Raw genomic sequence first — 53,154 nt, forward strand, 5'->3', positions numbered from 1 at the left:
ACCGAGCGTCGGGGTTTTGGTCACGCCACCAGCGCATTAACTCGGTTTTCCCCGTGCCCATATCGCTCCACAAGACAACCAATCCTTTTTCTGGAAAACGGAAAGATTTTTTGGGATTTTGGGTACTTGGTTTGGCGTTAAAGGAGCTAGAATCTTTCAACTCAACATTTTCCCTAAACCCAGTATCCAAATCGCAGCCCGTAGCTATCAGATTTGGACTGAATAATTTTTCAAGTCCAAGATCGTAAAGAGCCGGGGGAGATGAACATTTTTCCTCCAGATCAGGAATGCACAGTGCTTGGGTCAAATATTTAATATTGACTGTGACATCTGGTTTGTACTTCGAGAGTCCCCATTTCTTAGCCCGATACGAGCGCTGGTAATCGGCAAGTGATTTGGCATCATCTATAATTGCAGTCAACAGGGTATTGGCATCAACACCGCGACCAACTACAAAATCATCAACACCTTTCTCTGGGCCTGGCAACAATGCAACTTCGCATTCACAACCTACTGCCTCAATTGTTTTTGCTGTACGAACAGTAGCTTGAAAAACCGACCACCTGGTTTTAGCTTTTGTTTCATAGTCAAAAAGAATTATGAACTTGCGCCCCGCCTGAGCCATTGGTACTAAGTCCGGGTGCAACCGTTCATCAAAATCTTGTTTGCCCACGCGCCCATTCCAAATTCCCGGAAGTGCGATCGCTACAAACCCCAATGAAAGCAAGCAAGCGGCTTTTTTTTCGCCCTCGCATAAGATAATCGGAATCTCTGGATGCTGCTTTACCCACTCCCAGAAGGTGATTTGTAAATCTTTCTGCTGAAAGTCGATGTTGTTCTGTTTCTGCTGCTTTACCCCTGACCAGAATATTAGGGGATTGAGTATGCCTTTTATGCACAGTGCTAAAAGGTAACTTAACTGGGCGATTTGCGTTAGGATTGCCGTAGTTTGTCCTACTTGCAAGAGCCAAGGCAACAGAGTCCCATTGCGAATTCCCTTCTTTCGACTTTTAACACAAAGCTTTTTCCCACGTTTTGCAAAAAGCACTTGTGCAATATCGGAAACGTTATAGCGCCGTGCAACAAGATTTAAAATATAGTTGGGAACATCGAAATAGGTAACGCGGTTGGCGGTTTTGGGTGGCGACTCGTATTTAACTGGTTTACCTTTTTCCCAATCAAAGCGTGGAAAGTTGGGCTTAAGTCGCCCCCACTCCATCGGTTGCCAGTTCTTGAATGGGTCAAGTGACTGAATCCACGTCCCTCCCAGTAATAGATGCTGATACATTTTGATGTATCCATCCGTGACTCGACCCGCATTCTTGCGTGGGATTTTATCAGAGATGAACAGGTAATCGTAAACTGATTCTCCCTCAATGTGGAAGAAGTTGCGCTTAATCAACGCCGGATGAATGGCGCTACCAGCTAACAACTCATGATATTCCGCAGCCGTGAGATTGTTTGGATATTCAATTGTAGCTGCGTTCATCGATTCTCCCCTTGGAATTCCTTAGACAGAGATGTGTCTATCTGTGAAACTCTCGTAGGCAGGATATTCCGAAAATTCCCCTTCGTCACAGCACAAAATTGCCGTGCGAAAGTTGCACTCGACCCCATACGCTCTTCTAGAGCGTTCTTAGGGCGTTTTCTGTTTGTCATGATTTTCCCCTGATAACTCGGTTTACAAGTTCAGAGGGGGTTGCATCAGTTATCAGTTAACAGTTAACAGTTAACAGTTATCATTCTTGGACTCTACTCCTAACTGATAGCTGATAACTGATAACTGTTATTCGCGCCGCTACTGCTTTGGACTACAAAATTCGGGACATTTTCTTAACAAAACTTAACTTTATACAAAAATCATGAATTTCGACAGCTAAAACATACCGCAAGGAATGGACTTTCCAAGCGGCAGATCCTATAATGGATCTGGCAGCGCGGATTATACTCTCGGACAAATTTAGTAGTCGTCTTGGTCGGCAAACTTCAACGACAACTTTTTTTGTTCCTTCGAGATCAACCCCGCTCTAAGAAAAACGATGGATTTTACGAACAGACAAAGCGCCTACTCCTTAGTGGCGCTTTGTCGTTTAGATTTTTTGACGCTTTCACTTTCATATTTACCTTCATTTCATTAGCTTGTTTACGCTAGCTCTCAAAGCTTTTACACTTTAAGTTTGATATAAATTGAACGACGCATCTGTTACAGCCAAATTCAAAAACTGAAAAGTGATCTGATATCTTAAACATCGTTTACTTATACTACTTAGAGTTGTTTTTGGCTTTAAGTGTGGTTTTTAATCTTCCGCTAATTATATTAGCTTTAGTAATCTCCTAGAACTTTTTTTAATTGAGTACGTACTTGAATTAGAATAGCAGTATCACGATACAATAACAACTCCAATTGTTAAGATTTGTTAAGACTAAAATATGTAAGTAGGAGATAGTAGATTATGTAAGCTTTTTAGAGGAGCGTCTGCTAAAAAGTATGTACTTTTTTTGGTGAAATTAAGATAAAACAGGACTCAAAGGAGCTTAATAAAAGGTGAATGCTAAAGAAGCTATCCAAGCCATAGATGACTTAGTGTTTGCGAAACAAGGGAGGTGGCTAGAGGAGCCAGAAAAAATTGTGCTTAGATCAGCTTGGCTTGATCTAGATTATAAGGACATAGCAGAGAACAGTCTCTATGATATTAATCTTTTGCAGAGGCGTGTAGCACCTAAATTGTGGGTACTATTAACAGGGATATTAGGGAGTGGAGAAAAAGTCACCAAGAAACGACTGCGGGGCATTGTAGAAAAACAAATATTACTAGCTGACAAGGAACCAGCAAAATGGAATGAAGCTGCTGCTGGTGTACCTATACTTTCAGGAAATTTGCCTGACACATCTAATTTTTACGGACGAACTCCTGAACTAGCGATGTTAAAAGAATTGATAGCTCAAGAACGTTGTGTAGCAATTGTAGGGACGGCAGGAGTCGGTAAAAGTGCTTTGGTTGCTAAATTAGTTCAAACTTTGCGTATGGGGTCGTATGAATTTAATAATTTTATTTGGAAGTCAATTTCATATAGTCCGTTACTTACAGATTTAGTTGCTGACCTGCTTAGAATTTTGGCTTATTCAGAAAATCAGGAGCTAGATTTACCAGAATCCATTCAAGCTAGGACATCTAAATTGTTTGACTACCTTCGTTCACATCGTTGTTTAGTGATTCTCGACTCAGCAGAGTCGTTATTACAGGGAGACAGAAATACCGATTCCAATGCCTACGGTAGGCAGTATGCAGAGTATGGGACGTTCTTTAATAGAATCATAGAGGAACAGCATCAAAGTTGTTTACTGCTAACCAGTCGTGAACCATTTATTGATTTTAATCGTCTACAAAAAAAAGGACAACCAGTTAGGACGGTAAAGCTTGAAGGGTTGGGTAAGGAAGCTTTAGAGATTTTTCGTTTGTACGGGTTGACTAATGAGGATAAATGGGGAGATTTAATTCAAACCTATCGTGGAAATCCTTTATCTTTAAAAATGCTAGCTGAAAAGATTAAAAGATTTTTTTGTGGAAGTGTAAAGGATTTTTTAGATTTTCAAACTGTATTGATGACAGATATACTCCAAGAGAGCTTAGATGAATTATTTGAAGAGAAAGGTCGTTTAACTATTTTAGAGAAACAAATCATGTTCTATTTAACAGAAGAACTAGCTCAAGAGTCTGTAAATTCAATTACATTAAGCGAATTGCTTAAAAATTTTAAAAATAGACAAAAATGTGAGGTAACGACCTCAGAAGTACTTGAAGCTATAGAGGCTTTATATGAACGTTCTTTAATTGAGCAAGAGAGAAATGATAGTAAAGAAGTACTATTGAGCTTAGAGCCTCAAGTTGTAAAGTATGTTTGCACCTATGCTTTAAAATTAGTTCAAAATGTAGTCTATGATTTTAAATCAGCTTAATTATTTATAATAACTTAAACGTGTGGGTTATTGTATCAATCCTAAGTGTAAACAGCGGCAGAATCCTGACGATAGTGAAAGATGCCTTAATTGCGGAACCGAACTGCTAATTGACCAGAGGTTTCGGTTAATTAAGCCATTACGCCCTTTAGACTTCCGTTACAGGACAGAAATTTTTGAAGTAGTGGATGATAAAGGCACTCGTAAAGTTATGAAGGTGTTACGATCGCAAAGACCTAAGGAAATCAGCTTGCTGGAGCGAGAAACACTGACATTGCAGTTATTTGATCATCCTGGTATTCCTAGAGTTATAGACGATTTATTCACTGTTATACCAAACAATAGTTATATAGATTTGCATTGCTTGGTGATGCAGAAATTTGAGGGACTGAATTTAGAACAATGGGTGGAAGCTAACGGAATAATATCTCAAACTTTAGCTGTAGATTGGCTTACACAAATAGTAAAAATTCTCGATGAAGTACACCGGAGTGGTTTTTTTCATAGAGACATTAAACCTTCTAATATAATTATTCAACCTGATGGACAGTTAGGTTTAATTGATTTTGGTGCAGTTCGAGAAGTAACTCGTACATATCTAGCGAAAGTTAGTGGGAGTGGGGGAAATGATATGGGGCTTGGTCAGCATGAAGTTACAGTACTTGTAACGGCTGGCTTTACTCCCCTAGAACAAATTAACGGGCAAGCAGTACCGCAATCAGATTTCTATGCCTTAGGGCGAACGCTAGCATATTTAGTAACTGGAATTCGTGTACTCGACCTGCCAACAGACCCAAACACAACAAGACTTATCTGGAGAAATAAAGCACGACACATTGAAAAACCCTTTGCAGATTTGCTAGATGATTTGATGGCTCCGGCACCAGCGAAGCGTCCACTATCTACACAAGCTCTTTTGCAGCGTTTGGGGCAATTACCATTTAAATCAAAACTTCATCGTGTAATCACATCGAGGTCATTTCAGTTGGGTGCGTTTGTTTTAGCGGCTTTAACTTTTACTGGTTTGTTCTATGTATCACTCCCTTTTATAGCTAATATTTATCTAAATCAAGCTAAAAAAGCTCAACAAGAAAATCGTTTTATAGATGCTCAAGAAAATTTTCAAACAGCGATTAACTTAAATTATCAACTATCCGCTATAGTAGCAGATTATTTTTTAGAACAAGGTAAGAAAGCTCACAAAGAAAACAAATTGCTTGATGCTGAAAATAATTTTAAGATAGCAATTAAATACCAAGCTAATTTGACTTATTCAATCTCAAGTTTCTATACTGATCTGGGATTTCGCAACAAGGACAATCCTCAGCTTGCTAGGAATAGCTATGAACTAGCCATCAAATATAATCCTAAAGATGATGTTGCCTATAGCAATTTAGCAGTAGTATGCCAGCAATTACAAGATTATACTTGCGTAAGTAATACTTATGAAAAAATTTTTAGGTTAAAGCCTAATAAATGGGAATCACACTACGGATTAGGATTTTTTTATGATGGGCAAGGTAAATATTATTTAGCTGAGAAGCAATATAAATTAGCTATTAAAAGTAGTAGCGAAGCTATATTTGCTATTGCAGCTTTATCAAGATTGAAGAATAAAAGTGGTGATTATAATACCGCTGTTACTTTAGCTTTACAAGGTTTAAGTAAAACTGAAAATAGGGAGTTACAAGCTTCGTTCTACAAAGATTTGGGCTGGGCAAGATTCATGCAAAATAGATTGAGTGAGTCCAAAAAATATTTGGAAAAAGCGATTGATTTAGATGGTCAGAGAATAGATGCTTACTGCCTATTATCTCAAATCCAAGAAGCTTTAGATAAAAATGATGATGCTAGAATTTCTATAGCAGCGTGCATTTTAGGCAAATCGGGTCTGCCGGAAGTTATTATGTGGAGAGAAGATTTACTAGATCGTATTCTCAAAAAGTGATAATCTGCTAATAAGTCATATAAATAGCAAGAGAAAGTGAGAACTAGTACAAAAATTATTGTATTATCCTGCTTGAGTATCCTTCTGATTAAAGATGCGCCACTCTTGTCCAGCGTACCTCTTATAAGAGTAAGAAGAAATCAGGTTCGCTGTAACCCGGCGCTTGGAAGAGTAATGAATAAAGGAGACAAACGTTTTGAGCCAGGAAGTTTGGTTTGTCAGGGAGAGCGATTAGAAGTTTTGAATGGTGGTTATGTAAAATTCTTATGCCTGAGTTCAGGAAATATTTTAGATTTATCAAGTGGAGCTATTCCTTCTGATAAATGTACAACAACTGATACATTTAGCTCTAGTTGCAATCCAAGTAATATAGATGTGTGCTTAATCCGAAAAGGTGGAGCAGGAGAAGAGGATAAGCCTACAATTATTTACCCTTACACTAGTTCATTAATGAAAACCCGACCCGACATAGCTTGGCGTTCTGTTCCAGGTGCAACTTCTTATAAAGTGAGAGTAAAAGGGTACGAGTTTGAATGGGAAAAAACTGTAGATGAAAATAGAATTAATTACCCTCCAGAAGAAAAAGAATTAGCCTTTGATCAAGCATTCAATATCTCTATTATCGCTTATAGAAAAGATTCTCCTCCCACTGCGGATTCGTTTGTAGTGAACTTGTTTTCTGAAGAGGAAATTAAACTGGTTTTAGATATAGTAAAGCAAATCAATTCTCTAGGCTTACCTCAAGATGAAGCTGTTCTTGACATAGATGCTGTATATGCATTTAGAGGTTTCTTGGATGAAAGCCTTGAAATATTAAATAAGGCAGTCACGGCAGGTAGTAAAAATCCGACCATTTATAGAGTATTAGGTGAGCGCTATTTTGAAGCAGGTTTACCAGACAAAGCTAAACGCCAATATTTGACAGCATCTAAATTAGCGAAAAAAAGTAACAATTCATCTGAGTTTAAAAAAGTGGAAGAGGGGTTAAAAATAATAGATTTTTATAACCAACTACCAACGATTAAAAAGGGTGCCCAGTAGTAAGGATGAGCATATTTAGGATTTTTCATTAATGCTAATTGCGCCTGCCTTAACGCCTCTGCTTTAGTTAAACTCTTTCTTAATCCTTTGTAAAATTCTTCCATCAGTTCAACAGTGGAGTTTGCTTCTACTAACCATAAGGTTGCTACTGTACTTCTCGCTCCTGCTTGTACTGCAACTCCAGCAATTCCTAAAGCTGATCTTTTATTACCCTTAGCGGTTTGACAGGCGCTTAAAACTAATAACTCAATTATATCGGAACTAGCTTGAGTTTTATTTCTTAGTAAGCTGTCAAACTCTCTAATATTAATTTGTCGATCATAAGCTAAAAATCCTGTACGTATAAGTTTAGAGCTAAATTGTCCATGAGTACTAATGTGAACAATAGGAAAATTTTCTTCACTTATTTTCTGCTTAAAGTGAGAACTAGTAAATTCTTTATCTAATAAAACAAGTGAAGAATTGGTTAGTTTTCTGACATCTTCTGCTTCTTGTTTTGCTTGGGGTAAAGCTTCTGCTCCTGGAGGAGCATTTGAATCTGTCAAGCTGGGACTGGGTATAGACAGAGCAGCGATGAAAGCTTTCATCTGATCTTGTCGTAAAGGCTTAGGGATTCGGACTCTAGAACCCAAAGTTTCTGAAAAGCTATAACGCTTCACCAAATAATCTTTCCCGTCATGTAGCAAGTTCATTGGCAGACTTTGGAAAGTTTTATCTAAAATAAATATTAATGTACCAGAGTCAGGCAAATATTTTTTTAAAGGTGCAATTAACTCTTTATATAGCACTTGATAATGTGAAGTAATTATATGTTGCTTAGTATAAACGAGTTTTTCATCTTGTAGAATTTCTAACAAGGTGTTGACATGAGTTCTAACTAATTTTGAATCAACGGAGTGGTGATGAGGGGAGTCGCCTGGAGATTGAACAATTACTTCTATCCTATTGTTCAAATCAATAATGTGAATTATTGCTGGGGTGTCATCCAATTTTTGAAGCTTATTTAAAGCAACAAGGTCGAGTTTGCCGCATTTGAGATAATCCTCTAACTCCGCTACTTGAAGTTGTTCATAAGTTTGGCGTATTAACTCTAAATTAGGAGAAGGACTTTCTGCTAGCAGTCGCATATAATTGCGATATACAGGCTCTACTTTTTCGTAAAAGAAAAACTGTGCATCTAAATTGCTAGACAAGAGATTGCCGCGAATTTGTGTAATGCTGTCAATAGTCGCGCCATAAGCTTGAATCGCTGCTTCAGTTTTACCTTGTTTCTGATATAAATTCCCTAATTGCTGTTGCCATTCATAGAGAAGATCCACATCATTAATTGACTGAGCTAAACTCAAAGCTTTTTTAAAATATATTTGTGATTCCTCTATGTTTAGCTTACCTAAAGCGCCTAAGCTTTTAGATTCTAAGAGTTTGTTATTAATATATTTAGCGGTTTTTAAGGCAGATGTAGCATACTGAATAGCTGCTGATTGCAACGATTTATTTTGAATTTTACTTAGAATATTAGCAAATTTTAATTGAGCTTGAATAGATTGTTCTGGTGACAATTGAGAAAATGCTGAAGGGTTTTGCAATATAAGATTTGCTAATGGTTGAATCTCCTGACTAACTTTTGTATGAGTATCTTTTAGCTTAGGTTTATCTGTTAGCCATTCATCAAAGTCTAGCAATAAGTTTAAACGGTTCAGTTGCGCTTGTAGTTTTATTCCTTGTGAAAAACTTGTCCGATCTACTAAAAGTTGATATGTCTTAAGTGACTCCTCTGCCTTCTGTGGAATAGAATCTATGATCGTCTCTCTAAATATGGGTTCCTCTACCCATTTGTACTCATCTCGCGCTCGTTGATAGATGGACTGTTTGGTATTACCCAATGACAGCAAAATATCGCTAATTTCTTTTGAAGATGTTTGTTTAGCGAATAATAATGTTTTTTCCAGAATTAGCTCAGATTCATTTAACTTGCCAACTAAGCGTAGAACTTGCCCCATGCTTTGTAACCCCAACAAGCTTATTGGTGTTAATTTTAACTGATGTATTGCTGCTATCAGTTGTGACTTCTCGTATTGGGTAAATTCTAATATTGTTGGGTTACAATTCCAATTATTTAATTCTAGAGCTTCCACAAGTTTCTCACAAGCCTGAGAGTGTAAACCTAATTTTTGCAAGGCAAAATTTTGATTAATCAGGCTCCCACTAACACCTTCGGCATCTTTGATCTGATGATAAATTTTCGTGGCTTGTTGCCAAGTGTCAAGAGCCTCTGCTGCTTGACCTTGATTTAATTGTTTTTTACCCACTTGGGTTAAAAATTCAGCCTGTTGTATCTGTGTTTCTTTTTCCGTTGACTGAGCCAGCAATAGAGACGATTGAGTTAAAACTATTGATAAAGCTAGAATGCCTAAAAGAGCATATTTTAGGCAATATTTCCATTTAATCATCGCTTTACTATGTTGCTAGGATGGGAAAATTCTGCTATAGAATCGACCGATGTACACGGAATGGTAGAAAAAAAGCTATCAGGTGTGGCTTGATTAGGCGCTATCGCAACTAATTCGACGTTTCCTCTGGAATCTATTACCCAACTCTGAGCTTCAACAATTTCCGTAGTTTCTTTAATTGTTGCTAGCTGTAACTTAGATGAAAGTTCATCAGGCTTAGATGAAATAGAATTTCTCTGCCAGATAGGTTGACTATCTAGATGTTCGTCAAATTTAGGTGGTGGACTGTTGCTAGCCACAATTAATATATTACTTTCTGTGCCTGATTGTGCAGCACAACCCGATACTATCTTAGGAGTTTCTGTAACTATTACTGGCACAGGTTCAAGATCAATAGGATAATAGTAAAAACTGTTGTTCTCAACTGTGCCATCAACTCCTAACTGGGACGTGGCGGTAATGAAGCTATCGGGAGAGAAAAATAACCCACGAGCATTTATCCGAATATTACCGCCACGTCCCTCAAATGCATTAGCTTTTATGCTGCTATTTCTTAAGCCAGTTAAGAGTGTTGTATTGATGTTGATATTGCCACCTTTGCCAGTACCAGTTGGGGCAAGGCTGTAGGGAAATTCAATACCTAAAAGATGATAAGCCGCCTGCGGATTACTGGCACTAGCACTGATAATGCTATCAAGCAATTGCACATAGTTTGCACTTATGAAAATATTTCCTCCGTCTGCTAATGCGGTTGCAGCACTAATAGAAGAATTATTTTTCAGAGAAACTATATTTGCATCAATATCTATATTGCCTGCCGAACCAGTACCTAAATTACTTACAGTAATTGAACCTTTAGATAAAGAGAATTGCCCGGTTTTTATTTTTATACTCCCCGATGCTCCACTGATCTCTGAAGATAGTCCTAATACTTGTTGTATTGATGGAGGAGGTGATACCGCATAAGATCCTATTCCAGACATAAAATTATAAGATAAAGCTTCTATGTTTGTAGGTGTTGTAATGTCTACAAAATTAGAGGCTTCAATTGTAACCTTTCCAGAATTACCGCTGGAAAAAGTGTAAGAAGCAATAATGCCTCTGTTGTATAATCTAACTTGAGGCGAGGTAATTTTCAGATCACCGGAATTTCCAGATCCATAAGCTACTACAGATGCTTGGGTTGGTGAAGAAAGAATGGGATTAAACCCACTTAATTCAACACTACGATCGGCGCTAATGATTAAATCCCCCCCCGTGCCAGCGCTAAAAGTTCCAGATGTTATAATTCCTCCATCTAAAGCAGTGAATTGACTTGTATTAATTACGATCTTCCCACTTGTACCAGTGCTAAAAGTATATGAACCAACTCCACTAGCAATGCTAGCAGTAGTAGGGTTAATAAAGGAAAAACCTTTGACCTCTATAGATTCAGAAGCATTCAAAAGTATATTGCTAGCATTTGCTTCTGTAAATGTCTTGCTATTTATGGCTCCTCCATTTTCAAAGCTTAAATATTTAGTTGAAACTACAACATCGCCTGCGTTTCCTCCTAAAGTTTCTACTTCAACTCCACTAGGGATTGTTCCATCTGGGGAGGTTCCATTTAATTGAAGTAAATTTGAAGCCTGTATATTTATGCCGCTTCCAGCTTGAGCGCCTTGATTTTGAATTAACGCAACCGATCCTTCAGTAAAAGAAATTTGTTTTCCTACTAGTTGAATAGCACTATTTCCAAAACCGCTAGTATCTACTAGTGCTTGTTTGGACATAGTAATATTTTGAAAGCTTTGTAAATCTTGATATCCGAACACCCAGCCAGAAGTTGTCGGTTTGATGCTAACAGTTCCATCACTAACGCTACCCAGTTCTACCCGTCCTCCTGGTGCTGTCAGATTACCTCCTTCTAAAGCAATGTTACCCCCTATTAAGGCTAAGGTTTTCCCTGGCAAAACCCGCAAACCTCTGGAGCTAGCACCTGCTCCCGAAACGGGCGTAAACAATCAAGGAATAGCTAAATTATTTGCTGAACCTTGCACACGTATCTCACCAGGATTGTTGTCTAACCCCAATCCTATAGGCACATTCACTGTTAAAAGAGAAGTAGTCTGAGGCGCAGTTGTATTAAACTCTTTTCCATTTGCAAACTTTAAGCTACTCGCCGTGCTACCCAAGAAAGAACCGCCAATGTCTAATCGGGCATTAGAACCGAAAACAATGCCGTTGGGATTAAGCAGAAATAGGTTGGCTGTACCGTTAGCTTTAAGCAATCCGTCGATATTAGAGATAGACTTGCCTGTAACTCGGGTAATAATGTTTTGGATATCCGAAGTATTATCAAAATAGCCAGTACGACCTGTAGATAAAGAAAACTGTTCAAAGCTGTGGAACAGATTATTACCAGCTTTGGTTCCCCCATTGATAATATTAGTATTGCCTTGAGTTGTGACGCGAGAATCGTTAGGGAGGGTGTTATCAGGAATAATTTGTGCAGCAACTGGAATTGAAAATGATAAACAATACAGAGTAATAAGTTTGAAAATAAAAGAGCTACTCATATACCGTTCTATTCTAAATTTTGTCTTGTTCTTAAGTTGCATTTTATTAACTAAAGAGAAGATACTTGGAAAGATAAGATCATGTATTGCAGTAATCCCCTGCGACTAAGCCTTTCCAAGCCTCTAGTTGCTCGATAAGTTTCTTCATCTCCCTCTCGCCGCATTAGTGAGTTAACAATTGGGTAAGTTGGTAAAGTATTATGAGTGATATTTTCTACTTTAACTAGCTCAAAACCTGTAGCTTCAGCTAATCTTTGGTATTCAGACAAAGGGCAAAAATTAATAGGCCGAGAGCCATAAGTCTGAATAACAAGAGTTTTAGTGGCTTTTTCTATTAATTTCCAAGTTTGGTAAAAAGCCTGGAGCGGAATAAAATCACAAATAGTCAATTTTCCTTTTGTCCCTAAAACTCGTCTTGCTTCTTTAAAAAATTGTTCGCGGCTAGAGAAAGCAAAAATAGACTCGATTGCTAAAACTAAATCAAAACAATCATCGTTAGTAAACGGCAATTTACAAGCATCACCATAAAGAAATTCTATACGGTTTGTTGGTAGTGCTGTTAGTTTTTTAGCTATATATAGCTGTTGCTCATTAATATTTATTCCTGTTAAATGCATATTAGAAAAACGTTCATTAAGACTAGCAATGGTTCCTCCAAATCCACAGCCAGCATCAAGAATGTTTAAACCATTATTTACTTCTGCAACTTCAGCAATCCGACGGGATAAATTCTCTGCTGCTACAGCAAAATCAGCAAGAGAAGCATCAGCTTTAGCTGGGTTAGACCAATAACCCCAATGCAAATGTCGACCAAAAGCTAAAAGCGCATCAGCATCCCCTTGAGCAAATTTTTCTGGCAAACTATCAAAATAAGGGGTACTAGTTGAAGCATTATCATTGCTACTTCTCAAAACTTTGTCCTTTTCTGTAAATAAGTAAGCGAGTTTGATCAAAAATAAGAATATCTTTCACACCCATAGTCCCAACCCAATAGGAGTTGTTAAACTAACAGTGTTAGCCTCAATTATAAGAAAATGATCTATTCTTATAAAAACAGGAATTCAAAGTAAAAACAGATTTAATCAGCAATGCTTGATTTAAAGGATATTTTAACTAATGTGCTGATATAACGCTGTTTAATTATTATTAACATAATATTTGCTTCTGGTAAATAAAAAATTTTTGATAAATCGGAGAGTTTCTTTAAAACTATGTCTTTAGGCAGAATCTCTTTAACCAAATTAGTAGTCACCAATCGTGAACTTATTAAAGTATCATGCACTTATCAGTCGCCAGAATTCAATATGAATAAATTATTTTTGTGCAGTACTTCCAGGCGCTCGTTGAACACCACTGAAAAATGATTTTCATACCAAGCTAGGGAGGAATATTTGCGTTGCTAATGTATTCATTGTTTATTAACGGACTGAAAATTAATTCTTTTTACAAGATAAAACTCTCACAAGAGGAAAATCTTAGCCAGTGAAGATCGAGGTTATAGTATTGAACTTAAGCTTTAAAGTCTTGAGAAAACCCGATTAACTCTCAGCAGTACCCCAAAAAGGCATATCTGCTGTGAGACTTATGCCTTAAGCAGGATGACGTTCAGCTTCAGCAATGGTTGAAGTGATGGCTGTCGAAGTAGCAGAAGATTTGGACAGGAGGAGCAGAGCGATCGCTTTCAAGACCAGTTATGATGGCTCAAGCGCCCGCTTGATAGTGCGATCGCTTCCGGCTGGCGCTCCGCGCCATCGCCACCAGGTACAGGTAATTCAGTACAATCTTGAGTAGAGCCGGAGTTTTGAGTGGAGAAGGGAATTGAGCCAAAGTTCGACTGCACCAAGCCGCAAACTTCAGATTACGATTTTAACAGTAGGTTCAAGAGGAGACTTGCAACCATACTGTGCTTTGGGTATTGGGTTAAAACGTGCGGGGCATAAGGTGAAAGTAGCAGCGCATGAAAACTTTGAGTCGTTTGTCAGAAAGTTAGATTTAGAGTTTGCACCCATAGCTGGAAATATTCAAGAGTTTTTGCAATCAAAACAAGGGCAGCGATTGATTGCGGGAGAAAAATTGAAGCTAGAAGAGAGAGATAAGCTTTTACTTGAACAGTTGGAATCAGCTTGGAGTGCGTGTGTTGGAAGTGAGGTGATTATCTACACGCCGTTAGCTACCTTTGGATATCACATCGCAGAGAAATTAGGCGTACCCTGCTTTTTTGCATCAGTTCTGCCGTTGACTCCTACAGGGATGTTTGGGTTTTTAAAATTTGCTCAAATAGCTAAAAACCCGCTAAAGAAAGCGATAAATTATGGCAGCTACTTGCTAGTAGAGTTTTTGCACTGGCAAAGATATCGTCCACTGCTCAATCACTTCAGAACAGAAACTTTGAAATTGCCGCCTTTGCCATATTTAGGTAGACGCTTTAGACAAAAAACTCCGGCGAATGTATCACAAATCCCTGTATTGTACGGATTTAGTTCACACATAATCCCAAAACCAAAAGACTGGCCGCATTGGGCGTATGTGACAGGTTTTTGGTTTATTGATCAAGCCTCCGACTACGAGCCACCCCTGGAACTAGAGGATTTTCTTGGACGAAAGCAATTGCCTTTGTGTTTTGGATTTGGCAGTATGACTATGCCCAATCCAGAATATCTCACACACTATATTGTGGAAGCCTTAAAAAAAACGCATCAAGGCGGCATCATCTTGTCAGGTTGGGGGAACGTTGGAAGAACAGTGAATGTAAAAGATTCGCTACGAGTGTTTGTGATCAAGGAAGTTCCGCATGATTGGTTATTTCCTCAAGTGCCAGCAGTGGTACATCACGGAGGAGCTAGTACAACGGCGGCGGTGTTACGTGCGGGGATACCATCAGTTACCGTACCCTTTTTTGCAGATCAACCGATTTGGGGTGAAAAGCTAAATAAACTGGGAGTAAGCCCTGCACCGATACCGTACCAGAAGGTATCAGACAAAACTTTAGCAGCAGCGATTGACGTTGTACTAGGCGATGAGGTGATGAAGAAGAAAGCCCAAGAGTTAGGGCAGAAGATAAGGGCTGAGGATGGTGTGGTGAATGCAGTTGAAGTTTTCCATCGGCATTTGGGTTTAATTGAGTAATACCAATTTGAAAAAAGAATGCGACAGATGGTAAATATAGATAAAAGTAGCATTCAGGGTATGTGATGGCAGGGGTAACGCATATCGAGATTAAAGAAAGTGTCGAGGAACTAGAGGAGTTGCTCAGATATCAAAAACAGTCTCGGCTCAAAGAACGTATACAAGCCCTATATCTGATTAAAGGGCAAGAAATGAGTGTTTGTGCGTAACGCAAGAAAATTACCCCTGCGACATCTGAGGAACCAAAGCTAGCAACCGACCCTGCTCAGGAAAATACTTCTTTGCACGAAAATCCAGCTTCAGCAACTATTACGGTGACGGCTGTTGAAGTAAGAGAGTTGACCGACCAAGAACAAAGCTTACGCTTGCAATTGGAACGTCAGGTAGAAAGGGCATTTTTGTCAGCAGGTCAGGCGCTGATGGAGTTGAGAGACAGACGGCTATACCGTTCCACGCACCGAACTTTTGAGGAATACTGCCGCGAACGCTTTGGTTACAGCCGTGATGCAGCGTACTTGAAGATTTCGGCGACTGTGGTTTATGAGAATCTTCAAAAGTTTTTGCCGACCAATGGTCAGGAAATTCCAATGCCGACCAACGAACGACAACTGCGGTTTTTGGCAAAAGCTGAGTTGGAACCGGCTGTGCAAGCGGATGTATGGCAGCAGGCAGTAGAGCAAGCTGGCAATAAGATTCCATCTGGTCGCATAGTGAAAGACGTTGTGGATAGGATACGCGAAAGCACGAAAGTACCCAATCCTTACCATATTGGTGAAATATGCATTCTTTTGCCAAAGGATAACCCAGACTTGAGAGGTAAAGCGGGTTATTGGTGCGTGGTAAGTCACGTTGGGGAATATAGCTGTACACTCCAGACATGGGACGGCGACTACACTGTAAAAATCGAACACCTGAAATCACTGGAATTGCTTGATGAAGATTGCTTTTTTATGCAACGGCTATGTGTGAGATTACAGCAATTGCATCAAGTGGCCAGCCCTGACTCTTCTGTAGTTTGTGATGGCAGAAAATTAGGAAACATTAGTACTCACTCCAAACTAATTTTCACGTAAGAGTTTCATTGATTTAGAATAGGTGGTTTATTTACGCCGTACTGTACTAGCTGCTGACATCTAACATTTGTCTTTTAACAAGAGCATGGCCAGATTGAACATCAAACCAGTGAATATCCTCAGGGGGCAATGCTAATGTAATATCCTCGCCGCTCCAATTTTGGTCTGTTGGCAACAAAGCACGTACCGTAATCGCTCCGGTTTGTGAACCCTCAATCCTGACACTGACTAAATAGTGCATACCCAAGTTTTCCACTAAAAACACTCGCCCTTGGATAGTTTGGGTATCACCTGGTTGAGCAATGCGGACATCTTCTGGACGGATTCCCAGAACAATCTGCGGTGGTACTGTTGGTATATCTGGAAGAAGCATTTGGAAGTTACCCACGATCGCATATTGTCCCTTACAAGGTAAAGTCAGCAAATTCATTTGCGGACTACCAACAAATCCAGCCACAAATAGATTAGCTGGATGGTTATAGATGCGGTCAGGTGGATCAAGTTGCTGGACATAGCCATCGTTGAGCAATGCAACTTTTGTGGAGAGCGTCATCGCTTCTGTTTGGTCGTGGGTAACGTAGACAACTGGCACTTTTTGGGCTGCAAAAATTTGCTTGATATCGGCTCGGACTCGTTCCCGCAGTAGTGCATCCAGGTTACTTAAGGGTTCATCCAGCAGGTATACATCGGCATTACGCACCAAAGCACGACCAACAGCCACTCGTTGGCGTTGACCTCCAGACATTTGTCCAGGCTTACGGTTCATTAACTCTGCTAATCCTAAAACTTGTGCCACTTGTGCCACTCGCTGTTTAATGTCTGTAGGCGGTACTTTTTTCAGCTTGAGTCCAGAAGCAAGGTTTTCGTACACCGTCATGTGAGGATAGAGTGCATAGCTTTGAAATACCATTGCAATGTTGCGATCGGCTGCTCGTTTATAGGTGACATCCACCTCCCCAATCTTAATCTGACCGCGAGTCGGTTCTTCAAGACCCGCAATCATGCGTAGGACGGTAGATTTGCCACAGCCAGAAGGGCCAAGTAAAGTGAGAAACTCATGGTTATCTACAGTTAAACTAACGTCCTTGACAGGGATGACTTTAGGATTATAGGTTTTATTCAAATTTGTGAGTTCGAGTTTAGCCATTTTGATTTCTATCCTTTTACAGCACCAGCGGTAAGACCTTGGACAATCCGGCGCTGGAAAAACAAAACTAGTAAAATCAGGGGTAATGTGCCCACAACAGTTGCAGCAGCGATCGCACCATAGGGAATTTCAAATACTGTCGCACCACCCAACTGGGCCGCAGCAACGGGAATTGTCTTCAATTCTTCACGAGTCATAAACGTGAGAGCGAAAATAAACTCGTTCCAAGCAAAAATAAAGGTGAGGATTCCAGTAGTCACTAAGGCCGGAAGGGTCATCGGCAGCACGATTTGCCATAGTAGTTGAAAGGTGTTGTAGCCATCGACCCTAGCGGAATCTTCTAAATCTTTTGGTAATTGTTGAAAAAAGCTTCTAAGTACTAAAATTGTTAGCGGCAAATTGATGGCAGTATAGGGTATAATCAGCGCCAGATAATTGTTGCCGAGTTTAAGCGCCTGGATAATTTCTAACAGTCCTAAGAACAAGAGAATTCCAGGAAATAAGGTAACAATTAGAACGCTGGCGAGGATAACTCTTTCACACCTTGGGCGTAACCGTGCGAGGGCATAAGCCGCAGGTGCGCCGATCGCTAAAGATACAGCTGTAGAAGTAATCGATACAAAGGCACTGTTGAAGATGTAACGCCAAAATGGGCGACGGGTGAATAACTCAATGTAGTGATTGAAAGTGAATCGTGTGGGGAAATAGACAGTAGGAACGGCGGCAATATCTTCATTCACTTTAAACGAGGTCAGCAATTGCCATAAGGCTGGCGCTAGGCTGAATATCACCACTAATGTAACTATTATGGGCAACAAGATTTTTTTAAGAGAAAACTTGGTTTTCTCTGTTCGTTTTGGAGTCGTTGGAACTGCTTGTCGAGTTAGACTCATGAGTTAAATGGCTCCTGATGTTTTGGCACGGAATCTGTTAAGCAAGAAACTAGCCATCGCCACCGCAGCAATCAATATTAAAAATGTCACCACTACAAGGGCTGCTCCATAACCAAAATCTAAGTAGCGCATCACTGTGGAGTAAATATACAATGACACCACTTCCGTAGAGCCACCAGGGCCACCCCCGGTCATTACAGCAATCAAGTCGAAAATCCCAAAAGCTTGAGCAAACCGAAATAGCACTGCAATTAAGATTTGTGGCAGCAGTAGTGGCAGGGTAATATTGCGGAAGCTTTGCCAAGCAGTTGCCCCATCGACCGAGTAAGCCTCATAAAGGTCTTTGGATATCGACTGCAACCCAGCTAGCAACAAGATGCTGATAAACGGCGTAGTTTTCCAAACATCAGCAAAAACCACTGCTATCATCGCCAGCGTTGGATCTCCTAACCAGTTAATCCCAGTCTCAATCAGCCCCAACCGCCGCAGAATATCGTTCACAACCCCAAACTGGTCGTTAAAAATCCAAGCCCACGCCAGACCAATCAGAGCGGTAGGCAAAGCCCAAGGTATAAGTGCGCTTGTACGCACTAAGCCTCGCCCAAAAAACGCCTGATTGAGAACTAGGGCAACCCCTAATCCTAGCAGTAGTTCTGAGATTACTGATGCTGTTGTGAACACGGTTGTCGCCCACAAACTCTGCCAGAAACGACCATCCCCCGCCATCCGCACATAATTGTCCAAACCAGAGAATACAGGTTGTAGCTCTGTTCCCAGATTTCTAGTAAATACGCTTAACCAAAATGCTCGTAAAATTGGGTAGGCAAATACAAACAACAACAGCAGCAATGCGGGTGTTAATAAAATCCATGCTGTCTGTTGTTCTCGACTTTTGAGTGTATTTAAATTTGTCATTTGTCATTTGTCATTTGTCATTTGTCATTTGTCATTGGGCATTGGGCATTGGGCATTGGCAAAGAGGAGGCAGAAAGCACAAGTTGTTTAATTTTTAATTTTTAATTGCTTTCCCCCTGCTCCCAGCAATCGGCGCGTCTCCGCAGCAGCAGCTTGCATTGCTCGCGAGGAATTCATCCGACCGGATAATGCGGCGCTGAGATAACGCTGTAAAATATCTGATGTCTGAGCATATTGCGCGATCGGCGGACGTAAAACTGCATTGTCTACCACCTCCAATAACTGCGGATAGTGGGGGTATTTAGCAACAATCTCTGGGTCTGTAAACAAATCCCGGCGACTTGGCACATAGCCTGCACTGAAAATGAATCGGCGCTGTGCTTCCCGACTGGTAAAATACTGAATTGCTTTCCAAGCTTCTTCAGGATGTCTAGAGGTTTTAGAAATCCCTAAACCCCAGCCCCCAAGACTTGCCGCTCCCGTCTGCCCAGGAGCATGAACCATCGGTTTAATCGCGATTTTGCCCCGGATTGGCGAATTTTCTGCTTGAGCTAAAGGCCACGCATAAGGCCAATTGCGTAAAAACGCGACTTGACCACTTTGAAACAAGCGCCGGGTATCTTCTTCTTGGTAAGTTGTGACTCCAGGAGGAGAAACGCCCTCCCTAACGGTACTACGCAGAAACTCAATAGCTCGTAATGTTTCTGGTCGATCTAGTCCAACTTCGAGGGTGTCGGGATTAACCCAGAAGCCACCAAAACCATCAAGAACTTCTGCAAACATCGCCACAAGTCCTTCATATTGGCGACCCTGCCAAACATAGCCCCAATTCACCTGCTTTTTCTTTTGCAAGATTTGGGAAATTCGCATCAAATCATCAAATGTTTCTGGCGGTTGCAGTCCTGCTTGTTTGATTAAATCTTCCCGGTAGTAGAGCATTCCCACGTCAGAACGCACTGGAATCCGGTACAGTTTGTCTTGGTAGCGTCCCCCTTCTACATCCTGGGATGAAAATGCTCCTAAGTCCTCTTTAGAAATGCGATCGCCTAAAGGTAGCAACCATCCAGCAGCAGCAAACTTGGATGTCCAAATGACATCCATATTAATCAGGTCATAAGGGGATTCACCCAAGATAAAAGATGAGGTGTACAGGTCTTCGAGCAAATTTGTGGCATTCGGCCCTTCAACCAAGTTAATGCGAATACCTGGGTTCTCAGCCTCGAAGTCTCTAATTAAACCCTGCCTCCAAGGTTCGGCATCAGGGGCAGTCATTAACAGATTGAGGATAACTGGTTGCTGCGAGAGTACTACCCAACTGAACAATATGATGCTCAATAGAGTTGCCAGGAAAACCCCTATATGTAAATAACTCTGTTTTTGGATGAATTTTTGCAACTTGTTTATTGGCTTTCGGTACAACATTATTAATGTCGCGATCGCTAGTGGTAATTATTAGGAAATAAAAACATAAAAATCTCAGAAAGGTCGCTTTATATTATTTTTTATCAAAATGCTTGAGTAATGAACAAGCAAGTCAATAAACTTAACATCGACCTGGCTTCAATAAATAAGCAATAAGCAATTTGATATAAATAAGTGTAAATTTTTGCTAGTAAACCCTAAGTATACAGTAATGTTTGAGGACAAAAATGCCTAAAGCCTGGGGGAGAAAATTTTAATATATTAAGTCTGATGTTTCTCATTTAGCACTTTGACTATATCTTGCTGCTGATTGGGTAAGAATAAAGCAACGTGTTGTTGGCTCAAACTTATTTGCGGTCTATTGTTTGGGGTTTTCCTGCTGCCCTCAAATTTTGGATATTCAAAGAAGTTAGTTGTGCTTTAAATCACCCCCAATTCTTAATAGTAATTATGGTAGTTGGACTATGATTAAATGCAGTTGATAATTACATACTGATGTTCGGTGAATTAAGTTTACTAGCCCCTATTTTAGCCGATATTGGTTGGGCAAATACACTCATTTTCTGGCTGAATTTTATTGCCGTCGCCAGTTGGATTTGCTTCGATAACTATTTTTTGTGTCCTGCTCATATGCAAGTAAAGTCTCGGCTTGAATTGGGACTTTGCCACCACCAGAGGCATCAATCACATAGGTTAGAATTACGTTCGTCACAATCTATGCCCAGAATATGTTTCGGGCATTTTTGACAGGTTATTTTTTGATGCAGTGTGAAAAACCGGAATCTAGGTTTTATTCTGCCACTAAACTCCAGAAAGGCTTAGATGCTTCTTCGCCTTCTCATCAGCCAGTCTTCAAACTCTGACGCACTTTTTCAACGACTTGAGTAAGCGCACCAGCTTCAAAGGGAGAAATGAGATTTGCCGATCGCACTAATTCTCGAAAGGATGCAGAACCACCGCGATCGCATAATGCAATATACTCCGCCAACGCTTGCGAATAATTTTCTTCTGCTTTGACCCAAAACTGCAAGGCGCAACACCCCGCTAAGGTGTAATCAATATAATAAAAGGGTGAACAGTAAATGTGTTGTTTTTCTTGCCAGAGTCCACCTTTGTTGAGGTAGTTCAAATCTCCATATTTACGCCAAGGCAGATAACGAGCTTCCATTTGTTGCCACATAAGATGTCGTTCTTGCGGGGTTGCTTCTGGGTTCGCATATACCAAATGCTGAAAATGATCCACTGCCACACCATAAGGCTGAAATAGAATCGACCAGGCTAGATGCTGCCTCCGAAATCGATCGGCTTGATCCCCGAAAAACTTTTCCATCTGCGAATAGGTGAGAAACTCTAAGCTCATGGAGTGAATTTCACACGATTCTAGGGTAGGCCACAGGTAATCAAAAACTGGCAAATGGCGACTTCGCCACATTTGGAAGGCATGACCGATTTCGTGAACAAACACCTGCACGTCGTTTTTTGTGCCATTGAAATTTGCGAACACGTATGGAACATCATAGGTTGGGAAGCTTGTGCAAAATCCGCCTCCTGCTTTTCCGGGACGGTTTTGCAAATCTAGTAAATGCTGCTCAACCATCATCTGAAAAAAGCTAGCCAGCGATGGATTCAAGGCATCAAACATTTCTTGTGCCCGTTCCAGCATCCAGTCATGATTGCCAATGGGAGCCGGACTACCTTTTGCATCAAAGACGGACTCATCCCAGAAATATAGGGTGTCTAGATTGAGCCGTTTTGCCTGTTGCCCAATTAGCTCCATTGCTAGGGGAACGACCTCTTGAACTACTTGATCTCGATAGCGTTCAACATCGGTTTGATTGTAATCCACCCGTCGCATTCGGCGATATCCTAGCGCAATGTAGTTTTCATCGCCCAATTTTTTTGCCATGCGATCGCGCAGTTTCACCAATCGATCAAACAATTGATCGAAGTGGTCTTGATTCTGCTCAAAAAACTGCCAGCGACACTGTTCTGCCTGCTGGCGAATGTCTCGCTCTTTACTTTGCAGATATGGTTGCAAACCTGATAAATTTACTTGCTCACCCCCGAACTCTAGCTTTGCCGAGGCGATCAGTTTGGTGTACTCATTGATGAGTTTGGATTCTTCAACTAAATCTGCTGTGATTACTTCTTCAAAAGTTGTGATGTCTGCTTCCCACAGCAAAAAGGCTTGCCGTCCCAAGCTTTGTTCTAATTCGATGCGATTGGGGCTATGAATCAGCTGCCGTTTGAAGTCTACTTCAAGGGCAGTCAGAGATGGTGAAAGTTCGCTGCAATAGTCCAAGGCGGTTTTGTATTCTGGATTTTGCGTGTCTTGGTGAAAGTGGAGTTGCGTGAGTTCCTTCCATGTACTGAGTCTGCATCGTAAGGCATCCCACTGTTGAAAGGCAGCCTTTCGTTGCTGTGAGGTTTGAGCCTGGTTAAACTGCGCCTGGATAGCTTGGTATTCGGCAGTTACGCCCAAGAGTGTCGGAGTTTCTGCTGTGATCTCGGCAAAATCTACTGGAGCTTGCATCAATCTTTCCTTTCCCTCATGAAAAAGTTTTTATTTAGGGAAATCGGCAACTTTCGTTTTTCCCCAAAATTCTAAGTTTACCAATCCTATTAGGGACTTGCAGAAAATAAATTATCCCAAATTATTTATTTTTAGGGGCGCAAGGCGTTGCGACCCTACGATGGGATATTTTTTTAACTGGAAGTCCCTTATTATTAAATTTTAATCGTCTCGAAGATACTGCACATCTTTCAAAGTTCTATGTTAGAGAGCTTTTCACTGGGACTTATATTTTCAACCTGATTCAAGGGGCTATGCCATTGAAGATGGCCGAAGTTAAAGAGCTTTTCACCCAGACATTATGGTTGTGATAAAAATCACCACGTTGTTCTAATGTAAACCCACCAAGCAATAATCCTAACCACACCTCCACCATCGGCATTTGCAACACACGTTGCAGTTTAACTAAAGAAATCTCATCTTTGACATTTATCAGGTAGTTAGCGATCGCGCTCTGCCATTTTTGAACATCCTCATCTGATGCCAAATTGCGGACATCTTCTAAAGTTGTCACCTCATCGAGCATTGCCAAAACATTCGCTTTTTCAACAGGTGCTACTACAGAATCACCCAACTCAGTAAGATATGAAAATTGGTGTGGGCCATGTGCTTTAAAGGTTTGTGGTGTTTGCGGTTCAATCAAATCATCTAAATCTAGGTGCATTGTTGTCCGCACTAAACCAGCAAAAAGATCGATGCTAATAATTGGCCCATCAGTATCGTTTTGAGCGCGTACATCTTGCAAAATTAACTCAGCACGGGATTTGAGAATATCTGCGATCTGATAAAATGCTTCTGCTGCGGTAGATAACTGTGCTTCTGTTGATAAATTTTCAAGCTCAGTATCCAAACATTCCCACACCGGAGCTAATGTTGATGTCGGCGGAGCAACTGACATTTCATCCAAAATATCCCAGATTGTTAATTGGCGATAGGTAGCCATAGCTATAAATCTGGGTTTAAAGGGCAAGGTCGCACTGGGCAGTGAGTAGGACTAATCTCGAACATCTCCTTGTACTGATATAGTGAAACACTGTATTGAGATGCAAATGCCTGCAACACTTGATCTGTATAGGCGCGTATTTTACCAGCCGTTAATCCAAAGCAGTGAATTGGTTCTAAGCGACAAACAGGTTTTTGACCCAGCCAGAGTTCTGCTGACATAGCGTGTAATGGTTTATCGCCTGATTCTTTATACAAATACAGCACTGCAAAATATGTTGCTGGGGGTTCGACTGCGATCGCGTCCAATTGCGCGGAATTATCATCGGTTCGACGGCGGTAGAAGGAGCGGCGATTATGGCAAACTTTAGGATTCCAGCATCCATCCCCATTTGTCCCGTGTAAAACTTTAGCTTTAGCTGTTGGTAACTTGGCACATAGCTGACATTTGGGATCAAGTGGCTTGGGCATACCTTACTCCGCTTCTTCGCCAATCGCACGATAGTAAGCAGCGATCGCCGCTTCTTGTTCGCTACGAAGCGTATACCGTCGAAACGCTTTCTCGCTTTGATGTCCAGTTAATTTTCGTGCATGGCTGGGGTCAACTCCCAATAACAATAAGTCAGTGGCATAGGTGTGGCGAAAGGAGTGAGGGTGCAAATCCTCAATGTGAGCTATTTCACCGATTTTTTCCACAGCGAAGTAAATGCCGTGATAACTCAAGCGTTCACCTTTGTATGAAGCATGGTGTGAAATCATCAGTGGGCTAAGGCTGTTTAACACCTCACTCCTTTGTTGGCGCGATCGCAAATACTCTGCTAAAACTTCCCGGCTCTCTTTTCGCAGTGGAACTAAGCGTGGTTCATTGGTTTTGGTGTCTGGTAAAAATAGCAGCTTGCCATCAAATGAGCCAACATTTAGCTGCACAACTTCCCCAGCCCGGAGTCCATGACTGAGAATGTGAACCAGTGCTGTATCCCGTTGCTTTGTCTCTTGGAGCAATTCCAACGCTGTCCAAACTTGTTCCATCTGTTCTGGGGTTAAACTCTGGGCTGGTGGTAGTGGCACTTTTTCCAGTTTTATTCCCAGTGTTGGATTAGTAGCAATAATTTCAGGATACGTATAGCACATCCATTTGAAAAAGCTTTTGAGTGCTGCAATTCCCGCATTGATGCTGCTTTTTGAAAGGGGATTACCTGCATCAGTCCGTATTTCATCACGGAGATATTCTTTGTATAGCGCAAGGTGACGTGGACGCAGTTCATGATAATGTAGTTCACTCCAAGCCAAAAACCTTTTGAGTTCGCGTTCATAAAGCTTGCGGCTATTGAGTGCGAGATTGTTGCTGCGTAGAAACTCTAGCACCTTTACCCACCGGATATCGGTTGGTGGTCTTCTAGTTTCTCCTGGCTGTGTGAAATGTAGAGCTTCACGATCAAGGGGAATAAGTTTGATCTCAGGTAAAGAATCTGCGCTGTAGTTCATTCAGTTATATGTAAATTATTTAGTAAGTATTAAATATAATTTTCTGTTTATCTACTCATCTGGTGGTGAGGTAGTCATGACTTCTACAACGGTATGATCATGACCGAAGCGTGCCTGCTCCCATGTAGAATAACGCTGCATTCTCCCGTGATGAAGCCCACCTAAAACCATTGTTTCAAAAAGCAACGGGGGATCTCCAAAAGTGAGATCGAATCCTGAAAAACTAGTTGATACTTTGGCATCCCCAACTATAGTTTCGGCAACTAGATGTTGTCCTGAATCTTGTACTGAGTGTAAATAATCTCGCCACTCTGACAATGAATTAACAGCAACAGGGGTATGTCCTACGAGTTTGTAATAATAACGCATGATTAACAACTTGTGGCTATCACAACAAAATTTTACCCGAATTTATACAAAATAAAGTAGTCCTTTTACTACCTCATAGCTCTCTATTAACTAATACATCCTCAATCGGAATGGTGGCAAAGATTCTGCGTTTTGTATCATGTTTATTCCACAGCAAATCCCGATAATTGACGCATTTTAGGAGTATGAAAACCGATGACAATATCTTGTTTAGGTACACCCATTTCTATCAATTCTAAAGCAATATCTACTTCCGTTGTATTTTGTTGAATCCAAATTTTATTATTTTTGATATCTAGGTGCATTATTGGGCCATAGATCCGTTTTTGATTGTTCCATCCAATGCTAATAATTTGATAATGGTCATACTCTACGTCAAAAATCTGTTCGACCTCTACATCTCCATAACTAGGCTTGTACTCGATATACTTAGTTAATAATTGCCTAACTTTTGTGCGGTATTCATTTAACTTATCCATTGCTCTATTTCCTCAGTCTCAAGGTTATAAATAATTAATTTCAATTTGTTTTCGTTGACTACAGTTTGAATAAAAGGCAAATTAAAAAAATCATTATAAGTTACCAATGGTACAGCTAAATATAAATTTCTCGAAGGTTCTTCTGCACGTAATGCAGTCCGATAATTAATAAACTGTCCTAGTGCCATGTGAAATTCTGAAATCTTCGATGCACTAACAAAATTTTTGATTTCAACTGCTATTTTTTCTCCAGATTTTTCCGCAGCAACTAGGAGTTCTGCACCTAAATCAATCTGAACATCAACTCCACCACACCGAATATTTAGCGGATCGTCTGTAACTGACCAACCATCTTTCTCGAGTGCAGACCTCACAATATTGTGGAATAAATCACGAGCCATACCAACTATCCAATGAATAACCAAAGCTATTGGGGTAAGCAGCTTTGCTTTTGTCACTGTAAGCATAAAATAAGCAACTTTGAAAGCATAAGTTGAGCAATTACTGTCACTTAAAGGAAAACATGGCCGGAATTAAAGAATAAAGTGGCCGCCCTAAAAACCTGCAATGCTTATCTTTGCGTCGCCCTACTTTACAAGCGATCGCATTCAATCGTTTCAAATACGCTTCTGCCATAGGTTCTGTTCTACGGCCATTTTATCTTTTAAGTGACATACACATAAATCCTTTAAATCTAGACTTTGCTCACATTATGCTTTAGATTACTTTGTAGTATAAGGTTACAACACAAAATAACAAACTCTTATCTTTTATACGTCAAAAACTACGATTAACACCTCTTCTCCCCCAGACACAAGACTTTCACCAACATGCGATCGCAAAGAAGTGCATGTTGGCAACGAGAATAGGGACTATTGCGCTGCCGATGAATTCTGTTTTTTCAAGGTATCGCCCAAGATGCCTAATCCAAGGGATACACGTTTACAAAGTGCTATGGTTACACTTGTAGCTATAATTAGCCGCAAATTAATTATAGACAAAACGCAACCATAACTTTGAACTGGTGTAAAGATAGTTTACAAAAATTGTCGGTTGCGCTCAAAAGTAATTGAGATATGGATGCGCTGGGGTAATGATAGTCAAGTTCAAACAAGACAAAAGCGATCGCTTCGCTACTTACCCACAAAAATCATCCACTCGGATATCGCGCCAGACATCAGAAACCTGCCAGCCAGAGTTGCCCACAGATTGTACTGGAGGGTTGTCAAGGAGCGGAATATAGTCAGGAACTCTAGGCTCTGAAATTGCTACTGGTTTCTCCTCAACCTCAACCACAGGGGGAGTAGAATTGACAGTATTAGCTTGAAGAAGTTGGTCTTCAGCCTCCTCAATTAACTTCATCTGTCTCAGGGTAAGCTTGTCGGATTTTTTGATGATTTTCTTGGTATCTGTATCATTAGAAGTTTTCATTGGCTTAAAAGTTGGATGAGTAAATTTGGGAGAAGTTAGGTATTAATAATTGCACGGAATTAACAAGGTACACCAAATCGATGGAAAATACGAGTCCCTTGCAGAAGAATTTATTAATTGTGTACAAATCTGTTTTCGGGTAGATGTCCCAGCATAATCTGTTGCACAGATGCAAGTATTAAGCGATCGCTTTTTTGATCATGACTGTACTTCAAGATTGTTTTGCGCTTTTGACTCTTACAGCAATTGTGGGGCTTTGTACCAGAGATGAATACAGACACCCGTGTGGTAGATGTGCATATTTCACGATTGCGGACAAAGGTAGAATCCGACCCCAACGACCCAGAATTCATTATCACAGCAAGAGGTAGTGGTTATTTTTTCCCACGAATTATTGATTCAGAACACGATTGAAGAAGAAATTATCAGTCAAAATGTTGAAAATTTTAGAAACAACACCCAATCGACTTGTCATCAAGTCAGAAAGAAGAAATTTTGATACCAAGATGATAGCCCTTTTTATTTATGTTGCTATTTACTTTTTATTGATCTCTACATTCAAAAAATGGACAATATTTGGTCTGAGTCAGAAAGCGGTGGAATCAATATATCAGATCGTAGCTTATGCTCCGCTTTATTATTTTAGTTCCATAGCACTAATTATCTGTGTGTGCTTTCTATTCGCTATGACGATTGTAGACTTCCATCTCCCAGTTATAACTATTATCTTTGACTGCAATAGTAATCTTTTAACAATCAAGTATACCTATCTGTTCTGGCATTATAAGAAAGACTATTTTCTCAATGAAATAGAATCAATTCAGTGGTTTTCAGAGACAATTTACGCAGGCTCATCGGGCATATTACCCGTTCAAGTTTTAAAACTCATTTGTAGGAAACCCGATGGCAAGACGCATCTAATACAGCTCTACAAGACTGTACATCCTGAACGACAAGAAATAAGTACTATAGTCGATATGATTCATCGATTCCTTCTAGGTCTTAGACAAAGCAACAAGAAATAATGCAATGCACGAGATGGCTAGCGTGTTCGGTAGGTGCAGAAGGAATGTTGCGGCAAAGAGATGTCTTAACCGAACCGTATTACCCCCATAGTCTACGATTGCTCCCTTGGTCGGAGATGGGAGCAATTATCTGGCATATTGCAGCACCAAAGATGTTTTAAGTAAATCGGTAGAGCGATTGAGCTAACTATCGTCAGTTTGATGGATGTCTTAAAGTGCAGAATCTGGTGAAATTGTTAGTCAAGAAAACGTCTAATTTAGAATTAGTAGAGTATTTATGATACAAATACCAATCGTCCGTCAAATCCTATTAGATCCCCATAGGGGATTGCTACCATATCTTAGTGAAAAACTTCAAACACAGAGCTTTTCCCATTTTAAGGCCCAGTTTGGTTTTCATGTAGACGAGTATTGTACTCAAGTTATCTCTAATGATGATTCTCCAGAGATACAAACGAAACTTTTGTTCACTCTCAAGTTATCGATTGTTGTAGATAGCCAAACTGCCTCAGATCAGGCGACATTACACGCTCTTGAGTTTCAAGAATTGCTAGATGCACAAATTATTAGATGGAGCCAGGACAACGAAAGATTGCTTAAACCAATCTCAGAAATAAAAGGAGCGCTTAGTCAACTATTAGAAATACCGTTCCACGGTGGTTATGTTCCAGGTTTTGAAATTACCAGGCAGTTTTATCTAATTTATAGTGCTGGTACTACAGGGTTAAGCCAATCAGAGGAGGCTGAATCTTCATTGCATAGTCCAGGGGAACGCACTCCCATTAGTGGACAGTACGAAGTAATCAATTCTAATGGAAAAGGCACAGGGCTAGAGGTAACATCAACTGCTGGAAATCCGCTTCCTCCAACGAGTGAATCTGACCAATCATATCGCTTAGTTGACCCAACAAAGCACAAAAACCCTAATAAGTAGCAGTCGAAGCTTTGGCGTTCGGATTAACTATAGTTATGATGTAGCCACCATTCAAGCCTGATAATGGGGTAAGAGTATACTAGCTAAAATAAATCTGAGAGTAGACAATAAAAGTTAATAAACATCAAAAATGCTTGAGAAAGAAGTTAACGTCAGAGATAGTTTTCACTCAAAACAGCCTGCGGGTGGCAGCGATCCGAATAGTTTTGATTATAAAGAGACATGGTATCCCATTCATTACTTAGAGGACTTAGACAAATCAAAACCAACCCCTTTTACAGTGTTAGGAAGAGATATTGTAATCTGGTGGGATAAACTTGCTCAATCTTGGAGAAGCTTTGAAGACCAGTGTCCTCATCGTTTAGCACCGTTGTCTGAAGGCAGGATAAGTGACGATGGGCTTTTGGAATGTCCGTATCACGGTTGGGCTTTTTCTGGAGATGGAAATTGTCAAAGGATTCCTCAACAAGTCAAAGGTGGAACAGCAGAGATATCAAAACGCGCTTGTGTAGGATCATTACCAGTTATTGAAAAACAAGGACTACTGTTTGTATATGTTGGTGAATATGAAAATGCTGCCAAAACCGAAGTCCCAATAATTGAACCATTAGAAGAATCTCCAGAAGGATGGGTTGTAATTAATACATTTAGAGATGTACCTTATGATGCATTAACCCTATTAGAAAATATATTAGACCCTAGCCACATATCGTTTACACACCATAAAACGGTAGGAAATAGGGCAAATGCAGCACCTTTAGAACTTGAAGTGATTGAATCTGGGAAACATGGATTCAAAGGGATTTGGAAACAAGGTTTGAAACCAGGGCAATCAGGAGAGTTATCTACAACCTTTGTCGCTCCAAGTTTAATGTGGCACGACATCAACTCCCAGCGCGGCAGAATTCTAACCGTTGTTTATGCTACACCCATACGTAAAGGAGAATGTCGTATATTTGCACGTTTTCCTTTTAAGTTTCCTGGTAAACTTCCAGGTTGGTTTATTAAGCTCAGACCGCGTTGGTATTACCACATTGGACAAAATGGTGTTTTAGAAGACGATCAAATTTTTCTCCACTATCAAGAAAGGTATCTTGAAGCTAAAGGAGGTAGCCCGAACTTTACCAAAGCCTTTTACCTCCCAACCAAAGCAGATAGTTTTGTATTTGAATTGCGTCAGTGGGTAAACCAATATAATGCTGAACCGTTTGGCAAAGAGACTTTTTCTCCCCCATTGGCAAAGTCAGTGCTGCTGGAGAGATATCATTCTCATACAGAAAAGTGTGCCAGTTGTAGCTCGGCGCTTTCTATTATTGAGCGATTGAGATTTGGGAGTGGAGTTGCAACAGTATTTACTTTGGCTTGGATTCCAATGCTTTTTTTATTTTTTCAGACAACATCAGTTGTAGTAGTTGTGATTGAAACTCTAGCTCCCTTAATCTTTGCACTAGCATGGATGGGACTAAGTAAGTTAGTTATTCAGTTTTATGATGGACGAAGCTTACCTCCACGAAACCGACCGGAAAAAAACTGAAATCTAATAATACCAGAAAAATATGAGTAAGCTCATCTTAATTACAGGCATAAGTAAAGGTCTAGGTTATGCGATGACGGAGGGTTTTATTGAACAGGGACATACTGTTATTGGTTGTGCCCGTTCATCAGATGCAATCGATAAAATACGTCAAAAGTTTAGTGCGCCCAATGATTTCACATCTGTAGATGTGGCGAATGAACAATTTGTAAAAAAATGGGCAATAGACGTACTTCAAAAATATTCACCGCCAGATATAGTGATAAATAATGCGGCAATTACTAATTACCCAGCACCTTTGTGGGAAATACCATCGGAAGAATTTTCTGATCTTATAGATATCAATATCAAAGGAGTAGCGAATATAATTCGCCATTTCGTACCAGCAATGGTGAAAAAGAAACGGGGTATTATTGTCAACTTTAGTTCTGGCTGGGGACGTTCGACTTCAGCTCAAGTTGCCCCATACTGCGCTTCCAAATGGGCAATAGAAGGATTAACTCGTTCTTTGGCACAAGAATTGCCAACTGGTATGGCAGCCATACCCCTCAATCCAGGGATTATTCATACAGATATGCTTTCTATTAGCTTTGGAGAAGAAGCTGCTAATTATACACCCGTGTCCGATTGGGTATTGAAAGCTGTTCCATTTATTCTCAATTTAAAACCTAAAGATAATGGGATTCCTTTGACTATACATTAAAGAGTGAATCTGAATTGCGTAGGCGTAGCCCGTCGTAGACATCATTGCCCTGCGGTGCTGACAGTTGAATCATCGAAGAATTACGTGAATACTTAACCGCATCGGTAGAGGGATAATCTGCCGACACAGCAATTAACCCAATTTTTATATCCTCGAAATAATTGCTCAATTGTCTTTTGGGTGTTGAAACAAAAACCAAAACCATAAAGATCAAAATTTAAACATTGCTGTCCCCTTTTAATGCATCAAATTTTACATAAGTTGCTGAAGGGGAATACGAATAATAAACTCAGCACCAACTCCGTACTTGACATCAGAGCAAGATAAGTGAGATGACTTCCATACTGTCGTCAAAAAACTCAAGGAATAAAGCTTTATGTCTGAGGGGTTTGAAACTAAATCGGCTCTTGCCAAGGAAAGTTCTCGTCTAGAGCAAAAGTCTACAAAAATAGCATCCATTGGAGCTATTCAACAGAGTTTAGTGGAGCATTTCTCTGACATCAAAGACCCAAGAGTAGAGCGAACCAAAAAACATCAACTCACAGACATTCTGGTAATCGCAATTCTTGCAGTTATAGCCGGAGCGCAAGGATGGGAAGATATTGAGAATTATGGTATTAGTAAACAAATATGGTTAGAAGAATTTTTGGCATTACCACACGGAATTCCAGACGCTCGAAGACTCGCTACCGCTTCGCTATCAGATGATACCTTCCGACGCATATTTGAGTTGATTGACCCAGAAGCATTGAATCGATGCTTTTTCAGATGGGTAAAAACCCTTGTGACTAAAATGGGAGGAGAAATTATACCCATAGATGGTAAGACGATTAGAGGTTCCTATGACCGAAATCAAAGCAAGTCGGCACTCCATGTAATTACTGCTTGGGCTAGCCAAAAAAGCCTAGTTTTGGCACAGATGAAAGTAGAAGATAAATCCAATGAGATTACTGCTATTCCTGCATTATTAGAGTTATTAGATATCGCTGGCTCCATTATCACTATTGATGCAATGGGGACACAAACCGAAATTGCCAAACAGATTATTGCTAAAAAAGGTGATTATGTTCTGGCACTTAAAGCTAATCATCCCACCCTCTGTTCTCAAGTGACCGAATGGTTTGAAATCGCTCTTGCTAATAATTTTTCGCGAATTGATGTCAGTTATGATAAACGTCTTGAAAAAGCGAAAAGTTTGTGGGGAAGGTTTCCTTCCACAAAACTTTTCAAGACAGCACATCATCGCACCGAAATTCGTGAAGTTTGGACTGTACCCGTTGCTGCGATTGGTGAGCTTTATCAACCTAAATTATGGGCAGGATTACAAACGCTGGTTATGGTCGTCCGTGTGCGTCATCTTTGGAATAAAACTACCCGTGAGGTTCAATTTTATCTCACCTCTTTAAACAGCGATGCTCAATTTATTGGTCGAGCTATCCGCAAACATTGGGGTATTGAAAATGAGGCTCATTGGACACTTGATTGTACTTTTGCAGAAGATGCTTGTCGCATTCGTTCTTTCCACAGCCCGCAAAATTTTGCTCTTTTAAGACGTATTGCTCTCAATGCTCTCAACCGTGAACAGACCTACAAACGTAGTCTCCGTCAAAAAATGAAACGCACTGCTATGGATAATAATTATATGATTCAGGTTCTCAGTTGTTTCATTGACCATAGATTAGATTGTTCTGATTCCTTGTGTCAAGCCTGATTGAGATGCTCTTACCCTGACCCATAGTTTTCCATATCCTCCCATCCCCTACCTCCAGCGATCGCCGAAATATTCGGGCATGCTAGAGGAATCAGTGCAGAACTTTTTAGAGCCGATGGATAAGCTAAATCGACCTTATTTAAACGCTTTGGAAGAAAAAGTGTTGAATGTTTTGAAGTCGGAAATTAAAGTTTAGTTATCAATCTCTTATTTCATAAAACTTATTCTCGATGGGAGCAAACAGCAAGTAATTATTCTCAGAATAAGAATTGCTGTATAGTTTGAGGTATGCCAGATCATACTCTCAAGAGTTACTCCATGATTGCTCTACCTGGTATTGCCATTCAAAACAAGATATATGAAAGTTCTAACTCTCTAGTGTATCGAGGCATGAGAGACGATGGAGTAGGGATCGTCGTAAAAATGCTAAAGCTTGATTATCCTTCTCCCCAAGAACTGACTCGCTACAGACAGGAATATAAAATTACCCGTTCGCTCAACTTGGAAGGAGTCATCAAAGCATACAGCCAGCAGGACTATCAACGCACTCTGGTGATTCTCTTAGAAGATTTTGGGGGAGAGTCCCTAGAGAAATGGATATACAAGCGCCCAGATATCTTTTGCCCTATACCTTTATCGACTTTTCTAAATCTTGCGATCGCTGTTTGCGACATTCTGGGCAGAATCCATGCAGCCAATGTAATTCATAAAGATATCAATCCTGGAAATATAGTCCTCAATCTGGATACTGGCGTTATCAAAATTGTTGACTTTGGAATTGCCACCCAATTTAACCGCACGAATCCGACTTTCAAGAACCCTCATGTTTTAGAAGGAACCCTCGCCTACCTGTCTCCAGAGCAAACCGGGCGGATGAACCGTTTGCTCGATTACCGGACTGATTTCTACTCGCTGGGCGTGACATTTTACGAACTGCTCACCGGACAACTACCATTTCTCACCACAGACGTGCTGGAGCTAGTCCATTGTCATATTGCCAAACATCCTATTCCGCCTAATGAAATAAATACAACGATTCCCAAGCCAGTTTCAGATATCATTCTCAAACTAATGGCGAAAAATGCTGAAAATCGCTATCAAAGTGCCTGGGGCATCAAAGCGGATTTAGAAATCTGTGCTGAACAATTAGAAGAAATCGGTCAAATCTCTAGCATTCAACTGGCGCTTCAAGACGTTTGCGATCGATTTCAAATTCCCCAAAAACTGTATGGACGGGATAAAGAAGTTGCAATGTTACTGGCGGCGTTCGTTCGCGTAGCGTGTCCAGAGTCAAATCCCGTTGCTGCTTTACCAAATAATTCAGAAACAACTTCACAAACCCAACAAACGGGCAACCCAAAATTCCAAGTTGAAATGATGTTGGTATCTGGTTACGCTGGCATTGGCAAATCAGCGTTAGTGCAGGAAATTTATAAACCAATCATCCAGAAGCGTGGCTATTTTATCTCTGGTAAATTCGATCAATTTCAGCGCAATATTCCCTACAGTGCGATCGCGGTTGCCCTGCAAAAATTGGTACAGCAATTACTTAGTGAGCCTGACGAGTATGTGCAACAGTGGCGATCGCACCTTCTAACAGCTCTAGGAAGCAACGGACAAATCATCATTGATGTGATCCCGGAAGTTGAATTGATTATTGGCAAGCAGCCGCCTGTACCGTCCGTTGGCGCAACAGAAGCTCAAAATCGCTTTCATCGGATTTTTGGGCAATTTGTGCGGGTGTTTTGTTCAAAAAAACATCCCCTGGTGATATTCTTAGATGATTTGCAATGGATAGACTCAGCAACGCTGAGTTTAATTGAGTTGATGCTGCTGGATGAGCAAGCTCAATCACTATTTTTGATTGGAGCTTATCGAGATAATGAAGTGAAGCCAACGCATCCATTAGCATTAATGCTTGAGAGACTGCGAAAACAAGGGGTAGTACTTCAGGAAATTACCCTAACACCATTAACGCTTGAGCCGTTGAGTCAGTTAATTGCCGAGACGCTGCATCGGAATGCAGACATCGTTCGTCCCTTAGCTGAGTTAGTTTTGCGTAAAACTGAGGGCAATCCGTTCTTTGTCAATGAATTTTTGAGAATGCTGTATAGCGAAAATCTGCTGACATTTGATGTTGAACACTTATGCTGGCAATGGAACATAGCTGATATTCAAGCCCAGGATATTACCGATAATGTGGTGGAGTTGCTACTGATCCAATTAAATAAATTACCAGAAAACACACAGCAAATTCTCCAGTTAGCAGCTTGTATTGGTGCTGAATTTAATTTAGATACTCTATCGATTGTTTGCGATAAACCACCTGAAACGGTTTTTCGAGATTTACTAGCAGCTATACAAGTTGGATTAATTCAACCACTATCTGAATTAGATGAAAACTTGTTAATTCAAGAGTATAAGTTCTTGCACGATCGCGTCCAGCAAGCAGCATATATCTTAATAGATGAGTCGCAAAAACAAATTGTTCATTTACAAATCGGTCGTAATCTACTAGAAAAGACCTCGCTAGAGCGAATATCAGAGTGGCTGTTTGAAATTGTCGATCATCTTAATCATGGGATTGAGCTGATTACCAATCAACCCGAACGAAATGAAATTGCTAAATTAAATTTAATAGCAGGTCAGAAAGCGAAAGCTGCGATCGCTTATGAGACGGCAAAAAACTATTTAGCGACAGGCAGAGTATGGCTAGAAGCCTCTAGCTGGCAAACAAACTATGACCTGACTTTAGAGTTATATCTACAAACAATAGAAGTTGCGTTCCTTTGTGGCGATTTTGAAGATGTAGAAAGATGGGCTGGAGCCGTTTTACAAGAGGCTAAAACAGTTCTCGACAGCGTGAAAATTTACGATATCAAAATTCAAACATACATCGCTCAGAACCAGCTATTAGATGCGATCAATACAGCATTGCAAGCTTTGCAGCAATTGGGAATTAGTTTTTTGCAACATCCAAGTCAGTCAGATGTTCAGCTTGAACTAGATGCGATCAAATCTCTAATTAGAGAGAAGTCAATCGATGACTTAATCTGTTTGCCGGAAATGAGTGAGCCAGATAAATTAGCAGCGATGCGAATCCTGGCAGGCATCACGATTACTGCCAAAATTGCGACTCCTAATTTACTGTTGCTACTTACATCTAAACAAGTCAACTTATCCACCCAGTATGGCAATGCATTTGTGTCTCCCTTTTCCTATGCCATCCTTGGGTTAATTCTTTGTGAAATGATCGGAGATATCGAGTCTGGCTACAAGTTTGGACAGCTTGCTCTCAGGCTGTTGTCACAGCCGAATACCCATTCACTCAGAGCTAGAACATTGTTCACGGTGCATGAGTTTATTTTTCATTGGAAAGAGCATGTTAAAGAATCACTAAAGCCATTACTGGAAGCCTATCAAATTGGTCTAGAAACTGGGGATTTAGAGTTTGCCGCGTATTGTATTCATTGTTATTGCTTTCAATTCTATGCTGTTGGGAAAGAACTCGTGGAGGCTGAACGCGAGATGGCTATGTGCAATGAAGCAATCCGTCGAATCAAACAGAAAACGGTACTAACTTGGAATCAAATATTTCATCAGGCGATCGCAAATTTAATGGGTTGTTCGGTCAATCCAACTCGTTTAGTTGGTAAATTCTACAATGAGGAGAGTGGATTGCCCCAACATGAAGCGGTAAATGATGGAACAGCCATTTTTAATGTCCATTTTAATAAACTTTTCCTGTTCTATCTTTTTTCTAAGTATGCTCAGGCAGTTGAAAATTCAGCGATCGCAGAGCGCTATTTCATCCCAATAATGGGTACGACTCTTGGGCCTTTTTATTACTTTTATGATGCTCTAGCAAGACTTGCAACATATCCTGAAAGCAGCATTGAGACACAGCAAGAAATCCTTAAAAAAGTTGTCCTAAGCCAGGAAAAAATGAAGCACTGGGCACATCATGCGCCAATGAATTATTTGCATAAATATCACTTGGTGCAAGCCGAAACGGCACGGGTTTTAGGTCAGTTGCTGGAGGCAGAAGAATTCTATGAACAAGCTATTCAAGGGGCTAGAGACAATGAGTATCTTCAAGAAGAAGCATTAGCCTATGAATTAGCTGCTAAGTTTTATCTAGAACGGGGTCGGGAGAAGTTTGCCCAGCTCTACATAAAGGAAGCGCACTACTGCTATGAACGGTGGGGAGCAATTGCAAAGGTTAAAGATTTAGAAACTTGCTATCCACACTTCTTTCCTCAGTTGTCAAATGCAACTTACACGCCAATCCGCACTATTGCTGGAACTACTTCTAATAGCTCACTTATTGCTTTCGATTTAGTCGCAGTGATGAAAGCATCACAGGCGATTTCTCGTGAAATTGAACTCGATCAGTTACTTCATTCGCTGATGCAGATTCTAATCGAGAATGCAGGTGCACAAACCGGATATTTGATTCTAGAAAACTCAGGCGAATGGGTGATTGAGGCTGCTTGCGAACTCAATGATGGTGAGCATGTCTGTGCTATGCGAGTGCTACAATCTATTTCAATAGCAAATCGCTTATCGGAATCAATTGTTCAGTACGTGATCCGAACGCATGAATCGGTCATCCTCAATAATGCGGCTCGTGAAGGTACTTTCATTAATGATCCCTACATTCAACACCATCAAACTCAATCAGTCTTTTGTTTACCGCTGCTCAATCAAAGCAAGCTCATCGGTGTGTTGTATCTAGAAAATCAGTTGGCAACTGGGGCATTTACACCGGAGCGATCGCAACTTCTGAATCTATTATCTACCCATGCAGCGATCGCGATCGAAAATGCCAAACTCTACTCGAAACTACGCGACGGCAAAAGTCAGATAAATCAATTTTTAGAAGCGGTTCAAGTGGGAATTGGGGTCTTAGATGCGACTGGTCGCCCTTACTATGTCAATAAACGAGGCATTCAGCTACTAGGCAAAGGCGTTGATCCTACCGCGACACCAAATCATCTTGCAGAGGTTTATCAAGTTTACCTGGCTGGAACGGATCAAAACTGTTCCCCTGAGGACATGCCAATCGTCCGAGCGTTAAAAGGCGAACGTACAAGAACGGATAATTTAGAGATTCATCAAGGCGAGACTATTATTCCCATTGAGGCATGGGGAACGCCAGTCTTTGATGAACAGGGCAAGGTAGCTTATGCGATTGTAGCCTTTCAAGACATCACTCAGCGCAAACAAGCAGAGAAACTTTTAGCCGACTATAACCAAACCTTAGAACAGCAAATCACTGAGCGGACTTTGCTGCTTTCACTGGAAATTGAAGAGCGCCAAAGAGTGGAGAATGCCTTGCGACAAAGTGAAGAGCAACGCAGGCTGACGATGGACTTCACGCACATCGGTAGTTGCAACTGGAATATTATGGAGAACAAAATAGATTGGAACGACAATTATGCTCGATTGCTGGGGTTAGTTCCCAATGAGGTTGAGAGTAGCTATCAGGTATGGCGCGATCGCGTTGATTCAGAAGACATTCATCGGGTTGAGCAAGCTATTACAACAGCTCTAGCAACTCATACTGATTTTGAAGCTGAATATCGAGTCATTCATCCAGATGGCAGTATTCATTGGTTGGTAGGTCGGGGTCGAGGCATTTATGACACAGCCGGAGTGCCTGTGCGGATGCTAGGAATAATTCTTGACATTAGCGAACAGCGAAATGCTGCACTGCGTGAACGCAAACGTGCTGAACAAGCTTCCATTCTGGAAGAACGCAACCGGATGGCGCGAGAAATTCATGATACACTGGCTCAATCCTTCACAGGTATTCTACTTCAGGTGGGAGCAGCAACACAAGTGCTGGCGGATGACCCAGAAGCAATCCAAGTACATCTGGAAATGATTGAGGAACTAGCACGCGCTGGGCTAGCAGGGGCAAGGCGATCCGTATCAGCACTCCGTCCGAGGCTACTAGAAGAAGGTAATTTAGAGAATGCCCTGCATCGGATTGTGGCTCAAATGCGCTCGACGAGCGACACGGCTCTGATTTGCGAAACTCATGGTATAGCCTATTCCTTACCAACTGAAGTGGAGAATAACTTACTCAGAATTGGGCAGGAAGCATTAACCAATGCGATTAAATACGCAAGTGCTGGCGAAATTCGGGTTGAGTTAATGTATAATAGGACACAGTGTATTCTACGGGTTAAAGACGATGGTAGGGGCTTTGGAGTAGGTAGCATTCCTTTAAGCGGTGGGTTTGGCTTATTAGGAATGAGCGAACGAGCAGAGCGCATTGGCGCACAACTAACGATTCAAAGCCAACCGGGTCAAGGAACAGAAATTACTGTTACTAGCAATCGAGAGTGAGAATTATCATGAGCCAATCCACTACGATTCGGGTGCTGATTGTTGATGACCATGCCATAGTCAGAAAGGGTCTAGCAACTATCATTAACCGCGATCCAGAAATGACAGCGATCGCTCAAGCTGAAAATGGACAGCAGGCAATCGACGCGTTTCGAGAATACCAACCTGATGTCACACTAATGGATTTACGAATGCCCCAGGTGGAAGGTGTTGAAGCTATTATAGCGATTTGTGCTGAATTTAAGCAGGCTCGGATCGCCGTACTCACAACCTACGATGGCGATGAAGATATCTATCGCGGTTTACAGGCGGGCGCTCAAGGATATCTGCTTAAGGATACTAAACCTGGCGAACTTTTAAATGCGATTCGCGCCATTCATAATGGTCAGAAATATATTCCGCCAGAAGTGGGCGCAAAATTATTGCAGCGAATGAGCAATCCAGAACTTAGTAAACGAGAGTTGGAAGTGCTGCGTTTGATGGCACAAGGAATGGGGAATCAGGAAATTGGGACTGCTTTGAGTATTGGTGAAAGCACTGTCAAATCGCATGTGAATCGCATTTTGAGCAAACTGGGAGTGAGCGATCGCACACAAGCTGTGATTACTGCTGTTAAGCGTGGGATTGTCAGTTTGTAAGTAGAGAAAAAAGGGGGAAGGGAAGTGAACCTTTACAAAGAAGGCAGGAGTTAGGAGTCAGGAGGTTGTAAGTATAAATTAAAACTTTAGTTATGGGTCTAAAGCCAACTAAAAAGATAAATTTAGGACTAGTATTTGATTTTTGAAAAGATACGTAGTGGCGTGTCTAGGCTAAATTTGTGTATTAGACGTAGGTTGGGTGAAGCGGAGCGCACCCAACATATATCGGAATGTTGGGTTACGCAAAGCCTCCACCAACCTACAATTTTTTGCAACATTTTAGCCTTGCCGCTCCACTACAAATACTTAGATTTTTTCAGAAATCAAATATGATTCCTATAGTTATACTGATAGTAGCTCAATAGCAATGGAAGTATTACATCTATTTTCTAAGTAACAGCAAAAACGAGCGATCGCTTCTTTGATTTAATTTAAATTTATTTAATATTTTTAAAAAATCTAGTTTTTGAAACAAGATGATTTCGACAGTAATTTTCACTAAATAGTTAAACAATAGATTTCTTATAAAAGTTCAGCAATCATAAATTTTATTCTGAGCAAAACGTAGTGAGATTAAGAATATCACCAGATATTTTGCTTGGCTAAGTATCATAATTTAAACATTTATGAAATAGGTCTAATTACTATAACTTTTAACTGTTATCTTGCTAACGATATTATAAAATATAAGAACAAATATAAATATTACTTATGATATCAATCTTTTGATAGAGACACAAGAACAAGATGAAATTGTATTCTGTTAACGATGTGATTTTTAGGAAATGCTTGTAAGAAAAGAGTGTTTTTTATAAAGAATTGAAGTCAAGAGAATTACCAATATTATTACCAACAAAAATAGAGTGGAGTAAACAGATGAAGTTTGTCTTAAGACGCCGTAGGTTGGGTGAATTGATGGTTATCAGCACAGTAGCGGCTACAATCAATAATTTTGTAGAGAAAACTGTAGCAGAAACTCAAGTCAAAAAAACTACTCCAAAGCTGAAAACTTCCACACCTGAGACTATGAAGGTGACGCTGCAAGTAAACGGAACAGCACATAATTTGCAGATTGAACCACGTGTTACCTTACTTGATGCACTTCGGGAATACATAGGGCTAATTGGTTCTAAAAAGGGCTGCGATCATGGTCAGTGCGGTGCTTGTACAGTGTTGATTGATGGGCGGCGTGTTAACTCGTGCCTGACTTTTGCCATCATGCACACCGATGCAAAGATTACAACTATTGAAGGTTTAGCGCAAGGAGACAATTTGCACCCAATGCAAGCAGCATTTGTTGCCCACGATGCATTTCAGTGCGGCTACTGCACGCCGGGACAAATTTGTTCGGCAGTAGGTTTAGTTAACGAAAGACACGCTAAGTCAGATGCCGACATTCGTGAATTGATGAGTGGGAATATTTGCCGTTGTGGCGCTTATCCAAATATCGTGACTGCTGTCCGCGATGTCTTAGGGGGAAAAAAAGATGCAGCCGTTTAACTATAAGAAAGTAGGACAAGCGGAAAATGCTGTGGGGTTGGTAGCTTTAAATGCTCAAGCTTCGTACCTTGCTGGTGGTACTAGCCTCATCGATTTGATGAAGCTGAATGTCCAGACACCAACAGAGTTGGTTGACATTAATCGATTACCGCTAACCAAGATAGAAATGCAGGGCAACAGCGTGCGAATTGGCGCAATGGCACGCAATAGCGATGTTGCTTATAATGCAATGATTCAAGAGCGTTACCCTGTGTTGTCAGAGGCGTTGCTGTCTGGGGCATCGCCGCAACTACGGAACATGGCAAGTGTAGGCGGGAATTTGCTGCAACGTACCCGTTGTTACTACTTCCGTGACACTTCGATGCCATGTAATAAGCGTGTTCCAGGTTCAGGTTGTGCGGCGATTGAGGGTTACAACCGTATCCATGCAATTCTCGGCGGTAGCGATCGCTGTATTGCCACCCATGCTTCTGATATGGCTGTGGCAATGGTAGCACTTGATGCGGTTGTGCAGACACGCTCTCCGTTCGGAGAGCGCAGTATTCCGCTTGTAGATTTTCATCTCGTACCAGGTAATACACCCGAACGGGAGACAGTTCTACAACACGGAGAGTTAATCGTTGCCGTAGATTTACCTGCTTCCAACTTTGCTAAGCGATCGCACTATTTAAAAGTCCGCGATCGCGCCTCCTATGCCTTTGCGATGGCATCGGTTGCGGCGGCATTAGATGTTCAAAATGGCATCATTCGCGCTGCGCGCATTGCCTTGGGTGGAGTAGGAACAAAGCCCTGGCGTGCCTACGAAGCTGAAAAAATACTTTTGAACAAGCCCGCAAATGAGGCAACATTTAAAGCAGCAGCCAAAGCAGCGATCGCCGGAGCTAAACCTCAAAAATATAACGGGTTTAAGGTCGAACTTGCTAAACGCACAATTGTTAAGGCACTCTTGACGGTAGGAGGGATAGCGTGAATACAGGGGAAAAAAATGGAGTTGTTGGCAAACCGCTCAACCGAGTCGATGGACACCTAAAGGTAACTGGTGGCGCCCGCTATGCGGCAGAGTTTCCGGTAGCAAAAATGACTTATGGTGTGACGATTCAAAGCACGATCGCCAAAGGTAAGATAGCCAAAATCGATACAAAGGCGGCGGAGCAAATACCGGGTGTATTAGCAGTTATTACCCACCTCAACACGCCCAAAGCTTCTGGAGAAAAGGGCGGTGATCGCAAGCTGCAAGTGCTGCAAGATAATATTGTGCTTTATAGTGGTCAGCACATTGGTGTCGTCGTTGCCGATACCTTTGAACGAGCTATGTATGCTGCTTCCCTCGTGCAAGTTCGCTATGACGAAGAGAAACCGACCATCAATATGCGGGACAACCTCGCTAAAGCATACTTGCCTAAGGGGAAACTCCCTGGAGAGGAGTTGCCTGATTCAACTCACGGCAATGTTAACCAGGGACTAGCGACTGCGGCTGTCCGCGTCGAGCAAACCTATACTACACCGATCGAAAATCACAATCCAATGGAGCCTCATGCTACAACAGCAGTTTGGCAAGGCGATCAACTGCTGCTGTATGACGCAACTCAGGGAATCTTTTCGGCTCAAAAAAAAGTTGCGGCAGTATTAGGAATTGAGCCAGAGAAAATTCGCATTATGTCTTACTTTGTTGGCGGTGGCTTCGGTTGCAAAGGATCGACTTGGTCGCATGTACCTCTAGCGGCAATGGCAGCACGGCAGGTTAATCGCCCAGTGAAATTAGTTCTGGGTCGCATACAGATGTATGGGCCTGTCGGCTTCCGACCAGAAACAATTCAACAAGTATCTCTAGGTGCAACCCGCGAGGGTAAATTAACCGCTCTGCGACACACTGGCACTTCCCAGACTTCAACTTTTGATGAATTTATCGAACCCGTTGGTAAAAGCGCCCGCATGATTTACGCTTGCCCGAATATTGAAACTAGCCACCGTCTGGTTAAGCTTGATGAAGGAACACCAACCTATATGCGGGCCCCAGGCGAAGCTTCTGGGTCGTTTGCCCTAGAGTCGGCAATGGACGAACTAGCTTATGCGCTGAATATCGATCCGGTAGAGCTGCGTCTGCGTAACCATGCTGATGTAGATCCCAGTAAAGGACTGCCTTGGTCGAGTAAGTCACTCATCCAGTGCTATAGATTAGGAGCAGAAAAGTTTGGTTGGCAGAAGCGCAATCCCAAGCCCCGTTCGATGCGAGATGGCAATTATTTTATTGGCTGGGGTATGGCGACAGCAACTTATCCTACCAACCGTTCCCCAGCATCGGCGATCGCCCGAATTATGGCAGACGGTACAGCCGTTGTGCAAAGCGGTTCACAAGATATTGGCACGGGGACTTATACTGTCATGACTCAAGTCGCAGCTGAGGCACTCGGTCTACCAGTTGACAAAGTTCGCTTTGAACTAGGCGATACTAAGATGCCAGAAACCCCCGTTTCTGGTGGTTCACAAACTGCCGCCAGTGTCAGCTCGTCCGTGCATTTAGCCGGAAATCAAGCTCGCAGTCAGCTTTTGCAACTAGCACTTGCCGATCGCAAATCGCCGCTTTATAGTTCCAACGCTGAGGATGTAATTGCCGAAAATGGTAGCTTTTTCTTAAAAAATAAATCGTCGGCAACCGAAACATATCAGGCAATCTTGGCACGGCATGGAATGAAAATGATCGAAGCGCGTGCCGATGCCAAGCCTGGAGAGGAAAAAAAGAAGTTTTCAATGCACGCATTTGGAGCGCAGTTTGCCGAAGTGCGCGTTGAACCTGATTTGGGTGAAGTGCGAATATCGCGCTGGGTAGGAACTTTTGGCGTGGGACGAATACTCAATGCTAAAACAGCCAACAGTCAACTAATTGGTGGAATTATCTATGGTATCGGTATGGCACTGATGGAACAGACGGTAACAGACCCGAATCTAGGACGCGTTGTCAACCATGATTTAGCTGAGTATCACGTGCCAGTGAATGCAGATATTCCTGATATTCAAGTGTTGTTTGTCGATGAACACGATCCATATATCAACCCGCTTGGTGTCAAGGGAATTGGCGAAATTGGGATTACGGGAACTGCGGCGGCGATCGCTAACGCTGTCTATCATGCCACAGGTAAACGCATCCGTGATTTGCCAATTACATTAGACAAGCTGCTGTAGATATTGCGTAGGCGTAGCCAGCCGTAGGCATCGCCGAAACGATGAAAGAACAATCATCCGATTGGCGATCACCATATTACCAGTATGAGCAAGAAGTTCATACGCTGACTGCGTTAAGTTGACCTTTACGAATCATATTCATAGTTTCGTAGCCACTAATCGTGATTCTAGCTGTGTAGAATGATTTGAATCCTAAGTCAGGATTCACTAATCATCGATTTTTGCAACACAACTTGTAATTGTTCGTAATCTTTTGGCGTATCAATGTCGATGTTCCCTAGCGTAAACGAAATAGAAAACACTTGATTGAGGTTATTATTAATAATTCTTTTTGCTCCTGAAGTTTCTTTCAAAGCAGCAAGTTCAGAAAAAAATATCTGACTAAATAAAGCGGGTACACCTAATGTACCCCCATATTCACAAGCAATTATCGGTTTTTTTGTTGAATAATATGCATCAACAAGTTGATTAATAATTTGGTTAGAAACAAATGGCTGATCACAAAGTGTAATAACTACTGCTTCTATTTTTTGCGGAAGATTATTTAACAATTCAATACCGCTTTTGATAGAAGTACTCATTCCACAAGCCCAATTTGGATTGTTAACTATTGTTACGGGAAATTGCTTAATTTGGGGATAAATTTGTTCTGCATTTGCTCCAAGTACTACTACCACAGGTTGACAAACTGAAGCGATCGCCATTTCTGTAATATATTGCAAAAAACTACGTCCTTGGTAAAGCAATAGTTGTTTTGGTGTACCCATACGAGTAGATGCACCAGCAGCAAGAATCAGAATGGCTATGGTTGATTTTTCTTCGTCTATTTGCTCAGTGTGAAATACCATAACAGATAAAAACTATGTGGTCAGTAGTAAGTTTAAGTTGCTTTCATAGGATTGGTGAATTGGTTGATTGCGATTTTTTAAAAAATTACCACTGCGGTTTGTTAGCACTGCTTGAATTTCCGCAATAATAGCGATCGCTATACTTTCAGGTGTATCTGCTCCAATGTCAATTCCAATCGGGCCATGTAATCTTTTTAATTGTTCAGGGGTATAAACTATTCCTTGCGAACGCAAATCTTCAAGCAATCTTTCAGTACGCGCTTTTGGCCCTAAAACTCCTATATAGCGTGCAGGAGATAGCAGCAACATTTTCAAAATTTCTAGGTCATCAAGGTAATTATGCGTCATCACTACAGCAACTGTGTTGACATCTATAAATACCTGTTTATGTATAATTTCTCGCCGACTCAGAATCACATCACAAGTTAGTGAAAATCGCGCTCTAGTTGCCTCATTAGCTCGACAATCGACTACAGTAACGTCCCAACCTAATGCTTGAGCAAACTGTGCTACGGGTACAGCGTCATAACCAGCACCAAATATTACTAGAGGCGTGGGTGGTTGAATGACTTCGATGAAAACTTCTGGACTGCCTAAAGGTAACTGATAGTTTTTTACACTTGACTTTTGATTAGTAAGGGCTGCTTGAGTATCTGCAAGCAAAGATTGAATTAAATTTGCATCTTTGATATCAGTGCTAATTTTACCATTTGGATACAGCAGTAAGCGCGACCCAAGTTTCACATCTACCTTGCCTTCAAAAGCAAAAACTGTAGCAATAACACCCAAATGTTTTTTATGAAAGCACTCCTGTGTAAAAGCGATCACTTTCGGTGTACTTTCTTTTTCAAGACGTTCGATCAGAACTTGCACTGTCCCATTGCATCCCAGACCAAAGCCCCAAAGAATATCTTCAGAGGCGGTGTTATCGTAAGTCACAACAATTGTGTCGCCGTCCAACATTCGTTGTTGAGTATGCTCAAATACGTCGTTCTCTAAGCAACCTGCGCTAATTGTTCCGATCATCCGACCTGTATTTGTCATTAACATTTTGGCACCTGGTCGGCGATAGGTCGAACCTTGAGTTTTGACTACAGTGGCAAGAAAAGTAGTTTCACCACTTTTTTTACTTGACTCGAAGCCTTCTAAAATTGCTTGTAATTCGTTCATTGGATTACTTATTTTTCTGTTTCTAGCAGTTTGTCAGCCTAAATAGACAGTCCCAATGAAAACAATGTAATGACTGTGCCATTGTGCATCGCTGCTAGTATTAAACACGATGCCCGTTAATGATCGCAGTATATGTATTAAACTGACTGCGTTGTTTACCGCCGCAGACACCGCAGCGTTGTGTTATCCAAGATAAGCGAAAATATCGCTGAAATCATGCCCCGTAGGATAGTTGTCAATTTGAGTCATTTATCTATTATTAGAGTTAGCACGGAATATTTATTTTCGACTAAGCTTTTCCAACTTAAAAAAATTTGTTGGACAACCCATACATCATCGCTCCATTTATGAGGCTGCATCGAATGGCACAGCGATAGGCTGACTCATCCCATTACTGCTCAATGGCATTAAAAGCTGTAAAGCTTATTTTTTATAGCTTAGAGCTTTTCTTAGTGCCATTCCGTCTACAGCCTAAGTCCCACTATTTTAAGGGTGGGTTCCTCAAGCCGGACTGCCTTCTCCTGTTGGAGACGCTACGCGAACGTCCTCCTGCCTCCTGAACTTTTCCCCTTTAGATTAGCTTTAGACTCCAACTTTAGTTGGAGACAACCTTCCACTACGAGATGGACAGGTTCATCCATCACTCGATTGTACAAAAATGTCAACCCAGAGTGGACGACAAGAGAGGGTCAATTCTCTATTATTGAATCCATAGCAATGTTAGCGCAGTTGGGTTGTAAGGCTTAAGTTTGCTTAATACAAACCGAAACATGACTTCCGACCGTAATAATTGTTCTTTATTCGTTCCGCCTTCAATCCAGGATCATATTCAAGGAACACTGAATGCTGCTGTAGTCTTCGTCATGTATGGAGATTATGAATGTTTTCAAAGTGCCAACGTCTATCGATTAATTAAAGTTGCCGGGCAGCAATTGCAGGTTTCGTTTGGAGAAAACAATTTAGGTTTTATCTTCCGTCATTTTCCTCAGGTACAGATTCATCCACATGCTCAACGGGCAGCGGAGGCCGCACAAGCCGCAGCGGCTCAAGGGCAGTTTTGGCAAATGCATGAGATGCTGTTTATCCATCAACAGGAGTTGGGAAATGGCTATCTAGTCGAGTATGCCAATCGTCTAGGACTTGATATTTCTCAATTTTTGCAGGATTTATCTAAGAGAGCGCATGTCAATCGTATCAATACGGACATCGAAGGTGGACTGCGAAGTGGAGTGGAGGCTGCACCTGCATTGTTTATTAATGGAATTCGCTATCTTGATCGCTGGACTGTTGAGCAGATAATGGCAGCCATTGTTGCTGCAAATGATTAAGGTTTTTGATGCTTATCCTAACAAGTATTTCAGCGGGGAGTATTTCATAACTTCTATACGGACGACAAGAATCAGAGATTTCAGCAATTTAGCAAGAATACAGAGGCGATCGCAATGATAGTTTTTATATGGAAAAAAGTTCAAAAATTGTTGCTATGGTTATTTGCATTAAGTGTTGTCATTGGAATATCAATGCATCCAACATCAGCCACTTCCAAAGAATTACCTCAAGCGTCTAACTCTAAACCTGCGATCATTCTCGTTCATGGGGCTTTTGCTGACGGTACATCATGGCAACACGTTATTCCATTGTTGGAGCAGGATGGCTACAGAGTGACTGCTGTGCAGATTCCGCTCACCTCGCTTGCTGATGATGTAGCAACGACGAAGCGGGTGATTGACAATCAGAAAGGTTCCGTTGTTTTGGTCGGACATTCCTATGGTGGAAATGTGATCACGGGTGCGGCGGCTGGCAATCCACAGGTGAAAGCTCTGGTTTATGTTAATGCTTTTGCACCGGATGTTGGTGAAAAGACGAGTGATTTGAATAAAAAGTACGCAGCACCTCCGATTAGTACGGCGATCGTGCCTGATGCTGCAAACTTTCTCTATATTGATCGCGGGAAGTTTCACGAATTTTTTGCCCAGGACGTATCGAAGGCTGAGGCGCGAGTGATGGCAGCAACCCAAAAGCCGATCGCCAGCGCCGCGTTTGAGCAATCATTGAATGAAATCGCCTGGAAAACGATTCCTTCTTGGTTTCTCGTGACTCAAAGCGATCGCGCCATCAACCCTGAACTTCAACGATTTATGGCTAAACGGATTGGTGCTAAGACAACCGAAGTTAACTCCAGTCATGTTCCTTTTATCTCTCATCCAAAAGAGGTTGCCAAAGTGATTGAAGCGGCAAGCACTGCGGTGAAGTAATCCCAATTTTAACAAAAGCAGTTTCTCGGTACATACAAATAGAACAGACCTAATTATTGACTCTAGGAGATTTTCCCATCCAATTGTACCCAACACCCTGTTTGTTTTATCTGATCCGCAAGCTTGAGCGTTCAATCTTTTAGAGAGGTTTTCTGCGATTCATAACACAATTCACTCATTAGAAGGAGTACTTCCATGACAAAATCATTGTGGCTTCTTAATAACTACCTTACTATCGTCGCCGATCACACCACAACTGACGGTAAATATGACCTGATTGAGGGCTATTTCCCTCCCGGTGCCCAGACTCCACCCCATCGCCATACACGCTATTCAGAACAACTCTATGTGTTGGAAGGAGAGTTCACTGTCTGGGTTGGTAAGAATAAAGTTGTGCTAGGCGCAGGTGAAAGTGCCTTCATTCCGATGGGCACACCCCATGTTGTTGCTGCACTCAGTGATCAACCAGCTCGCGGGTTAGTCGTTGCTTCGCCCAGTGCCTTTGCTCGCCTCATTGAAGCAACAGGGACGCTAAACCAGGATGAGGCACCTGACATGGAATTGTTCACTCGCATCTCTACCGAAATTGGCGACGAAATTCTGGGTGCACCTGGAGATATCCCTTAGAGATTAGAACGACCACAGGAGTTACCACAATCAGAAAACTAGAAGGAAAAATTGCGCTGATCACGGTGGAACTAGCGGCATCGGTCTTGCTACTGCCAAGCAGTTTGTCGCTGAAGGTGCTTATGTGTTTATCACAGGTCATCGCCAAGCCGAGTTGAATGCTGCTGTAGAAGCCATTGGTAAAAATGTTCCGGCTGTGCAGAGCGATGTTTCTAGTCTGGCAGACCTTGATCGCCTGTTCGCCACCGATGTCATGGCATCACTTATCCATCAAGCATCTCTATCAGACAAAATGAGTCCAAATGTCTAATCTTGTCACAAGTGGATCACCCTTTGCCTGACGAACCATGCTATGTTGCCAGGCTGGATATTAACGAAGGAGGAACTGAAATGGCCACGAACAATGAGCAAGCAATTCGCCACCTCTACCACGTGGCAGAAGCTGAGTATGAGGATCTGAAGGCTTTTGTTGCCTGTTTCACAGCGGACGGAGAATTTGTCGATATGGCATCGGGCATCACCTTTCGCGGTTCGGACGAGTTGTGGAAGCCAGTCGCCGTGATGTCGAAGGCTTTTCCCGATATGCATCGGGAAATCCACCACCTGCACGTCGTGGGTGATATTGTCATCGTCGAGCTGACGTTGCAGGGAACGCACACAGGGCCACTTACCTTGCCCATCGGTACCATCCCCGCCTCAGGCAAGACGATGGACGCGCCGTGCTGCGATGTATTTCGGCTCATAAACGGGAAAGTCAGGTTGTTCGATTGCTACAACCAATCATCAGTCATCTTGGCTCAGCTCGGCGTGCTATCGAATCTACAGGGCGCGTTGGTGCCTTGATAGACATCGGTTGTGCTTCAGAAAAACGTGGGGTAAGAAACCAAATCATCCCAAGACTAGCGATGAGTGGCTAATCCTGCCTGTTGAGCCGCTGTCGTTTGCAATCTTGAATGGCACCAAATCCAGTTGAAATAACTGACGACTAATCGGGCTGTCATCATCGTCTAGTTACGGCTAGCGCCTAACACATCCTACAAAATTCAATGTTATTTAACCCACATTCTTAAGTGCAGATATAACGCGTCTCACTTTTATTCCTTACACCCCACACCCTGACCGTACTGCACTCAACAGAAAATCTTCAATGATTCACACAAACCCAAAATTCCCATGAGGTCTAATCTTATGAAAAAATTAGAAGGAAAAGTTGCTCTTGTCACGGGTGGCAACAGTGGTATCGGTCTTGCCACAGCCAAACAGTTTATTGCTGAAGGAGCCTATGTCTACATCACGGGTCGTCGCCAAACTGAATTGGATGCTGCTGTAGAAGCCATTGGTAAAAATGTTACGGCTGTGCAAAGCGATGTTTCTAATCTGGCAGACCTTGATCGCCTGTTCGCTACGATCAAGCAAGAGCAAGGACATCTCGATGTGATATTTGCCAATGCTGGTGGTGGAGAAATTGCCCCACTCGGATCAATCACTGAAGAACACTTTGACAAAACATTCAAAATCAACGTCAAAGGGGTGCTGTTCACCGTACAGAAGGCGCTGCCGCTGCTACCAGAGGGTGCTTCGATCATTTTAAACGCTTCTACCGCTTCTACCGTCGCTACACCAGCATTCAGCGTTTATAGCGCAACCAAAGCCGCCGTGCGATCGTTTGCCCGAAGTTGGATACTCGACCTCAAAGAGCGCAAGATTCGGGTGAATGCTATCAGCCCTGGTGTAGTTCCTACTCCTGGTTACAATCTCTTGGGACTCAGTGATGAGCAGGTGCAGGAATTCGTGGATAGTCAAGCTGTCACCATTCCATTAGGGCGAGTCGGCACACCCGATGAGATTGCCAAAGCCGTTGTTTTTCTAGCTTCAGACGATAGCAGTTTTGTAAACGGCATTGAGTTGTTTGTCGATGGCGGTATGGCACAGATTTGAAGTACCCTAAAAATATCCATCACCAAGCTGACTTTTCATAGTATGTGGAAAAGGTCATTTTGATGGTTTCCCAAGCCCTGATTTCTCCCTTAGCTATTCTCATTAACTCAGAGTTATTGAGAATGAGCCTGTGAAAAAAGCCACGCTTTTTGGGGGCTTGAGGACTTCCCGTGAAAAGTCAGCTCTCTCTTTGATGAGTTAGTCAAAAACATCGCGGTCATTACACCTTTAATCAATCAAGCACTCCAATAAAAAACTCATTCATTTTTTCGATATCCCATGTTGGCTGCCCTAATTGAATGCAATCCAAAACTTTGGAGCTAAAAATGAAACTCATCTCTATCAACGTAGGACTTCCGCGTGAAGTGATCTGGAAAGGAAAAACAGTTAGCACTGGAATTTTTAAAGAGCCAGTCAATACTAGAGTAATGGTGCGTGAACTCAACTTGGACGGCGATGGACAGGCTGATCTAACCGTTCATGGTGGTTTAGACAAAGCAGTTTATGTCTATCCCTTTGAACATTATAATTACTGGCGAAGCGAATTGCCTGACACAGAGCTAACACTCGGTATCTTTGGCGAAAATTTCACAGTCACAGGATTGAAAGAAGAAGAGCTGAACATTGGCGATCGCTTTAAAACCGGCAGTGTGGAACTAATGGTGACTCAACCGCGCTTACCCTGTTACAAACTAGGGATTCGCTTTGGGCGATCAGATATGGTGAAACGATTTCTTGCCAGTCGTCGCACCGGATTTTACTTTCGGGTTTTGCAAGAGGGCGAAGTTGGAGTCGGAGACACTTTAGAGTTGGTGAGTCGAGATACTAACAATATTACTGTTGCTAATATCATTCAGCTTTATGTTCGTGCAGCAATTCTCATTATGAGAATGGTTATCAATATTTTTAACGTAAAACTAACTGA

The 53,154-nt window shown here is 41.5% G+C and carries 42 protein-coding genes and 5 pseudogenes; 25 read left to right on the top strand and 22 right to left on the bottom strand.

Going from position 1 to position 53,154, the window contains the following annotated elements:
* Nucleotides 1-1,489: DUF3854 domain-containing protein (locus HWQ39_RS00195; RefSeq protein ID WP_292839883.1), on the bottom strand; the 1,489-nt coding region annotated here is incomplete at its 3' end.
* Nucleotides 1,490-2,545: 1,056 nt separating this feature from the next.
* Here HWQ39_RS00195 and HWQ39_RS00200 point away from each other — a divergent pair.
* From HWQ39_RS00200 to HWQ39_RS00210, 3 genes are all read left to right on the top strand, one after another.
* The gene (locus HWQ39_RS00200; RefSeq protein ID WP_292839886.1) at nucleotides 2,546-3,958 is read left to right on the top strand and encodes an NB-ARC domain-containing protein; all 1,413 of its coding nucleotides are present in this window, start codon (nucleotides 2,546-2,548) and stop codon (nucleotides 3,956-3,958) included.
* Nucleotides 3,959-3,980: 22 nt separating this feature from the next.
* Complete coding sequence (locus HWQ39_RS00205; protein WP_366932206.1) at nucleotides 3,981-5,906, top strand: 4-Cys prefix domain-containing protein; 1,926 nt, start codon at nucleotides 3,981-3,983, stop codon at nucleotides 5,904-5,906.
* Between the two features lie 174 nt (nucleotides 5,907-6,080).
* Nucleotides 6,081-6,947 (top strand): tetratricopeptide repeat protein, encoded by an 867-nt coding sequence (locus tag HWQ39_RS00210; protein ID WP_292839893.1) that lies wholly within the window; start codon nucleotides 6,081-6,083, stop codon nucleotides 6,945-6,947.
* On the opposite strand, the gene HWQ39_RS00215 is transcribed toward HWQ39_RS00210, so the two are convergent.
* From HWQ39_RS00215 to HWQ39_RS00230, 3 genes and pseudogenes are all read right to left on the bottom strand, one after another.
* Nucleotides 6,908-9,397: a CHAT domain-containing protein gene (locus tag HWQ39_RS00215; protein WP_292839896.1), complete on the bottom strand. Its 2,490-nt coding sequence runs from the start codon at nucleotides 9,395-9,397 to the stop codon at nucleotides 6,908-6,910. The two genes, HWQ39_RS00210 and HWQ39_RS00215, sit on opposite strands and share 40 nt — an antisense overlap.
* Nucleotides 9,394-11,997 (bottom strand): annotated as a pseudogene (locus HWQ39_RS00220) (filamentous hemagglutinin N-terminal domain-containing protein). Before HWQ39_RS00220 ends, HWQ39_RS00215 begins: the two are co-directional and overlap by 4 nt.
* Before the next feature lie 8 nt (nucleotides 11,998-12,005).
* Nucleotides 12,006-12,866 carry a class I SAM-dependent methyltransferase gene (locus HWQ39_RS00230; RefSeq protein ID WP_292839905.1) on the bottom strand — a complete coding sequence of 287 codons (861 nt, stop codon included), beginning with the start codon at nucleotides 12,864-12,866 and terminating at the stop codon, nucleotides 12,006-12,008.
* Between the two features lie 706 nt (nucleotides 12,867-13,572).
* Between HWQ39_RS00230 and HWQ39_RS00235 the strand changes: the two genes are divergently transcribed.
* From HWQ39_RS00235 to HWQ39_RS00250, 4 genes are all read left to right on the top strand, one after another.
* Nucleotides 13,573-13,746, top strand: coding sequence for a hypothetical protein (locus HWQ39_RS00235; protein ID WP_292839908.1), 174 nt, complete (start codon nucleotides 13,573-13,575; stop codon nucleotides 13,744-13,746).
* A 27-nt stretch (nucleotides 13,747-13,773) separates the two neighbouring features.
* The gene (locus HWQ39_RS00240; RefSeq protein WP_292839911.1) at nucleotides 13,774-15,081 is read left to right on the top strand and encodes a glycosyltransferase; all 1,308 of its coding nucleotides are present in this window, start codon (nucleotides 13,774-13,776) and stop codon (nucleotides 15,079-15,081) included.
* Between the two features lie 65 nt (nucleotides 15,082-15,146).
* Complete coding sequence (locus HWQ39_RS00245) at nucleotides 15,147-15,290, top strand: hypothetical protein (RefSeq protein WP_292839914.1); 144 nt, start codon at nucleotides 15,147-15,149, stop codon at nucleotides 15,288-15,290.
* A 72-nt stretch (nucleotides 15,291-15,362) separates the two neighbouring features.
* The gene (locus tag HWQ39_RS00250; protein ID WP_292839917.1) at nucleotides 15,363-16,154 is read left to right on the top strand and encodes a hypothetical protein; all 792 of its coding nucleotides are present in this window, start codon (nucleotides 15,363-15,365) and stop codon (nucleotides 16,152-16,154) included.
* Between the two features lie 46 nt (nucleotides 16,155-16,200).
* Here the strand turns inward: HWQ39_RS00250 and HWQ39_RS00255 are convergent, their stop codons facing one another.
* From HWQ39_RS00255 to HWQ39_RS00315, 13 genes are all read right to left on the bottom strand, one after another.
* Entirely contained in the window at nucleotides 16,201-17,301 is a 1,101-nt protein-coding gene (locus HWQ39_RS00255; protein ID WP_292839920.1) for an ABC transporter ATP-binding protein, read from the bottom strand.
* Nucleotides 17,302-17,309: 8 nt separating this feature from the next.
* Nucleotides 17,310-18,194 (bottom strand): carbohydrate ABC transporter permease, encoded by an 885-nt coding sequence (locus tag HWQ39_RS00260; RefSeq protein WP_292839923.1) that lies wholly within the window; start codon nucleotides 18,192-18,194, stop codon nucleotides 17,310-17,312.
* A gap of 3 nt (nucleotides 18,195-18,197) precedes the next feature.
* Entirely contained in the window at nucleotides 18,198-19,109 is a 912-nt protein-coding gene (locus HWQ39_RS00265) for a carbohydrate ABC transporter permease (protein WP_292839926.1), read from the bottom strand.
* 87 nt (nucleotides 19,110-19,196) lie between these two features.
* Nucleotides 19,197-20,531, bottom strand: a complete 1,335-nt coding sequence (locus tag HWQ39_RS00270; RefSeq protein ID WP_292839929.1) for an ABC transporter substrate-binding protein — start codon at nucleotides 20,529-20,531, stop codon at nucleotides 19,197-19,199.
* A 574-nt stretch (nucleotides 20,532-21,105) separates the two neighbouring features.
* Nucleotides 21,106-21,243, bottom strand: a complete 138-nt coding sequence (locus HWQ39_RS00275; protein WP_292839932.1) for a hypothetical protein — start codon at nucleotides 21,241-21,243, stop codon at nucleotides 21,106-21,108.
* Nucleotides 21,244-21,372: 129 nt separating this feature from the next.
* Entirely contained in the window at nucleotides 21,373-23,064 is a 1,692-nt protein-coding gene (locus HWQ39_RS00280; protein ID WP_292839935.1) for a M3 family oligoendopeptidase, read from the bottom strand.
* Between the two features lie 283 nt (nucleotides 23,065-23,347).
* A complete protein-coding gene (locus HWQ39_RS00285) occupies nucleotides 23,348-24,046 on the bottom strand; it encodes a hypothetical protein (RefSeq protein ID WP_292839938.1) in 699 nt (232 codons plus the stop codon).
* A 2-nt stretch (nucleotides 24,047-24,048) separates the two neighbouring features.
* Nucleotides 24,049-24,516, bottom strand: coding sequence for a hypothetical protein (locus HWQ39_RS00290; RefSeq protein ID WP_292839941.1), 468 nt, complete (start codon nucleotides 24,514-24,516; stop codon nucleotides 24,049-24,051).
* 3 nt (nucleotides 24,517-24,519) lie between these two features.
* Nucleotides 24,520-25,530 (bottom strand): site-specific integrase, encoded by a 1,011-nt coding sequence (locus HWQ39_RS00295; protein ID WP_292839944.1) that lies wholly within the window; start codon nucleotides 25,528-25,530, stop codon nucleotides 24,520-24,522.
* Nucleotides 25,531-25,581: 51 nt separating this feature from the next.
* Nucleotides 25,582-25,899, bottom strand: coding sequence for a hypothetical protein (locus tag HWQ39_RS00300; protein WP_292839947.1), 318 nt, complete (start codon nucleotides 25,897-25,899; stop codon nucleotides 25,582-25,584).
* A 143-nt stretch (nucleotides 25,900-26,042) separates the two neighbouring features.
* Nucleotides 26,043-26,378: a XisI protein gene (locus HWQ39_RS00305; protein WP_193919712.1), complete on the bottom strand. Its 336-nt coding sequence runs from the start codon at nucleotides 26,376-26,378 to the stop codon at nucleotides 26,043-26,045.
* On the bottom strand, nucleotides 26,366-26,779 hold the full coding sequence (locus tag HWQ39_RS00310; RefSeq protein ID WP_292840014.1) for an element excision factor XisH family protein: 414 nt from the start codon (nucleotides 26,777-26,779) through the stop codon (nucleotides 26,366-26,368). Before HWQ39_RS00310 ends, HWQ39_RS00305 begins: the two co-directional genes overlap by 13 nt.
* 736 nt (nucleotides 26,780-27,515) lie before the next feature.
* Entirely contained in the window at nucleotides 27,516-27,809 is a 294-nt protein-coding gene (locus HWQ39_RS00315) for a hypothetical protein (protein WP_292839952.1), read from the bottom strand.
* A gap of 234 nt (nucleotides 27,810-28,043) precedes the next feature.
* Here HWQ39_RS00315 and HWQ39_RS00320 point away from each other — a divergent pair.
* The 5 genes and pseudogenes from HWQ39_RS00320 to HWQ39_RS00340 all read left to right on the top strand — a co-directional run.
* Nucleotides 28,044-28,223: pseudogene (locus HWQ39_RS00320) on the top strand (winged helix-turn-helix domain-containing protein); the annotation flags it as partial.
* Between the two features lie 610 nt (nucleotides 28,224-28,833).
* Nucleotides 28,834-28,995 carry a hypothetical protein gene (locus HWQ39_RS00325; protein WP_292839955.1) on the top strand — a complete coding sequence of 54 codons (162 nt, stop codon included), beginning with the start codon at nucleotides 28,834-28,836 and terminating at the stop codon, nucleotides 28,993-28,995.
* 116 nt (nucleotides 28,996-29,111) lie between these two features.
* Nucleotides 29,112-29,768: a hypothetical protein gene (locus HWQ39_RS00330; protein WP_292839958.1), complete on the top strand. Its 657-nt coding sequence runs from the start codon at nucleotides 29,112-29,114 to the stop codon at nucleotides 29,766-29,768.
* A gap of 130 nt (nucleotides 29,769-29,898) precedes the next feature.
* Complete coding sequence (locus tag HWQ39_RS00335; RefSeq protein ID WP_292839961.1) at nucleotides 29,899-31,302, top strand: Rieske 2Fe-2S domain-containing protein; 1,404 nt, start codon at nucleotides 29,899-29,901, stop codon at nucleotides 31,300-31,302.
* A gap of 22 nt (nucleotides 31,303-31,324) precedes the next feature.
* Nucleotides 31,325-32,005: an SDR family NAD(P)-dependent oxidoreductase gene (locus HWQ39_RS00340; RefSeq protein ID WP_292839964.1), complete on the top strand. Its 681-nt coding sequence runs from the start codon at nucleotides 31,325-31,327 to the stop codon at nucleotides 32,003-32,005.
* Here the strand turns inward: HWQ39_RS00340 and HWQ39_RS00345 are convergent.
* A complete protein-coding gene (locus HWQ39_RS00345) occupies nucleotides 31,995-32,210 on the bottom strand; it encodes a hypothetical protein (protein ID WP_292839967.1) in 216 nt (71 codons plus the stop codon). The genes HWQ39_RS00340 and HWQ39_RS00345 overlap by 11 nt on opposite strands.
* Before the next feature lie 171 nt (nucleotides 32,211-32,381).
* On the opposite strand from HWQ39_RS00345, the gene HWQ39_RS00350 reads away from it, so the two are divergent.
* From HWQ39_RS00350 to HWQ39_RS00375, 6 genes are all read left to right on the top strand, one after another.
* The gene (locus HWQ39_RS00350; protein WP_292839970.1) at nucleotides 32,382-33,716 is read left to right on the top strand and encodes an ISAs1 family transposase; all 1,335 of its coding nucleotides are present in this window, start codon (nucleotides 32,382-32,384) and stop codon (nucleotides 33,714-33,716) included.
* Between the two features lie 288 nt (nucleotides 33,717-34,004).
* Nucleotides 34,005-40,073, top strand: a complete 6,069-nt coding sequence (locus tag HWQ39_RS00355; RefSeq protein ID WP_292839973.1) for an AAA family ATPase — start codon at nucleotides 34,005-34,007, stop codon at nucleotides 40,071-40,073.
* A gap of 8 nt (nucleotides 40,074-40,081) precedes the next feature.
* The gene (locus HWQ39_RS00360; RefSeq protein WP_292839976.1) at nucleotides 40,082-40,711 is read left to right on the top strand and encodes a response regulator transcription factor; all 630 of its coding nucleotides are present in this window, start codon (nucleotides 40,082-40,084) and stop codon (nucleotides 40,709-40,711) included.
* Between the two features lie 876 nt (nucleotides 40,712-41,587).
* Nucleotides 41,588-42,211, top strand: coding sequence for a 2Fe-2S iron-sulfur cluster-binding protein (locus tag HWQ39_RS00365; protein ID WP_292839979.1), 624 nt, complete (start codon nucleotides 41,588-41,590; stop codon nucleotides 42,209-42,211).
* Nucleotides 42,198-43,181 (top strand): xanthine dehydrogenase family protein subunit M, encoded by a 984-nt coding sequence (locus HWQ39_RS00370; RefSeq protein ID WP_292839982.1) that lies wholly within the window; start codon nucleotides 42,198-42,200, stop codon nucleotides 43,179-43,181. Before HWQ39_RS00365 ends, HWQ39_RS00370 begins: the two co-directional genes overlap by 14 nt.
* Entirely contained in the window at nucleotides 43,178-45,391 is a 2,214-nt protein-coding gene (locus HWQ39_RS00375) for a xanthine dehydrogenase family protein molybdopterin-binding subunit (protein WP_292839985.1), read from the top strand. Before HWQ39_RS00370 ends, HWQ39_RS00375 begins: the two co-directional genes overlap by 4 nt.
* A gap of 97 nt (nucleotides 45,392-45,488) precedes the next feature.
* Here the strand turns inward: HWQ39_RS00375 and HWQ39_RS00380 are convergent.
* The 3 genes and pseudogenes from HWQ39_RS00380 to HWQ39_RS00390 all read right to left on the bottom strand — a co-directional run.
* Nucleotides 45,489-45,599 (bottom strand): annotated as a pseudogene (locus tag HWQ39_RS00380) (IS6 family transposase); the annotation flags it as partial.
* Nucleotides 45,589-46,239 carry a nucleotidyltransferase family protein gene (locus HWQ39_RS00385; RefSeq protein ID WP_292839988.1) on the bottom strand — a complete coding sequence of 217 codons (651 nt, stop codon included), beginning with the start codon at nucleotides 46,237-46,239 and terminating at the stop codon, nucleotides 45,589-45,591. The pseudogene HWQ39_RS00380 and the gene HWQ39_RS00385, both read right to left, overlap by 11 nt.
* A 12-nt stretch (nucleotides 46,240-46,251) precedes the next feature.
* Nucleotides 46,252-47,409, bottom strand: a complete 1,158-nt coding sequence (locus HWQ39_RS00390; protein WP_292839991.1) for an XdhC family protein — start codon at nucleotides 47,407-47,409, stop codon at nucleotides 46,252-46,254.
* A gap of 770 nt (nucleotides 47,410-48,179) precedes the next feature.
* On the opposite strand from HWQ39_RS00390, the gene HWQ39_RS00395 reads away from it, so the two are divergent.
* From HWQ39_RS00395 to HWQ39_RS00415, 5 genes and pseudogenes are all read left to right on the top strand, one after another.
* The gene (locus tag HWQ39_RS00395) at nucleotides 48,180-48,737 is read left to right on the top strand and encodes a DsbA family protein (protein WP_292839993.1); all 558 of its coding nucleotides are present in this window, start codon (nucleotides 48,180-48,182) and stop codon (nucleotides 48,735-48,737) included.
* A gap of 114 nt (nucleotides 48,738-48,851) precedes the next feature.
* Nucleotides 48,852-49,664, top strand: a complete 813-nt coding sequence (locus HWQ39_RS00400) for an alpha/beta hydrolase (protein WP_292839996.1) — start codon at nucleotides 48,852-48,854, stop codon at nucleotides 49,662-49,664.
* Nucleotides 49,665-49,859: 195 nt separating this feature from the next.
* A complete protein-coding gene (locus HWQ39_RS00405) occupies nucleotides 49,860-50,291 on the top strand; it encodes a cupin domain-containing protein (protein ID WP_292839999.1) in 432 nt (143 codons plus the stop codon).
* Between the two features lie 29 nt (nucleotides 50,292-50,320).
* Nucleotides 50,321-50,538 (top strand): annotated as a pseudogene (locus HWQ39_RS34330) (SDR family NAD(P)-dependent oxidoreductase); the annotation flags it as partial.
* Between the two features lie 86 nt (nucleotides 50,539-50,624).
* Nucleotides 50,625-51,134, top strand: coding sequence for a nuclear transport factor 2 family protein (locus HWQ39_RS00415; protein WP_292840005.1), 510 nt, complete (start codon nucleotides 50,625-50,627; stop codon nucleotides 51,132-51,134).
* Between the two features lie 56 nt (nucleotides 51,135-51,190).
* Here the strand turns inward: HWQ39_RS00415 and HWQ39_RS00420 are convergent.
* Nucleotides 51,191-51,298 (bottom strand): annotated as a pseudogene (locus HWQ39_RS00420) (IS1 family transposase); the annotation flags it as partial.
* 181 nt (nucleotides 51,299-51,479) lie between these two features.
* On the opposite strand from HWQ39_RS00420, the gene HWQ39_RS00425 reads away from it, so the two are divergent.
* Both HWQ39_RS00425 and HWQ39_RS00430 read left to right on the top strand, forming a co-directional pair.
* Nucleotides 51,480-52,229: a glucose 1-dehydrogenase gene (locus tag HWQ39_RS00425; protein WP_292840008.1), complete on the top strand. Its 750-nt coding sequence runs from the start codon at nucleotides 51,480-51,482 to the stop codon at nucleotides 52,227-52,229.
* 326 nt (nucleotides 52,230-52,555) lie between these two features.
* Nucleotides 52,556-53,154, top strand: a 599-nt coding sequence (locus HWQ39_RS00430) for an MOSC domain-containing protein (RefSeq protein ID WP_292840011.1), incomplete at its 3' end; no start/stop codon positions are given.

Source organism: Nostoc sp. NMS8 (assembly GCF_017115045.1).
Taxonomy (GTDB): domain Bacteria; phylum Cyanobacteriota; class Cyanobacteriia; order Cyanobacteriales; family Nostocaceae; genus Nostoc.

What these genes read in the sequence shown, in the direction of transcription:
- HWQ39_RS00355 (WP_292839973.1), top strand. Translation starts at nt 34,005, where the DNA reads ATGCCAGATCATACTCTCAAGAGTTACTCCATGATTGCTCTACCTGGT.
- HWQ39_RS00215 (WP_292839896.1), bottom strand. Translation starts at nt 9,397, where the DNA reads ATGATTAAATGGAAATATTGCCTAAAATATGCTCTTTTAGGCATTCTA.
- HWQ39_RS00235 (WP_292839908.1), top strand. Translation starts at nt 13,573, where the DNA reads ATGGTTGAAGTGATGGCTGTCGAAGTAGCAGAAGATTTGGACAGGAGG.
- HWQ39_RS00295 (WP_292839944.1), bottom strand. Translation starts at nt 25,530, where the DNA reads ATGAACTACAGCGCAGATTCTTTACCTGAGATCAAACTTATTCCCCTT.
- HWQ39_RS00425 (WP_292840008.1), top strand. Translation starts at nt 51,480, where the DNA reads ATGAAAAAATTAGAAGGAAAAGTTGCTCTTGTCACGGGTGGCAACAGT.
- HWQ39_RS00245 (WP_292839914.1), top strand. Translation starts at nt 15,147, where the DNA reads ATGGCAGGGGTAACGCATATCGAGATTAAAGAAAGTGTCGAGGAACTA.
- HWQ39_RS00260 (WP_292839923.1), bottom strand. Translation starts at nt 18,194, where the DNA reads ATGAGTCTAACTCGACAAGCAGTTCCAACGACTCCAAAACGAACAGAG.
- HWQ39_RS00340 (WP_292839964.1), top strand. Translation starts at nt 31,325, where the DNA reads ATGAGTAAGCTCATCTTAATTACAGGCATAAGTAAAGGTCTAGGTTAT.
- HWQ39_RS00385 (WP_292839988.1), bottom strand. Translation starts at nt 46,239, where the DNA reads ATGGTATTTCACACTGAGCAAATAGACGAAGAAAAATCAACCATAGCC.
- HWQ39_RS00350 (WP_292839970.1), top strand. Translation starts at nt 32,382, where the DNA reads ATGTCTGAGGGGTTTGAAACTAAATCGGCTCTTGCCAAGGAAAGTTCT.
- HWQ39_RS00330 (WP_292839958.1), top strand. Translation starts at nt 29,112, where the DNA reads ATGATACAAATACCAATCGTCCGTCAAATCCTATTAGATCCCCATAGG.
- HWQ39_RS00285 (WP_292839938.1), bottom strand. Translation starts at nt 24,046, where the DNA reads ATGGCTACCTATCGCCAATTAACAATCTGGGATATTTTGGATGAAATG.
- HWQ39_RS00325 (WP_292839955.1), top strand. Translation starts at nt 28,834, where the DNA reads ATGCAATGCACGAGATGGCTAGCGTGTTCGGTAGGTGCAGAAGGAATG.
- HWQ39_RS00365 (WP_292839979.1), top strand. Translation starts at nt 41,588, where the DNA reads ATGAAGTTTGTCTTAAGACGCCGTAGGTTGGGTGAATTGATGGTTATC.
- HWQ39_RS00270 (WP_292839929.1), bottom strand. Translation starts at nt 20,531, where the DNA reads ATGTTGTACCGAAAGCCAATAAACAAGTTGCAAAAATTCATCCAAAAA.
- HWQ39_RS00310 (WP_292840014.1), bottom strand. Translation starts at nt 26,779, where the DNA reads ATGGCTCGTGATTTATTCCACAATATTGTGAGGTCTGCACTCGAGAAA.
- HWQ39_RS00300 (WP_292839947.1), bottom strand. Translation starts at nt 25,899, where the DNA reads ATGCGTTATTATTACAAACTCGTAGGACATACCCCTGTTGCTGTTAAT.
- HWQ39_RS00405 (WP_292839999.1), top strand. Translation starts at nt 49,860, where the DNA reads ATGACAAAATCATTGTGGCTTCTTAATAACTACCTTACTATCGTCGCC.
- HWQ39_RS00360 (WP_292839976.1), top strand. Translation starts at nt 40,082, where the DNA reads ATGAGCCAATCCACTACGATTCGGGTGCTGATTGTTGATGACCATGCC.
- HWQ39_RS00345 (WP_292839967.1), bottom strand. Translation starts at nt 32,210, where the DNA reads ATGGTTTTGGTTTTTGTTTCAACACCCAAAAGACAATTGAGCAATTAT.
- HWQ39_RS00290 (WP_292839941.1), bottom strand. Translation starts at nt 24,516, where the DNA reads ATGCCCAAGCCACTTGATCCCAAATGTCAGCTATGTGCCAAGTTACCA.
- HWQ39_RS00395 (WP_292839993.1), top strand. Translation starts at nt 48,180, where the DNA reads ATGACTTCCGACCGTAATAATTGTTCTTTATTCGTTCCGCCTTCAATC.
- HWQ39_RS00280 (WP_292839935.1), bottom strand. Translation starts at nt 23,064, where the DNA reads ATGCAAGCTCCAGTAGATTTTGCCGAGATCACAGCAGAAACTCCGACA.
- HWQ39_RS00370 (WP_292839982.1), top strand. Translation starts at nt 42,198, where the DNA reads ATGCAGCCGTTTAACTATAAGAAAGTAGGACAAGCGGAAAATGCTGTG.
- HWQ39_RS00255 (WP_292839920.1), bottom strand. Translation starts at nt 17,301, where the DNA reads ATGGCTAAACTCGAACTCACAAATTTGAATAAAACCTATAATCCTAAA.
- HWQ39_RS00265 (WP_292839926.1), bottom strand. Translation starts at nt 19,109, where the DNA reads ATGACAAATTTAAATACACTCAAAAGTCGAGAACAACAGACAGCATGG.
- HWQ39_RS00400 (WP_292839996.1), top strand. Translation starts at nt 48,852, where the DNA reads ATGATAGTTTTTATATGGAAAAAAGTTCAAAAATTGTTGCTATGGTTA.
- HWQ39_RS00305 (WP_193919712.1), bottom strand. Translation starts at nt 26,378, where the DNA reads ATGGATAAGTTAAATGAATACCGCACAAAAGTTAGGCAATTATTAACT.
- HWQ39_RS00210 (WP_292839893.1), top strand. Translation starts at nt 6,081, where the DNA reads ATGAATAAAGGAGACAAACGTTTTGAGCCAGGAAGTTTGGTTTGTCAG.
- HWQ39_RS00335 (WP_292839961.1), top strand. Translation starts at nt 29,899, where the DNA reads ATGCTTGAGAAAGAAGTTAACGTCAGAGATAGTTTTCACTCAAAACAG.
- HWQ39_RS00315 (WP_292839952.1), bottom strand. Translation starts at nt 27,809, where the DNA reads ATGAAAACTTCTAATGATACAGATACCAAGAAAATCATCAAAAAATCC.
- HWQ39_RS00390 (WP_292839991.1), bottom strand. Translation starts at nt 47,409, where the DNA reads ATGAACGAATTACAAGCAATTTTAGAAGGCTTCGAGTCAAGTAAAAAA.